50 protein-coding genes are annotated in these 46,569 nt (G+C 62.0%); 22 read left to right on the forward strand and 28 right to left on the reverse strand.

The features are described from left to right. From VF436_RS17555 to VF436_RS17565, 3 genes are all read left to right on the forward strand, one after another. A partial coding sequence (locus VF436_RS17555; RefSeq protein ID WP_330905334.1) for an aldehyde dehydrogenase family protein occupies positions 1-431 on the forward strand: 431 nt, incomplete at its 5' end. Between the two features lie 11 nt (positions 432-442). Next, positions 443-1,111: a carbonate dehydratase gene (gene can / locus VF436_RS17560; protein ID WP_330905335.1), complete on the forward strand. Its 669-nt coding sequence runs from the start codon at positions 443-445 to the stop codon at positions 1,109-1,111. After that, on the forward strand, positions 1,108-1,542 hold the full coding sequence (locus tag VF436_RS17565) for a RidA family protein (RefSeq protein WP_330905336.1): 435 nt from the start codon (positions 1,108-1,110) through the stop codon (positions 1,540-1,542). The genes can and VF436_RS17565 overlap by 4 nt, the downstream gene beginning before the upstream one ends. 188 nt (positions 1,543-1,730) lie before the next feature. Here VF436_RS17565 and hutG read toward each other — a convergent pair whose 3' ends face one another. The 3 genes from hutG to VF436_RS17580 all read right to left on the reverse strand — a co-directional run bounded on the left by hutG (position 1,731) and on the right by VF436_RS17580 (position 5,238). After that, positions 1,731-2,543, reverse strand: coding sequence for an N-formylglutamate deformylase (hutG, locus tag VF436_RS17570; protein WP_330905337.1), 813 nt, complete (start codon positions 2,541-2,543; stop codon positions 1,731-1,733). Positions 2,544-2,554: 11 nt separating this feature from the next. Further along, the gene (gene gorA / locus VF436_RS17575) at positions 2,555-3,904 is read right to left on the reverse strand and encodes a glutathione-disulfide reductase (protein ID WP_330905338.1); all 1,350 of its coding nucleotides are present in this window, start codon (positions 3,902-3,904) and stop codon (positions 2,555-2,557) included. A 74-nt stretch (positions 3,905-3,978) separates the two neighbouring features. After that, positions 3,979-5,238, reverse strand: coding sequence for an NAD(P)/FAD-dependent oxidoreductase (locus VF436_RS17580; RefSeq protein WP_330905339.1), 1,260 nt, complete (start codon positions 5,236-5,238; stop codon positions 3,979-3,981). Between the two features lie 423 nt (positions 5,239-5,661). On the opposite strand from VF436_RS17580, the gene VF436_RS17585 reads away from it, so the two are divergent. The 6 genes from VF436_RS17585 (at position 5,662) to VF436_RS17610 (ending at position 10,499) form a co-directional block, all read left to right on the forward strand. Further along, positions 5,662-6,813 carry a hypothetical protein gene (locus VF436_RS17585; protein WP_330905340.1) on the forward strand — a complete coding sequence of 384 codons (1,152 nt, stop codon included), beginning with the start codon at positions 5,662-5,664 and terminating at the stop codon, positions 6,811-6,813. After that, complete coding sequence (locus VF436_RS17590; protein WP_330905341.1) at positions 6,810-7,187, forward strand: BlaI/MecI/CopY family transcriptional regulator; 378 nt, start codon at positions 6,810-6,812, stop codon at positions 7,185-7,187. The genes VF436_RS17585 and VF436_RS17590 overlap by 4 nt, the downstream gene beginning before the upstream one ends. Then, the gene (locus VF436_RS17595; RefSeq protein ID WP_330905342.1) at positions 7,184-8,395 is read left to right on the forward strand and encodes a TonB family protein; all 1,212 of its coding nucleotides are present in this window, start codon (positions 7,184-7,186) and stop codon (positions 8,393-8,395) included. The genes VF436_RS17590 and VF436_RS17595 overlap by 4 nt, the downstream gene beginning before the upstream one ends. A gap of 60 nt (positions 8,396-8,455) precedes the next feature. Next, complete coding sequence (locus VF436_RS17600) at positions 8,456-9,040, forward strand: C40 family peptidase (protein ID WP_414649877.1); 585 nt, start codon at positions 8,456-8,458, stop codon at positions 9,038-9,040. A 167-nt stretch (positions 9,041-9,207) separates the two neighbouring features. Then, positions 9,208-9,987, forward strand: a complete 780-nt coding sequence (locus tag VF436_RS17605) for a hypothetical protein (protein WP_330905344.1) — start codon at positions 9,208-9,210, stop codon at positions 9,985-9,987. Between the two features lie 83 nt (positions 9,988-10,070). Then, on the forward strand, positions 10,071-10,499 hold the full coding sequence (locus VF436_RS17610; protein ID WP_330905345.1) for an organic hydroperoxide resistance protein: 429 nt from the start codon (positions 10,071-10,073) through the stop codon (positions 10,497-10,499). Between the two features lie 40 nt (positions 10,500-10,539). Here the strand turns inward: VF436_RS17610 and VF436_RS17615 are convergent, their stop codons facing one another. The 3 genes from VF436_RS17615 to VF436_RS17625 all read right to left on the reverse strand — a co-directional run bounded on the left by VF436_RS17615 (position 10,540) and on the right by VF436_RS17625 (position 13,839). Further along, positions 10,540-11,871, reverse strand: a complete 1,332-nt coding sequence (locus tag VF436_RS17615; protein WP_330905346.1) for a S8 family serine peptidase — start codon at positions 11,869-11,871, stop codon at positions 10,540-10,542. A gap of 201 nt (positions 11,872-12,072) precedes the next feature. Beyond that, positions 12,073-12,558, reverse strand: a complete 486-nt coding sequence (locus tag VF436_RS17620; protein WP_330905347.1) for a peptidylprolyl isomerase — start codon at positions 12,556-12,558, stop codon at positions 12,073-12,075. A 42-nt stretch (positions 12,559-12,600) separates the two neighbouring features. Beyond that, positions 12,601-13,839 (reverse strand): MFS transporter, encoded by a 1,239-nt coding sequence (locus VF436_RS17625; protein WP_330905348.1) that lies wholly within the window; start codon positions 13,837-13,839, stop codon positions 12,601-12,603. A 126-nt stretch (positions 13,840-13,965) separates the two neighbouring features. Here VF436_RS17625 and VF436_RS17630 point away from each other — a divergent pair, with 126 nt between their 5' ends. Together VF436_RS17630 and VF436_RS17635 are read left to right on the forward strand one after the other, a co-directional pair. After that, positions 13,966-14,619 (forward strand): class I SAM-dependent methyltransferase, encoded by a 654-nt coding sequence (locus VF436_RS17630; RefSeq protein ID WP_330905349.1) that lies wholly within the window; start codon positions 13,966-13,968, stop codon positions 14,617-14,619. A gap of 118 nt (positions 14,620-14,737) precedes the next feature. Then, entirely contained in the window at positions 14,738-16,048 is a 1,311-nt protein-coding gene (locus tag VF436_RS17635; RefSeq protein WP_330905350.1) for a DEAD/DEAH box helicase, read from the forward strand. Positions 16,049-16,228: 180 nt separating this feature from the next. Here VF436_RS17635 and VF436_RS17640 read toward each other — a convergent pair whose 3' ends face one another. Further along, positions 16,229-16,771, reverse strand: a complete 543-nt coding sequence (locus tag VF436_RS17640; protein ID WP_330905351.1) for a GNAT family N-acetyltransferase — start codon at positions 16,769-16,771, stop codon at positions 16,229-16,231. 1 nt (position 16,772) lies between these two features. Then, the gene (gene fghA, locus VF436_RS17645; RefSeq protein WP_330905352.1) at positions 16,773-17,624 is read right to left on the reverse strand and encodes an S-formylglutathione hydrolase; all 852 of its coding nucleotides are present in this window, start codon (positions 17,622-17,624) and stop codon (positions 16,773-16,775) included. A gap of 182 nt (positions 17,625-17,806) precedes the next feature. Here fghA and VF436_RS17650 point away from each other — a divergent pair, with 182 nt between their 5' ends. After that, complete coding sequence (locus VF436_RS17650) at positions 17,807-19,648, forward strand: DEAD/DEAH box helicase (protein WP_330905353.1); 1,842 nt, start codon at positions 17,807-17,809, stop codon at positions 19,646-19,648. Positions 19,649-19,845: 197 nt separating this feature from the next. Then, a complete protein-coding gene (locus VF436_RS17655) occupies positions 19,846-20,640 on the forward strand; it encodes a class III extradiol ring-cleavage dioxygenase (protein WP_330905383.1) in 795 nt (264 codons plus the stop codon). Between the two features lie 21 nt (positions 20,641-20,661). Here the strand turns inward: VF436_RS17655 and VF436_RS17660 are convergent, their stop codons facing one another. Together VF436_RS17660 and ypfJ are read right to left on the reverse strand one after the other, a co-directional pair. After that, a complete protein-coding gene (locus VF436_RS17660; RefSeq protein WP_330905354.1) occupies positions 20,662-21,069 on the reverse strand; it encodes a YkgJ family cysteine cluster protein in 408 nt (135 codons plus the stop codon). Positions 21,070-21,137: 68 nt separating this feature from the next. Further along, on the reverse strand, positions 21,138-22,019 hold the full coding sequence (gene ypfJ, locus VF436_RS17665; protein WP_330905355.1) for a KPN_02809 family neutral zinc metallopeptidase: 882 nt from the start codon (positions 22,017-22,019) through the stop codon (positions 21,138-21,140). 217 nt (positions 22,020-22,236) lie between these two features. Here ypfJ and VF436_RS17670 point away from each other — a divergent pair, with 217 nt between their 5' ends. Continuing rightward, entirely contained in the window at positions 22,237-22,632 is a 396-nt protein-coding gene (locus VF436_RS17670; protein WP_330905356.1) for an MAPEG family protein, read from the forward strand. Positions 22,633-22,650: 18 nt separating this feature from the next. On the opposite strand, the gene VF436_RS17675 is transcribed toward VF436_RS17670, so the two are convergent. Beyond that, positions 22,651-24,213, reverse strand: coding sequence for a TerC family protein (locus VF436_RS17675; RefSeq protein ID WP_330905357.1), 1,563 nt, complete (start codon positions 24,211-24,213; stop codon positions 22,651-22,653). Positions 24,214-24,488: 275 nt separating this feature from the next. Here VF436_RS17675 and VF436_RS17680 point away from each other — a divergent pair, with 275 nt between their 5' ends. Next, positions 24,489-25,328, forward strand: a complete 840-nt coding sequence (locus VF436_RS17680) for a type II CAAX endopeptidase family protein (RefSeq protein ID WP_330905358.1) — start codon at positions 24,489-24,491, stop codon at positions 25,326-25,328. Between the two features lie 97 nt (positions 25,329-25,425). Here the strand turns inward: VF436_RS17680 and VF436_RS17685 are convergent, their stop codons facing one another. From VF436_RS17685 to VF436_RS17715, 7 genes are all read right to left on the reverse strand, one after another. Next, positions 25,426-26,010: a nucleoside triphosphate pyrophosphatase gene (locus VF436_RS17685; protein WP_330905359.1), complete on the reverse strand. Its 585-nt coding sequence runs from the start codon at positions 26,008-26,010 to the stop codon at positions 25,426-25,428. 20 nt (positions 26,011-26,030) lie between these two features. Further along, positions 26,031-26,480, reverse strand: a complete 450-nt coding sequence (locus tag VF436_RS17690; RefSeq protein WP_330905360.1) for a GNAT family N-acetyltransferase — start codon at positions 26,478-26,480, stop codon at positions 26,031-26,033. Between the two features lie 70 nt (positions 26,481-26,550). Further along, entirely contained in the window at positions 26,551-27,021 is a 471-nt protein-coding gene (gene rlmH / locus VF436_RS17695; RefSeq protein ID WP_330905361.1) for a 23S rRNA (pseudouridine(1915)-N(3))-methyltransferase RlmH, read from the reverse strand. A gap of 71 nt (positions 27,022-27,092) precedes the next feature. Then, a complete protein-coding gene (gene rsfS, locus VF436_RS17700) occupies positions 27,093-27,482 on the reverse strand; it encodes a ribosome silencing factor (RefSeq protein WP_330905362.1) in 390 nt (129 codons plus the stop codon). A 296-nt stretch (positions 27,483-27,778) separates the two neighbouring features. Continuing rightward, a complete protein-coding gene (locus VF436_RS17705) occupies positions 27,779-28,006 on the reverse strand; it encodes a hypothetical protein (RefSeq protein ID WP_330905363.1) in 228 nt (75 codons plus the stop codon). A 306-nt stretch (positions 28,007-28,312) separates the two neighbouring features. Further along, on the reverse strand, positions 28,313-28,963 hold the full coding sequence (locus tag VF436_RS17710) for an NrsF family protein (protein WP_330905364.1): 651 nt from the start codon (positions 28,961-28,963) through the stop codon (positions 28,313-28,315). A gap of 5 nt (positions 28,964-28,968) precedes the next feature. Then, complete coding sequence (locus VF436_RS17715; RefSeq protein WP_330905365.1) at positions 28,969-29,625, reverse strand: RNA polymerase sigma factor; 657 nt, start codon at positions 29,623-29,625, stop codon at positions 28,969-28,971. A 158-nt stretch (positions 29,626-29,783) separates the two neighbouring features. Here VF436_RS17715 and VF436_RS17720 point away from each other — a divergent pair, with 158 nt between their 5' ends. Together VF436_RS17720 and msrB are read left to right on the forward strand one after the other, a co-directional pair. Further along, a complete protein-coding gene (locus tag VF436_RS17720) occupies positions 29,784-31,499 on the forward strand; it encodes a cytochrome c biogenesis protein DipZ (RefSeq protein ID WP_330905366.1) in 1,716 nt (571 codons plus the stop codon). A 63-nt stretch (positions 31,500-31,562) separates the two neighbouring features. Then, entirely contained in the window at positions 31,563-32,183 is a 621-nt protein-coding gene (gene msrB, locus VF436_RS17725; protein ID WP_330905367.1) for a peptide-methionine (R)-S-oxide reductase MsrB, read from the forward strand. A 148-nt stretch (positions 32,184-32,331) separates the two neighbouring features. On the opposite strand, the gene nadD is transcribed toward msrB, so the two are convergent. The 8 genes from nadD to VF436_RS17765 form a co-directional block, all read right to left on the reverse strand. Next, positions 32,332-32,964: a nicotinate-nucleotide adenylyltransferase gene (gene nadD, locus VF436_RS17730; protein WP_330905368.1), complete on the reverse strand. Its 633-nt coding sequence runs from the start codon at positions 32,962-32,964 to the stop codon at positions 32,332-32,334. Between the two features lie 5 nt (positions 32,965-32,969). After that, complete coding sequence (gene holA / locus VF436_RS17735) at positions 32,970-33,983, reverse strand: DNA polymerase III subunit delta (RefSeq protein WP_330905369.1); 1,014 nt, start codon at positions 33,981-33,983, stop codon at positions 32,970-32,972. A gap of 5 nt (positions 33,984-33,988) precedes the next feature. Further along, a complete protein-coding gene (gene lptE, locus VF436_RS17740; protein ID WP_330905370.1) occupies positions 33,989-34,534 on the reverse strand; it encodes an LPS assembly lipoprotein LptE in 546 nt (181 codons plus the stop codon). 5 nt (positions 34,535-34,539) lie between these two features. Further along, positions 34,540-37,173, reverse strand: coding sequence for a leucine--tRNA ligase (gene leuS, locus VF436_RS17745; RefSeq protein WP_330905371.1), 2,634 nt, complete (start codon positions 37,171-37,173; stop codon positions 34,540-34,542). 162 nt (positions 37,174-37,335) lie between these two features. Then, entirely contained in the window at positions 37,336-37,962 is a 627-nt protein-coding gene (locus VF436_RS17750; RefSeq protein WP_330905372.1) for a PqiC family protein, read from the reverse strand. Beyond that, on the reverse strand, positions 37,959-39,656 hold the full coding sequence (locus VF436_RS17755; protein WP_330905373.1) for an intermembrane transport protein PqiB: 1,698 nt from the start codon (positions 39,654-39,656) through the stop codon (positions 37,959-37,961). Before VF436_RS17755 ends, VF436_RS17750 begins: the two co-directional genes overlap by 4 nt. After that, positions 39,649-40,275 carry a paraquat-inducible protein A gene (locus VF436_RS17760; RefSeq protein WP_330905374.1) on the reverse strand — a complete coding sequence of 209 codons (627 nt, stop codon included), beginning with the start codon at positions 40,273-40,275 and terminating at the stop codon, positions 39,649-39,651. Before VF436_RS17760 ends, VF436_RS17755 begins: the two co-directional genes overlap by 8 nt. Further along, on the reverse strand, positions 40,272-40,910 hold the full coding sequence (locus VF436_RS17765) for a paraquat-inducible protein A (protein WP_330905375.1): 639 nt from the start codon (positions 40,908-40,910) through the stop codon (positions 40,272-40,274). The genes VF436_RS17760 and VF436_RS17765 overlap by 4 nt, the downstream gene beginning before the upstream one ends. 120 nt (positions 40,911-41,030) lie before the next feature. Here VF436_RS17765 and trxA point away from each other — a divergent pair, with 120 nt between their 5' ends. Both trxA and VF436_RS17775 read left to right on the forward strand, forming a co-directional pair. Then, a complete protein-coding gene (gene trxA, locus VF436_RS17770; RefSeq protein ID WP_330905376.1) occupies positions 41,031-41,900 on the forward strand; it encodes a thioredoxin in 870 nt (289 codons plus the stop codon). Between the two features lie 236 nt (positions 41,901-42,136). Next, the gene (locus VF436_RS17775) at positions 42,137-42,589 is read left to right on the forward strand and encodes a DUF4442 domain-containing protein (protein ID WP_330905377.1); all 453 of its coding nucleotides are present in this window, start codon (positions 42,137-42,139) and stop codon (positions 42,587-42,589) included. A gap of 3 nt (positions 42,590-42,592) precedes the next feature. On the opposite strand, the gene VF436_RS17780 is transcribed toward VF436_RS17775, so the two are convergent. Together VF436_RS17780 and VF436_RS17785 are read right to left on the reverse strand one after the other, a co-directional pair. After that, positions 42,593-43,255 carry a hypothetical protein gene (locus tag VF436_RS17780; RefSeq protein WP_330905378.1) on the reverse strand — a complete coding sequence of 221 codons (663 nt, stop codon included), beginning with the start codon at positions 43,253-43,255 and terminating at the stop codon, positions 42,593-42,595. Position 43,256: 1 nt separating this feature from the next. Next, on the reverse strand, positions 43,257-43,772 hold the full coding sequence (locus tag VF436_RS17785; RefSeq protein ID WP_330905379.1) for a sigma-70 family RNA polymerase sigma factor: 516 nt from the start codon (positions 43,770-43,772) through the stop codon (positions 43,257-43,259). A gap of 140 nt (positions 43,773-43,912) precedes the next feature. Here VF436_RS17785 and VF436_RS17790 point away from each other — a divergent pair, with 140 nt between their 5' ends. The 3 genes from VF436_RS17790 to VF436_RS17800 all read left to right on the forward strand — a co-directional run. Beyond that, entirely contained in the window at positions 43,913-44,578 is a 666-nt protein-coding gene (locus tag VF436_RS17790; RefSeq protein WP_330905380.1) for a DUF502 domain-containing protein, read from the forward strand. Then, positions 44,575-46,368, forward strand: coding sequence for a M14 family metallopeptidase (locus VF436_RS17795; protein ID WP_330905381.1), 1,794 nt, complete (start codon positions 44,575-44,577; stop codon positions 46,366-46,368). Before VF436_RS17790 ends, VF436_RS17795 begins: the two co-directional genes overlap by 4 nt. Positions 46,369-46,382: 14 nt before the next feature. Next, on the forward strand, positions 46,383-46,569 hold a 187-nt coding region (locus tag VF436_RS17800; protein ID WP_330905382.1), incomplete at its 3' end, for a histidine phosphatase family protein.

Below are 46,569 nucleotides of genomic sequence, written 5' to 3' on the forward strand. Positions count from 1 at the left end.
CACAAGCCCGTGCCGAGGGCGGCCACATCCTTTGCGGCGGGGACGCCGTAACCGTGAGCGGGCGCTGCCAGGACGGCTGGTTCGTTGCGCCGACAGTGATCGAGGGCCTGCCGTCGGAAGCGATCACCAATCAACAGGAAATCTTTGGGCCGGTGGTCAGCCTCATTCCGTTCGATGATGAGGCCGACGCCCTGGCCATCGCCAATGGCACCGGCTATGGCCTGGCCGCATCGCTGTGGACTGGCGACCTGTCCCGTGCACACCGCCTGGGCGCTGCACTGGATTTCGGCATCGTCTGGATCAACTGCTGGATGTTGCGCGACCTGCGCACGCCCTTTGGCGGGACGAAACAATCCGGACTGGGTCGCGAAGGAGGTGAGGAGGCTCTGCGCTTCTTCACCGAACCCAGGAATATCTGCATCCGTTATTGAAGAAGGTTATCGTGGCCAGCCCCCTGCAAAGCCTGCTCGACAGCAACCGTGCATGGTCCAATACCATGCGCAACCAAGACCCGGATTTCTTTGAGCGCCTTGCCCAGCAGCAAGCGCCCAAATACCTATGGATAGGCTGCTCCGATTCGCGCGTGCCTGCCACGCAGATCGTCGACTTGCCTCCTGGTGAGATATTCGTTCAACGCAACGTGGCTAATGTCGTGTCGCACTCGGACCTCAATTGCCTGAGTGCGATCCAGTTCGCCGTAGACGTACTGAAAGTCGAGCACATCCTCGTCGTCGGCCACTATGGCTGCGGCGGCGTGCAGGCCGTGCTCGACGATCGTCGCCTCGGCCTGGTCGACAACTGGCTACGCCATGTCAGTGACGTGGCAATCAAGCATGCCGGCATGTTGGGTGCGATCGACTTGATGACCCTACGCAACACGCGCTTGTGCGAACTGAACGTCATCGAGCAGGTGGTCAATGTCTGCCAGACCACCACGCTCATGGACGCCTGGGAGCGCGGCCAGCAGGTATCGGTGCATGCCTGGTGCTATAGCCTTGCCGATGGCCACATCAACGATCTGGACATGCATGTAACCTCACGTGAGGGTACGCGAACTGCCTATGAAAGCGCGATCGAACGCATGTTCATCGTGCAAGGGACAATGCGATGAGCCAGGTCATCCATAGCCAAAGCGCACCACGCCCTGTGGGGGCATATCCGCATGCGCGCCGCGTGGGCAACCTGCTCTTCTTATCCGGCGTAGGCCCGCGTTCACCGCTGGACAACAGCATCCCCGGCAATGTGCACGACGCCGATGGCAAACTGGTAGCCTATGACATCGAGGCGCAATGCCGGCAGGTGTTTGCCAATGTGAAAGCCGTGCTGGAGTCGGCTGGCGCACAATGGCGTGACTTGGTGGACGTCACCGTTTACCTGACCGACATGACGGCGGATTTTGCCGTGTATAACCGCCTGTATGCAGAATATTTTGCAGGTGTCGATGCCGCACGCACGACGCTGGGCATCACCGCGCTGCCTACCCCGATCGCGATCGAGCTCAAATGCATCGCGGCTGTCGGGACATCAACCGGCACGTTGTAAGAGCGAATTTATTGGTGAAGCAATCTGCGACTCAGTCGCAGATTGAGACTTCAGACCTCTCAGCTACGACCTCGTCGCGACTTGCATCGCGACTGAAGTCACTCCTTCCCATCGCCTGGGGCGTCATCCGTTCCGGCAAGCCGTTTGATCCCAATATCGCTCTTGCTTAGATCGGCGCGAGACGGTATCTACGACGAACCGGGCAGCGCGTCAGTGCCATCCTGCTGGAGGCACGCGCGCAGCAGCTCGAGGATCAATGCCTGGGTGGGAATGGCTTTGGCTTCGTTGTAGGCCAGGCTGTCTTCATCCATGTAGTTGAGCTGCGCCAGTTCCAGTTGCACGGCTTGAATGCCTTCATTCGGACGGCCGAAGTGACGGGTAATGAAACCACCCTTGAACCGCCCATTGATCACGAACCGATAATCGGACTGCCCCTCCAAGATGTCTTGCAAGCATCGCTGCAGAGACGGCGTGCAGCTGGCACCCTCGACGGTGCCCACGTTGAAATCCGGCAGCTGCCCGTCGAAAAGCATCGGCACACGCGAGCGGATGGAATGCCCCTCCCACAAAACGACCCGGCCATGCTCTTCACGCAGGCGCGTGATCTCCTGCGCCAGAGCCTCGTGGTAAGGGTTCCAGAAATCATGGACGCGGCGCTGCACTTCCTTTTCATCGGGTTCGGCGCCCTCCAGGTACAGCGGCTTCCCATCGAACCCGATCGTCGATACCAGCCCGGTTTCCTTGCGGCCGGGATAAAGCGCATGCCCGTCAGCAGGCCGATTCAGGTCAACCACATAGCGCGATGCCAGCGGCCTGATCAAACTCGCTCCCAGGCGAGCGGCCAGCGGCTCGTACAAGCGCCCGACATGCCAGTCCGTATCGATGGAACGACGCGCGTGCGGTGTCATGCGCTCGGCGATATCCGGCGGAATATGACTGCCGTCATGCGGCAGGCTGATCAGTAGCGGCGCGTTGCCGCGATGCAGGATGTGTGTGGTCATCGAGCCAGCCCTCAAGTCATGGTTACCAGTTCTTCGGCTGAGCTGGGATGGATCGCCACGGTGTCATCGAGATCTTTCTTGCGCACACCCAGCTTCATCGCCACCGCAAAGCCCTGCATCATTTCATCGGCACCCAGGCCAAGCACGTGGATGCCGACCACACGTTCGTCAGCACCCACGCAGATGAGCTTCATATGCGTCTTACCGGCGCGCTTGGCGATAGCCCACTGCAATGGCGAGAAGCTGGCGCGATAAACACGCACCTCCGGCCCGTGCATGGCACGTGCCTGTTCCTCGGTCATGCCGACCATGGCCAGGGGCGGTTCGGCAAACACCACACTGGCAATGTCCTTGTGCTCCAGGTGCGCGTCCGGTTGCCCACCAAACAGACGATCGGCGAGACGTCGCCCTGCCGCCACGGCGACCGGCGTGAGCTCCCGGTTCTCACAGACATCGCCCACGGCATAAACACCTTCGACGTTGCTGTTTTGCCGCGCATCGACCAGGATGCGCCCTTGCTTGCCTCGTTTGACGCCGATCTTTTCGAGATCCAACGATTCGGTATTGGGAACACGCCCTATCGCCCAAAGCAACGCATCATAGGGACCGCATGCGCCTGCATGGGCGTCATCGAGCACCAGGCCATTGACCTCCTTGCGCAACGCACGTACCTGCGTGTCGTGATTGAACATCACTCCCCGATCAGTCAAGTGTTGCTGCAAGGCAGCGACCATTTCCGAGTCGAAACCGCCAAGCAGTCGCCCGCGCGCATGCACGGTCACCTCGCTGCCGAGCGACCTGAGCAATCCTGCAAACTCGATGGCAATGTAGCCACCACCAACGATCGCAATACGATCAGGCCTTTGCTTGAGTGCAAACATGTCATCGGACACCATACCAAGGTCGAATCCGGGCACGTCGATTCGACGCGGACGCGCCCCTGTCGCGATGATCACGTGCCTGGCACGCAATGATTGGCCACCGGATGTCAGCACGGTCCGTGCATCGACAAAACGCCCAGCCTCGGGGATCCACTGCACACCCAGATCATCCAGGCGCTGCCGATAGCGGTCCTTGATGCCATGGATGTAATCGGCACGCAACCGGCGAAAATGCTCCCAGTCAAGCTCAGTCTTGCCTGCGAGGCCAAAACCATAATCGATCGCCAACTCCTGCGTTTGCGCAAGTTGGGCAGCAAACCAGAGCGCTTTCTTGGGCACGCAGCCCACATTGACACAAGTACCACCCAGCACGCCAGGATCCAGCATCGCCACGCGGGCGCCGTGGCGCGCCGCGCGCATGGCCGACGCCAGGCCACCCGAACCGGCACCCAGTACCACCAGGTCAAACTGTTCACTCATCGAAGTATCCACCATGCGCGTTGCAAGGTAACCGGGAAGGCTTTAAACGGGCGTCCATGAAGGAGCCTGACGCTTCAGAGATGAAAACGCGCGGGAGCATACGGTGCCGCATCGATTTCGGTAGACCGGCCGAGCAACTGTTGAGCGACGAGCTCCCCGGTCGCAGCGGACATGCTGATGCCAAGCATCCCATGGGCCGTAGCCAGATGCAGGTTCGACCATCGCGTACTGGGGCCGATGATCGGGATTTCATCCATGCTCATGGGTCGCCAGCCCCACCATTCCTCTTGCAGTTCCGGTCCCACCGGCTCGTGCAGGCTCTCCGAAGCGGCCCGGCGCAAGGCGTTGAGGCGCACTTGGTTGAGTCCCTCGTCGTAGCCTGAGAACTCCATCGTGCTGCCCAACCGGAAACCGCTACCCCAGGTCGTGACGCATACCGCTGCCTCGCGCAGCACCAGCGCGTGCCGAGGCACGCGCGCGGGACGGCTGTAAGTCAGCGAATAGCCCTTGCCAGGCTGCATGGGTAGACGCAGCCCCAGGATCTTGCCCATCAAGGGCGACCATGCACCCAGCGCCAGCACGACGCGGTCGGCGTGGAACACGCCTCGAGTAGTGCGCACATGGCTTATGCGCCCATCCTGGGTGCCGAATTGGTCGATGCGCGCCCCGCTTTCGATCACGCCGCCCAATTCACGCACCCGACGCGCCAGTTCAGCCACATAACGATCGGGCCGCAGTTGGGCGTCATCGGGATGATAGAGACCGCCCACCACGCCCGGCTTGAGTGCCGGTTCCATCCCCGCGATCTGGTCGCCGTGCAGGCGACGCACCTCGACGCCGAGCTTTTCCAGCACGGCAACATGATGACGTTCATCGGCGTGCATCAGCCTGGGCGTACGGTAGACATAGAGTTCGCCGCGCTCGACAAACTCGCAATGCAGCCCCTCTTCGGCGATCAGTTGCGCGAGAAGCTTGCGCGAGCGCTGCAGAATGGCCGAACGAGCTGCCGCCGCATGATGGAAGTCGCGCCAATTGCAGCGCTGGGCGAAACCGAGCATCCAGCGCAGACGCTCCAGGTCGGGACGTGGATTGACGTACAGCGGAGCGTCGGAACGGAACATCGAACGCAGCGCCAGACTCACCATGCCCGGCATCGCCAATGGAGCGGCGTGACTGGGGGTAATAGTGCCGCAGTTGCCATGCGAACTACCGCTTCCAGGCGTGCTTTGTTCCAGCAGGCGGACTGACACCCCTGCTTTGAGCAAATACAACGCACTGGCGAGGCCGATCACGCCGCCCCCCAAAACAAGCACATCACTACGCGAAGCATCCATTCGGGCATTGTAGCTGGCATGCCTTCATAAGCTCACCCCAGGCACGTGCGCTTTTGCATCGGCTTGTGGTCCATGGCGCAGCCGACCACGTTGGTGCAGATGCCCAGAGGCTGCAGGTATTTCAACAGCTTGGGCCGGCACTATCCCTACTTGCGCACTTCGGTCCATCGTCTCCGGGGGTGGCGGCATGGCGATCCTCCCGACCCAGTCGGCCGGCCCATGAAACATCTCACCTAAAAATTTGCCCCGGGGGCTTGCAGAATGAGAATTACAGATGTAATTTCATTACAAACTACAAACGTAATCCTAACCGTGATCGCATCCTCCCTCCTGACCAGCACGAACGTCCAGGCCCTTCCAGTCCAAGCCGCCGTGGCTGTGCAGTCATCGTCAGCCCGCAACCTGCTACGCGATTTGGAGCCTATGAAGAACGATCTGGCGCGTTACGAATATCTCTCCGATCAGTTGCAGCGACTATCCAATACGGACTGGATCGTCGGCCAGCAACTGGCCGCGTCGCTGGAGTGCGAACTGGGGTTGTACAACGAAGCCGTGCATGATTTTCCCTTCGACAATCGCGCACGTGTCACTATCGATCCGTCACAACTCCCCACGCCGGGCGGCTGGCATGTCGCCAGCGCAGCCGACACCATCACGACGCTGGCTGCGCAGCGACGGTTGGTGATGGTCAACGAAGTACACCACGATGCCCACACTCGCGAACTGACCTTGCAGTTGCTTCCCCGCCTGCGCAAGCTCGGCTTCAATTATTTCGCAGCCGAAGCACTGGACGACAAGGACAGCCAGTTGATGAGGCGCGGTTATCCCGTGGCAGGGCAAAGCTCCTACCTGCACGAACCGCTATATGGCGAAATCGTGCGCGAAGCGATTCGACTCGGCTACATCATCGTGCCCTACGAATCATCGGCAGCGTCCACCGCCGAGCGCGAGCAAGCGCAGGCCGAAAACCTCTATCGCCGCGTGTTTGCCCACGATCCACATGCAAGGCTGCTCGTGCATGCAGGCTATGCGCATATCGACAAGGCGCCAGGCGCACTCGGCGGCAACATCATGCCCATGGCGATGCATCTTGAACGTTTGAGCGGTATCGAACCACTTACCGTCGACCAGTCGCAGTTACGCGACATCGGTGGCCACGGTCGCAATGAAGCCTATCGGCAGTTGACCACGGCCTTTTCCCTGGATCGCCCCAGCGTGCTGGTGAACAACGACGATGGACGGCCATGGAGCAGCGACGCGCACCGCCATGATGTCAGTGTGCTTCTGCCACCGATCGATCACCGCCGCCGTCCGGCCTGGATATCGCTGGGTGGTGTCAGACAATCGAGACTGGTCAATACCACCATGTGCGATGGCAAGACCCCTTGCCTGGTTGAAGCGCACTACGCCAGCGAGGGCAACGATGCCACGGCTGCCGACCGCATCGCCTTGCTTGTGCCCGACAGCGTCAATTCCCTGTTCCTGTATCCGGGCGACTATCGCGTTACTGCTTCGGATGGCGCAGGCCACACCTTGAGTGAACGCAAGCTACATATCGAGGCGACCACACCATGACACAAATCACCGAAGCCGAGGCACGCGTCATGGACGTGCTATGGCGCAACGCGCCCCGCACGTCTGAAGACATCGTCGAGGCGCTGCGCGAACCGACCGGCTGGCACGAAAAAACCATTCGCACGCTCCTGAATCGATTGCTTGGCAAGGGAGCGGTCAGTGCCGAACGTGACGGGCGGCGCTATTTGTATGCTCCGGTGCTCAGCCGCCAAGCATGGCAACACGAAGAAAGCCGAAGTCTGCTCGATCGCGTGTTCGGTGGCCGCGTCGCCCCTTTGCTGGCGCATTTCACGCAACATGAAAAACTTTCCGCCAAGGACATCGCCGAGCTACGCAAGCTGGTAGAGACCATGGAAAAGGAACGCCAGTCATGAACGACATGTTCTGGCACTTGCTTGCTTACAGCACCGCTGGCCTGGGCTTGACGCTATGCCTGCGCAAGCCTGCGCGCCGACTATTCGGCGCATCGCCTGCATTCACGCTATGGCTGCTACCGCTGATCTTCTGCCTGTTGCCATGTTTGCCGGATGGCACGATGACCATGGTGATCCCACCGCTGCACGCATTGCCGGACAGGCTCTCATCGATAACGACGCAGATGCCGCCTCGCATCGTGGACTTCCGATGGGGCGCGCTGTGGTTGGCCGGTGCGCTGGTAACGCTGATCCGTCTGGCATCGCATTATGTTCGGCTGCGCCGCGAGTGCCGGCCGTGGACGAGCAGCCTGCCAGAATTGGAAGGCTTTGCGATCGAACGGGTGCGTATAAGCCCTCATGGTCCGGCGCTGTTGTGGGCGATGCGCCCCTTGCTTTTGCTACCGGCTGATTTTACGCATCGTTTCGATATCGCCGAGCGTCGCTGCGTGCTGCGCCACGAATTGACGCATCTTCGCCGCGGTGATGCCTGGTGGAACCTGCTCGCCGAATGCCAACTCGCGATGCTCTGGTTTCATCCCCTGGCGTGGCTCGCCTTGCCACGCTTTCGACTCGACCAGGAGCTGGCCTGCGACGAACGCAGCTTGCGCGATGCGCCTGATCAGCGGGCGCAGTATGCCCACACCTTGTTGCACAGCGCCGGCGTGGCTGTCACGCCGGCCATCATCCCCTGGCTCAACCAGCCACAATTGAAGGAGCGTCTCGTCATGATTCAGCAGGTCGCATTGGGTGTTTCGCGTCGCCGCCTCGGTTACTTCGTCCTCGGCTTGCTGATGGCTGCCTGCGCCATGACGGCACAAGCAGCCGGCCAGCACGCCTCATCCCCCGCTGCCGCAGATGTCGAAGCCAACTTGAAGCTCGCCGCGCCCACGTACCCCCAGGAGGCCCTGACGAACAAGGAACAAGGCCTGATCTGGCTCAAGGTGCAGGTTGATCAGACTGGCAAACCCGGCAAGATCGACTTCGACGCCGAGCGCAGCACCACGACATCCACCGCACTGATCCAGGCCGCCAGCGACGCCGCTGCGCACTGGCGCTTCAAGCCAGCCATGCGTGACGGACAGCCAATAGTCAGTTGGGTGCGGATCCCGGTCCAGTTCGATTTGAATCCGAAATCCAACAAGACACCCGTTTCGTCCAATTCCTAAACACTTTTCCATAACCCATTGATTTGATAACCTCGGCATGCCTACTGCCGAGGTTGTCACATGGTTACCCAGGATCTTTCCGACACGCCAGCCCGGAAGCCTGCCTCGCACCCCGCCCTTTTTCGCGGGGGGCTTTGCGTGGTGATCGCGCTCCTGGCCGCCTGCTCTTCTGCACCTGCACCACGCAAGCGCCAGCCACAGCCCACCTTCAAGGAATCGCACACGGCGCTGGCCGACGAGCCGGCCCGTGCGCCTCATGCCGTCGGTACCGCCAACGATGTCTTGTTCCGCGCCATCGCCCTGGTCGGCACGCCTTATCGATGGGGAGGCAATACCCCCGAAGGCGGCTTCGACTGCTCCGGCCTGGTCGACTATATCTACCGCAATGCTGCCGGCCTGATGCTCCCGCGCACTTCGCACGACATGTCCGTGATGACGGGTGTAAAGGTGCGCAGCATGACGGATCTCGCCAGCGGTGACCTGGTGTTCTTCGGCGGTAGCCGCGGCATCAGCCATGTCGGTGTCTATGTCGGCAAGGGGCGTTTTGTTCACGCACCCAATAGCGGCGGCACGGTACGGCTGGACGATATCGACGGGCCTTACTGGCGCGATCATTTTGCCTATGGGAAGCGACTGTTGGACTGAAGACCGGGAACAGGAGAACGAGTTGAGAGTACGCGAGCCCAAGCGCGCGTCATCAGCATGCGAAGCACGTTTCTTGCGGTATGCGCAATCTGCTACTGTTCAGCCTCTTGTCGCAAGGAAGCTCGTCTTTGAGATACACACGCTTGACCGCTCGGCGCGGAAGTCTCTTGTTGTCGTTTTGCCTGGTCGCCTCGACGGTATCAGCCAAGGATGTTCCGTCGCTGTTCGACAAGCCGCTGCGCGAAACCCACCTGCCCTTGCCCAACAATCCGAACAGTCCACAAGCCAAGCCTGAGTTGAGCTGTTGGTATTACCCGCACCTGATGATCAAGCAGGTCGATATCGGCGAGAAGGGTGCCGAACAATTGTCGATGATTCCGGTGGCCCCGGGACAGGCCACGCCTGCATGCAAGCGCACTCATGACAAGGCCGAGCAGGTCATCAGCAACTGGAGCGGTTATTTCTGGGGCGTCAAGGGCGATTACGCCTTTTTTAAGGCTGCCGATGGCTTCAACGGTGGCACCGGATTTGCCATTTTCAACGCCGTCAATGGCGACAGGCTGCAGACGGGCACGATGGCCGACGATCACCTGCTCGCGCTGCAATCGCTCAGGCCAGCAGGGATCGAGCAGCTTGACGAGAGGCGTATTTATCCGTTGTTGGTCCGCTACAAAAGCCTCTACCAGGCGCCCTGTTCATTGCGTTCGGACGAGACCGCCTGCTGGAATGCCATTCGGCAGATCACCGGGCTGGTGCAGGCTGCGCCGCCTGATTGTGGCAGCGCGTACGCTACGCAGGAACAGCAAGCCACCTCGGCCAAGGACAAAGCTCAGATTGCACGTAACCCCACGGTGCTTACCTATGACGTGGAGGCCATCGTCGACGATCAGGGCGTGCTGCGCTTTGCCGCCACATCACCTTCCACCGCCTGTTATCCCGCCGAGTAATCTCGTTTTTGATGGGTGTTATCACACTTTCTTTTCAGCACTGCCGCAACACTACAGGCCTTCCTTATTGCGCAGGGCATGCCATGAGCCTGGAGAAAGTCGCCTATACCGCCACCGCCACGGCCAAGGGCGGCCGGGAAGGCCATATCCATAGCAGTGATGGTGTCTTGGACTTCGATCTGCGCGTGCCGAAAGAAATGGGTGGCCCGGGCGGTGCCGGCAGCAACCCGGAGCAACTGTTTGCGGCAGGCTATGCCGCGTGTTTCGAAGGCGCCGTGCGCTTTGTCGCACGCGAAAAGAAAGTGCCCTTGCAGGACGCCTCGGTCACAGCCCACGTTGGCATCGGCCCCCGCAAGCCCACTGGTTTCGGCATCGCGGTAAAACTCGAAGTGAACCTCCCGGGTATCGATCGCACCGTGGCACAGGAACTGGTCGATATCGCGCACCGCGACATCTGCCCGTACTCGCACGCCACGCGGAATAACGTAGACGTAGATATATCTCTGACGTGAGGGGAGAGGCGGTGATCAATACATCACCGCCTCTCTCTTATTATTGGAAACTCACGCGAAGCAAATCCGGTTGTACGCCAATCGGCTTACCCGGATCGGTCACGGGCGGAGTATTACCGCTCTCCACCAGCCAGCGGCGCAAGGTCTTGGGTGGTATCGCCCCCATGCCGCGGGCAAACGCCATGCTCTGAACAACCGCCGCACTGGCGGCAATGATCGGATTGGCCGAAGACGTGCCATTGAAATGATGCGTGTACAAGTTGGTTGGCGATGCCAATGACCATGACGTCGTAGTCACGTCACCGCCCCAGGCATAGGTATCTACACGACTCCCATACTCGGAAAATCCGGCTCGCATGCCGGTACGAGGATTGATGGCACCTGCATAGATGGCGCCCGAGTCGCGCACGTTGCGCTTGAACGTATCGCCGAAATAGGGGTGGTCCAGGTTGACGTTGCCGTTCGCCGCAGCAATGACAACATGCACGCCCTTTTCTTCGGTCAGATAGCTGATCGCGTCAAACACCGGCCTAAAGTATTCCACGGGCATGTAACAGCCATCCCCACACCCGATGGCATTATCCAAAGGGCTTCCCTTGGCGTACTTGTAATGAACGCCCAACTGAATCACGTCACCAGCCTTCAGGTGCTTGGCAAGATCAACGAGTTGATCACCCGCACCGTATTTGGAATATCCAATGACAGATCCATATGCAATGCCAGTGACGCCAAATCCATTGTGCTTGCCGACCATGCTGCCTACGCTCGCCGTGTCATGCGAATCGGTCGCGTGCGCCTGGACATCCCAATGCTCAAGAAATGGTGCAGGCAAATCCTCGTGATCGTAAGCCCAGCGCCCGATTTCCACCGAAATGATTCTTGCCTTGCTGCCATCACCACCAGGCAATGCCCAGACGGATTGAGCGTTGACGCCACCCACTTTGAAATCTCGGTCAGCGGAAATGGGCGAGCCAAGATAATGCTGGCGCCCGAGATAGTCCGGCGTGTTACTCATCGCTGACTGGAAGTAGGCCGGCTCAGCATGAGGCTCCTCATAGATGGCCTCGACCTGCCCATTGGCACGCAGCCTTTGCAGGGTCAGGTCGACTTCGTGGTCGGTGAGTGACGCGGTCGGTAGCGTGACGTAACGATCAAGCCGGTGACGCGCCATGGCTTGTGCCTCCTCCAGAGACGATGCCTTAGCCATGGGCTGAAATACCTGCGTGGATTCAAGGCCAGCTGTTGCCCGCATCGACGCCATTGAACCACCCGGCTTCAACAATACGGTGATCGAATCAGGATGTTCGGCAAGGACTGGACCAGCGCCGATCGCCAACGCGAGTGCAGCAGCCAGTCGTGCTTGAAGTTTCATGTCATCGCTCCTTGTGCGTGTATTGCGTGCACAAGAAGATGCCCCATCACCTCTGGGCAAAATGCCATCCTCCCTCTTGGTGAGGCCACCGACATTACAGCTCCAAGATGTAGTCCGGAGAAGATGACAGCCTTTTTTCTACACTTTGGCACATAAAAAAATGGCGCCCGCAGGCGCCGTTTTTTATGTGCCAAGCGTCGATCAATGCGCTTCCGCACCGGGGGGATGCGCATGACCATGCTGAATTTCTTCTTCGGTACCATCACGCACTTCATTGATGGTGACGTCGAAGTTCAGCGTCTTGCCGGCCATCGGATGGTTGAGATCCACATCGATCGTGGACATGCCCACCTTGTGGACAGTGACTACACGATGGCCACCCTGCTTGAGCGCCAATACCGTCGTATCGCCAACCTTCAGCTTCGCACCGTTCTGGAAGTACTTCTTTGGCACGCGCTGAATCTGACCGTCCTGGCGCTCACCATAACCTTCGGCCGCCGGCAATTCGACCTGCATCGACTCGCCGGCTTCCTTTTCTTCAAGCGCCTTTTCCAAGCCGGGAATCAGCTGGCCATGGCCGAGCAGAATCCACAGCGGCTCGTTGCGATCGAGCGAGCTTTCTACTTTCTCGCCGTCCACCGTCAGGGTGTAGTGCAGCGAAATGACCTTGTCCTTGCCAGCCTTCATTGCTTGTCTCGTGATGGATCAAGCTGCCGATTCTAGCACTCCTCAGGAGGAACGCCTGCCGGCGCCAAAGCCGACCCCACGCGCCTCCGGCCCAAAGCCCGCCAGCAGAGCCAGGATCACGGCGACCGCGGCAATCCAGATGCCCATGGCAAAGGCCAGGTCATCGCCGTGCCATCGGGAAATAGACAGCTGGGCATTGCCGGTATAGGCGGCCAGAAGGTTGCCGATCTGGTAGGCAAAACCCGGCAAAGTGCCGCGTACTCCCTCCGGTGAGAGCTCATTGAGATGGGTCGGCACCACGCCCCAGGCGCCCTGTACCATCACCTGGATCAGAAACGCGCCTATAGCCAGTAGCAGAAGCGAGCCCCCGTGGACCCATAAGGGGATCACCGGAATGGCCAGCAATGAGGCGATCACCATCGCGCGGCGCCGGCCGATGCGCTCGGAAAGGGCGCCAAAAAACAGTCCGCCGACCATGGCGCCAATATTGAGCATGGCCACCAGCATGAAGGCCGCCCCTGAACCGGTCGCAAGATGCAGGCTCTTTTCCTCGAAGGTGTGATAGAGATCCTGCGAGCCATGGCTGAACATGTTGAACGCTGCCATCAGCAAGGTCATGTAGATGGCCAGCTTCCAGTGACCACGCATGGCCGCGACCAGGGAAACCTTGCCATGGACCTCCTTGCTGGCCTCCCAGACCGGCGACTCGGGCACGGACCGGCGGATGTAGAGCACCAGCAGCGCTGGCACGGCACCGACCACGAATAGCCCACGCCAGCCGATATGGTCGATCAGCAACCAGTTCGCGAGCGCCCCCAGGAAGAATCCGCAGGGATAACCGCCCTGTAGCAACCCCGATACCAAACCGCGGGATTTTGGCGGTATCGATTCCATCGCCAGCGAGGCACCCAGGCCCCATTCGCCACCCATGGCGATACCGAACAAGAATCGCAGCACCAGCAGCACCATCAAGGAGGGTGCGAAGGCAGTAGCCAGCTCAAACGCCGAAAACAGGATCACGTCCAACATCAGCACCGGACGACGCCCAAAGCGATCGGCCAGTCGTCCAAACAGCAATGCTCCGATCGGCCGTGCGGCCAGCGTGAGAAACAGCCCCAAAGTGACCTGGTCGGTCGACACGCGAAATTCGTCGGAAATGCCCACGATGACGAACGTCAGCAAGAAGTAGTCGAAGGCGTCGAGGGTCCAGCCCAGGAAACTTGCCAGAACCGTATGGCGCTGCTCGCGATTGAGCTCGCGCAGGGGAGACAGAAACGACATCAACATCCCTTCTTGCTGATCTGACCGCCGGAGGCTAGCACTTCGGCCGTGAGCGCGACATGCCTTGAGCGGGATATAAAGCAAAAAACGACATCCGTCTTACGTCCGTCACGCGATGCTATGCCGATGCTCGACGTCTCGACGCGGCGCCGTATCGCCAAGCGCTTCTCCACCACCGGTCACCGGATGCATGCGCGCTGGAAACTCGCGTACGACCCGGCCTATGTTGCCGCTCGCGAATTGCTACATGGATCGCAGTTGCCCGTCCTGGATATTGGCTGCGGCCTTGGGTTGCTGGCCCACGTGCTCCAGGCCACGGAGGAACTCACGCGCTATATCGGTGTAGATCATGACGCGCGCAAGATCGATGCGGGCCGTGATGCGTTGGCTCGAGCGGGGCTGCCCCAGGACATCGAACTGCACCATGCCGACGCGGCGAGCCTGCCGCCCCATGACGGGCACGTGGTCTTGCTCGACATCCTGCACTACCTGCCACGGGAACGGCAGCAAGACCTGCTCGATACCGCGCTGATGCACCTGGCCGACGAGGGATTGCTGATCATCCGCAACGTGCTGCGCGAGCCCAATTGGCGTTTTCACGCCACCCGATTGGAGGAGTTCTTCCTCCAACGCTCCGGCTGGATACCCACCGGCGCCCAGCACTACCCTAGTGCCGAGGAAATCCGCCGGCCGCTCGAGCGTCACGGGCTGACCGTCAACATCCGCGCACTCCACGGCCGCACCCCCTATAACAGCTACCTGATCGTGGCCAGGCGCTGATGTGCGCCCGCAACACCAGTCTGCTATACTCGCCCAACGGCTTCCCCAAGCCGCCCTCCCCTTAAGATTTAATGCAACACGGTTCGAAAGACGCTCCGGGTTGCTCTGGAGCTCTCTCATGTCTTTTGAATCGCTGGGCCTTTCGCCCGCGTTGTTGCGTGCGCTTGCCGATCAAGGCTACGCCGACCCCACTCCCATTCAGGCGGCTGCCATCCCGGCAGTGCTCGAGGGAGGCGACCTGCTGGCCGCCGCCCAGACCGGCACAGGCAAGACCGCGGCGTTCTCGCTGCCCCTACTGCAACGCTTGTCGACCACCCCCGCGGCCTCCCGTCGTCCGCGTGCGCTGGTTCTGACCCCGACCCGCGAGCTGGCCGCCCAGGTCAATGACAACCTGCGTGACTACGGCCGCCACGTGCGCGTCAGCAGTGCCACCATTTTCGGCGGCGTAAGCATGGGTCCGCAGATCAACGTGCTGCGTCGCGGCGTGGACGTCGTCATCGCCACCCCCGGCCGCTTGATCGATCACATGCAGCAACGCACGATCGATCTCTCCGGTGTCGAAGTGCTGGTGCTGGACGAGGCTGACCGCATGCTCGACATGGGCTTCCTGCCGGCGCTCAAGCGCATCCTTGGTGCGCTGCCGCGCCAACGCCAGACTCTGCTGTTCTCGGCTACGTTCGCCCCGCCGATCAAGGCGCTCGCCCTGCAATTCATGCACGAGCCGAGCGAAGTGTCGGTAACGCCGCCCAACACCGTCGCCACCACCGTCACCCACCGCGTGCACCCGGTGGACGCCTCTCGCAAGCGCGACCTGCTGCTGCACGTGCTCTCGCAAGACAGCCGTCGGCAGACCCTGGTGTTCAGCCGTACCAAGCACGGCGCGGACAAGCTCGTTCGCTTCCTGGAGGCCTCGGGCATGCGCGCTGCCGCCATTCATGGCAACAAAAGCCAGAACGCACGCACACGCGCCCTCAGCGACTTCAAGAGTGGCCGCATCACGGTGCTGGTCGCCACTGATATCGCGGCACGCGGCATCGATATCGACCAGTTGCCGATCGTGATCAACTTCGATCTGCCTATGGTTGCCGAAGACTACGTCCATCGTATCGGCCGCACCGGCCGCGCCGGTGCCGAAGGCCTGGCCGTATCGCTGGTCGCGCATGAGGAAGCCGGGTTGCTTCGTGACATCCGCAAGCTTCTGAAGTCGGAAATCGAAGTCAGCGACATCGAAGGCTTCGCACCGTCCCAGCCCTTGCGCGTGGATGCTGGAGCGCCTCGTCCCGTGCAGGGCCAGCGCCAGCCACGCCAGAACAAGAGTCCGTCGCATCATCGCAGTCATAGCCACGCACCGGCCAGTGGCGGCGGTGAAGGCCATGCGGCAGGGAATCGCAAGCGCAGGCGGCAGCGGCGACCGGCGGCGAAGGCCTGACAAAAGCGGGGAAAGGCGATGGGTAGCGCAGGCGCATCGATGCTGCCAATCGCATGTGTCTCGTGCACGAGGACAAGGACATCTCGCAAACTGTCACGCGGAGGAAGCCTGACGGCCTTGCGCCCCGCTATCCGTCTCCCGCCTCCAGTTGCCTTCAGAAAAGCGATCGACGCAGGAAGCTCAATCGCGCACCATCGCCGTCAGCACATGATCTTCCCAGCGGCCGGCGATGTTGAGATAGCGCTTGGCGTAGCCTTCGCGCTCGAAGCCCAGACGGGCGAGCAATTGAGCACTGCGTTCGTTGTGCGGCATGTAATTGGCCATGACGCGGTGCAGGCCCAGGTTGCCGAAGGCGAAATCCAGGCCAGTTTGCAATACCTCCAACATCAGGCCTTGCCCTTGTCGTGATGCGGCGATGCCGTAGCCGAGATGACAGGCCTGGAAAACACCGCGCACGATGTTGGCGAAGTTGAACGTGGCGATCAGTTCCTGACTTTGTCGATCAAAGACCGCAAACGGAAATCCGCGCTCCTGTCTCGCGGTTTTGCGCGCATCGGCAATGGCCTGCATGCAATGGTCGATGGTGTAGTAGAAACCATCGCGCAAGGGCTCCCAGGGCGACAGGTGCGCGCGATTTTCCACGCGATAAAGCAACAACGCAGGCGCATCCGATTCGACCGGGATGCGCATCGAGGTACGCGCGCTGGTGAGAACAGGCAGCATGCTACCGATCCGCCAGGGCACGGGCATGGTGCTGCAAATGGTCGTCCATGAACGTACTGATGAAGTAATAACTATGGTCGTAGCCGGCATGGCGACGCAAGACGAGCTCCTGTCCGGCAGCGGCACAGGCTTGCTCGAACAACTCCGGTCTCAACTGCTCGCCGAGGAATTTGTCCGCCAATCCCTGGTCAACCAGGATCGTGCCCGGAAAAGGCTGATGACGTACCAATTCGCAGGCATCGTGATCACGCCAGCGCGAGGATTCCGGTCCCAGGTAGCGATCGAATGCCTTGCGTCCCCAAGGCACCTGGCTAGGTGCGACGATCGGCGCGAAAGCCGATACCGATCGATAACGCCGCGGGTTTTTCAGCGCGATGGTCAACGCGCCATGACCACCCATCGAGTGACCAAAGATACCGGAACGTGCGGCATCGATCGGAAAATGCGTGCCGATGAGCACAGGCAATTCCTCAGTGACGTAGCTATACATGCGAAATCGCGACGACCATGGCGATTGTGCGGCGTCGAGATAAAAGCCTGCACCTTCACCGAACTCCCAGTCGCCGGTCGCTCCGTCCAGTCCGGTACCGCGCGGACTGGTATCGGGCATCACCAGGACCAGGCCAAACTCCGAAGCCAGACGCTGGGCCCCGGCCTTGATCGTGGCCGTTTCTTCCGTGCAGGTCAGGCCCGCCAGGTAATACAACACGGGGCAAGGACGCGAGGCCGCCTGGGGCGGCTGGTACACCGCAAAGCGCATGGGGCCACCACATGCCTCCGATTCATGGCGGTAGAAGCCCTGGACGCCACCAAAACACCGCTGTTCGGAGATCGTTTCGATGCTGCCGGTCATGTCGTGATTCGCCTCGCTAAGCCCCAAAGAGGCCATGATGATAGCCAAGCCCGCTTCAGGAACATGTCCACAGCTCTCAAAAATGGCCGTTTTGCCGCATCGGACCGTCTCCCGGGCCGCGCTGCTGCTACAATGGCGCTATTCTCTCGCATGCCGTCGCGCGTGCCCTGATCGAGGTTTCCATGTCCTCCCCGTCCTCCGATTCCGCACCGGCAACTGCCGGATTTGCTGCGCTTGGGCTGCATGCCGAGCTTTTGCGCGCCCTGTCCGATGTTGGCTACGAGTCGCCATCGCCCATCCAGGCGGCCACCATTCCGCCGTTACTGGAAGGCCGTGACGTCCTGGGCCAGGCCCAGACCGGCACCGGCAAGACAGCAGCATTCGCTCTGCCGATCCTCTCGCGCATCAACATGAAGCCCGGCAAGCCGCAGGCGCTGGTGTTGGCGCCGACACGTGAATTGGCCATCCAGGTGGCTGAAGCATTCCAGCGTTACGCGGCTCACTTCCCCGGCTTTCAGGTGCTGCCGATCTACGGCGGCCAGAGCTATGGTCCGCAGTTGCACGCACTCAAGCGCGGGGTGAATATTGTCGTCGGTACGCCGGGCCGCGTAATCGATCATCTCGAGCGTGGCACGCTCGACTTGTCCGAACTGCGCTTCCTTGTGCTGGACGAAGCCGACGAAATGCTGCGCATGGGCTTCATCGACGACGTCGAGAAAGTCCTCGATGCCACACCCGATGACTGCCAGATGGCGCTGTTCTCGGCAACCATGCCCGCACCGATCCGCAAGATCGCCCAGCAGCACCTGAGCGATCCGGTCGAAGTCACCATCAAAGCGGCCACCACCACCAATACCAATATTCGCCAGCGCTACTGGTTCGTCAGTGGCTTGCACAAGCTCGATGCAATGACGCGCATCCTCGAAGCCGAGCCGTTCGACGCGATGATCATCTTCGCGCGCACCAAGCAGGCCACGGAGGAACTGGCCGAGAAGTTGCAGGCACGCGGGCTGGCTGCCGCGGCTATCAACGGCGACATCGCCCAGCCGCAGCGCGAGCGCGTGATCCAGCAATTGAAGGACGGCAAGCTGGATATTCTCGTAGCGACCGACGTAGCCGCTCGCGGCCTGGACGTGGAACGCATCAGCCACGTGATGAACTACGACATTCCGTACGACACGGAAAGCTACGTGCACCGTATCGGCCGTACCGGCCGCGCCGGTCGCAGCGGCGAAGCGATCCTGTTCGTCACGCCTCGTGAAAAAGGCATGCTGCGTGCCATCGAGCGCGCCACACGCCAGCCGATCGAAGAGATGAAGCTGCCCACCGTCGAGGCCGTCAACGATCAGCGCATCGCCAAATTCAAGCAGCGCATTACCGACACGTTGGCCATGGGCGAGTTGAGCCTGTTTCAGCAGTTGATCGAGCAATACGAGGCCGAGCACAACGTGCCGGCCATGGAGATCGCTGCAGCCTTGGCACGCATCGCCCAGGGCGACCAGCCGTTGCTGCTGACGCCGCCACCGCGTCGCGAACGCGACCCTGCGTTCGAGCGCCCCGAGCGTGGTGAACGTGCCGAGCGCCGTCCACGCGAAGGCGATGACCGTCCGCGTCGCGATCGCGATGCGCCACGCGAATTCGGCACTCGCCCCCTGCGTCCGCACGTCACCGAACAAGGCATGAAGACCTACCGCGTCGAAGTGGGCCACGACCACGGCGTCAAGCCCGGCAATATCATTGGCGCTATCGCCAACGAAGCCGGCCTGGAAAGCCAGTTCATCGGTCGCCTGAGTATCCGTGGCGACTACAGCCTGCTCGATCTCCCCGATGGCATGCCGGCGGAAATCTTCCAGCATCTGCAGAAGGTGTGGGTCAGCCAGCAGCAGTTGCGCATCCGCGAATGGGATGGCCAGGAAACCACCAGCAGCGATTCGGCGCCCCCGCGCAAGGGCAGTTTTCGCCCTGGCGGGTTCAAGGGCAAGCCCCGCCCTCATGGCGGCAACAAGCCCCCGCGACGCAAGTAATTTGCAGGAGCCGCGAAGAGTGGCGAGGCGCATGGATGCCAGCCCTCTCGCTCGATTCGCGGTCTCCCTCCATGACGGCAAGCGGACATGCTGGCACCTTGGCCAGGCGTCCTCGGCGGTCATCGTTCCAACCACGCAACGATCCGTTTCCCCGCCCCATGGCTGAAAACCTGGTCGCCCTGCCCTATCTTGCGGGTATGACCACGCTACCCAGCCTCTATATCTCCCACGGCTCGCCCATGACAGCGCTGCATCCCGGACGCAGCGGCCAGGCATTGGCTGAACTGGCAAGCGAACTACCGCGTCCCAAGGCCATCGTTATCGCCAGCGCGCATTTCCTGGCGCGTAAGCCGGTGGTAGGGGGAGCCGATCGTCCGGAAACCGTGCACGATTTCGGTGGCTTTCCACGCGAGCTCTACGACATGCGTTATCCCGCCCCCGGCCAGCCCAAGTTGGCCGAACGGGTGCGCGACTTACTCGACGACGCGGGCCTGGACCCCGTAATCGATCCACAACATGGCCTCGACCATGGCGTATGGACGCCATTGCACTTGCTGTACCCGCGAGCCGATATCCCGGTGGTACCGCTATCGATCCAGCCCATGCTGGGCCCGGCTCACCAGTTGGCCGTGGGCCGTGCCCTGGCTCCGTTACGGGAGGAGGGCGTTCTGATCATCGGCTCGGGCAGCATCACGCACAACCTGCACGATTTTCGCGGCGGCTATAACCAAGCCCGGCAGGCACCGTACGTACAACCATTCATTGGCTGGTTCGAGCAGAAGCTGGCCGCCAACGACGATGATGCCTTGCTGGATTATCGGCGCCAAGCCCCGTTCGCGGCCCAGGCTCACCCGACGGATGAACACTTGCTACCGATCTACCTGGCCTACGGCGCTGGCGGTACGCAACCAATGGCGCGACGAATCGATGCTGGCGTAGATATGGGATTCCTGGCCATGGACATCTATCGCTTCGATACACGCGCCGCCTGACCGCCGTCCAGCGGGCTCGATTCAACCGACGGGCGCCGAATCTGACAACGTCCAGTCAGCCGGCTGCAACGGTGCCAGCCCGTGGCCGATGCGTGCCCGCTCGCATTGGGCATGCGCAACCCCGTTCTCCCAGGATGGCTGGACTTCACGGCATACAGATGGGCGTCGTTCGTAGATGCCGCAAGACGTGGTTGACCCCACCTCACCGTGCAAGGCGACGCAATGCGGTCTCCGGGCCTGGGTGCCACGCATGACCAGTCGATGCGGATCAAGTGGCTCGGTCAGTTCAACCGGCACCACGCCTCCCATGAAGGCTTCGGCCTCCGACCAGTGAAAAGCGACTCGAAAAAAAGCGCAGCAAGCGCCGCACCGCAAACACGGATGGTCCATGGGATCAGGAAAACGCGCACCCCCTGGCGCGCAGCCCATACATTCTAGAGCCAGTCGTGGGCCCAGGGAGCCGCCCGGAAGTTGTAGTCCTAGCCTGCCACGCTCGTTTACACAGGCCCGTTGAAGGTATCGCAGGCGCTCACGTCGCCACCCTTGAAGCCGGCGGTAAACCACTTCACGCGCTGCTGGGACGTACCATGGGTGAATGAATCGGGCACCACCCTGCCCTGCGCCTGGCGTTGCAGCGCATCGTCACCGATCTGGCTGGCCGCATTGAGCGCGCTTTCCACATCGCCAGGTTGCAGCCAATGCAGCCGGTCCTGCGTCCGGTTGGCCCAGACTCCCGCAAAACAATCAGCCTGCAATTCCTGCCGCACGGACAGGCCGCCGGCCCCTTCCATGCGCACGCCACGGCGGCGCGCCTGTTCGCTGCGGGCAAACACACCCATCAGGTTCTGTACGTGATGCCCCACTTCATGGGCGATCACATAGGCCCGCGCGAAATCGCCGACCGTGTGGAAGCGTGTTTCCAGCTCCCTGAAGAAGGCCAGATCCAGGTAGACGCGCTGGTCGCCCGGGCAGTAGAACGGCCCTACCGCACTGGATGCCGATCCGCATGCGGTGTTGACCGCGCCACTGAACAGCACGAGCTTGGGGTCGGTGTAGGTCTGGCCATGGGCAGCGAAGATGTCGCTCCAGGTCTTTTCGCTGGACCCGAGTACCGCGCGTACGAAATCCTCCTCGCGCGGGTCGACCTGGGCCGCGCGCCCCCGCGGAGGGGCGGCGGCCGAGGGCGTGCCCCCGCTCCCGGCCTGGCCTAGCAACGCGGTCGGGTCCTTGAAGAACACCATGCCAAGGATGGCCAGGATAATGATGCCGCCCAATCCGAGGCCACGCCCACCGCCAAAGCGGAAGCCACCACCGCCGCCACCGCCACTGCCGTCATCGACTTCGACGTTCTGGCTGCGCTCGCCTTTTTGCCAGTCCATAGGATCCTCGTATGGGCGCCCTTGGCGCCCGTAAAGCCGGCCAAGATGTGGCCTGTGAACAGGAAGAGCCATGAAACCAAGGGCACGACCTGCAACCATTTACAGCGAGCGTAAGCGAGTGGCTTTATTATTTACAGGCCGCATATGGCCGACTTTACCCTTTACGCGCTGTGCCAGCAGCCAGCCCTCACGCCCTCTACTTCAAGAGCTACCACCCATGCTGCAAAACCTGCCCGCCCTGGTCACCCTGCTGAATGTGCTATTGCAGTTCTTCACGTTGTATCTGGTGGGCAATGCGCGCAAGCGCTATGACGTGAAGGCTCCAGCCATCAGTGGGCATGAGGGCTTCGAGCGGGCCTGGCGGGTACAGATGAATACTCTTGAGGGCACGGTGATGTTCCTGCCCGTGCTGTGGCTGGCCACGATGTATGGTTTTCCAGGACTGGCCGGCATCGCCGGCCTGGTCTGGCTGGCCGGCCGCCTGTGGTACATCACCACTTACTTGAAAGACCCAGCTTCGCGTGGCCCGGCTTTCATGATCTCGCTCGCCGCCTGGGCGGCCCTGGTCGTGCTCGCCGGCTTTGGCATCGTCAGGGCCATGTTCCTGATCTGACGCAAAGGCCCTGAAGGATCAGCTCGCCGATCCTTCGGGGGCGCGCACGCGCAGGCGCTCGATGCGCGCGCCGTCCATTGCTACGACTTCGAAGGCGAGGCCTTCGCTCTCGAAGCTGTCGCCGGCGTTCGGAAGGCGACCCAGGCGTTGCAGCACGTAGCCGGCGAGGGTGGAAAAGCTGTCGTCATGACTCAAGCGCACGCTCAACAGGTGCTCGACCCTGCGCAGGTCGAGGCTGGCATCGATCTGCCAGGCGCCATCGGTTTCCTGCCAGGCGGATGGGTCCGTGCTCTCATCGTCAGGGAACTCCCCGGCAATCACCTCCAGCACATCGGTAGGCGTTACCAGTCCAAGGACACTGCCGTATTCATCGACCACCAGCGCCACCTGCAAAGGCGAATGACGGAATGCCTCGATCAGGCGCAGTACGCTGAGCGATTCGAGCACCGTCATCGGCTTGCGCACGACGCTATCGACATCGATACGACCATGATCGAGCAGGCTGGCCAGCAAGTCGCGCGCGGAAGCCACGCCGATCAACTGGTCCAGATCGTCCTCGGCCACGGGCAACCAATGATGGCTGGTGTCCGCCACCTCGGCCCGCAATGCATCCGCGCTTTCGCGTGGATCAATCCAGGCGATTTCCGGGCGGGGCGTCATGATCGACCGCACGGGACGATGCGCCAGATCCAGCACGCCCTGCACCATGGCCAGCTCGTCCTTGCCGAAGACGGCCACCTGCGGTTCGCTGGCCGAGGCTTGCGGCACGGTATCGCCTTCGTCCTCGCCGCCGGCACCGAGCAAGCGCAGCACCGCCTGGGCGGTACGATCGCGCAGGTTGCGGGCACTGCTGAACAGGCTGCGCCGGCGATTGCGGCGCATGGTCTGGTTGAAGACCTCGATCATGATCGAGAAACCGATCGCCGCGTAAAGGTAGCCCTTCGGAATATGGAATCCCAGGCCTTCGGCGACGAGGCTGAAGCCGATCATCAGCAAGAACGACAAGCACAGGATCACTACCGTCGGCCGTGCATTGACGAACGCGGTCAGCGGCTTGCTGGCACTGATCATCAGCACCATCGCCACCACCACCGCGATCATCATGACCGACAGGAACTCGACCATGCCCACGGCGGTGATCACCGAGTCGAGCGAGAACACCGCATCGAGCACGACGATCTGCGTGACCACCAGCCAGAAGCGCGCCTGCACCTTGCCGGATGAGCCGTGCTCTTCGCCGGCCTCCAGGCGTTCATGCAATTCCAGGGTGGCCTTGAACAGCAGGAATATGCCACCGAGCAGCAGAATGACGTCACGCCAGGAGAGCGTGAAACTGTTCCAGGTAAGGATCGGAGATGTCAGCTTCACCAGCCAGGACATGGCGCCCAGCAGCGCCAGGCGCATCACCAGCGCCAGCGACAAGCCGAGCAAGCGCGCCCGATCGCGCTGCGACACATGCAGCTTGTCAGCCAGGATCGCGATGAAGACGAGATTGTCGATACCGAGCACGATCTCCAGCACCACCAGGGTGAGGAGTCCGGCCCAGGCCGTCGGGTCGGCAAGCCATTCGAAAGCAAACATGGGTCGGCGCCAGGCGCCAGGGTTCTCCTGAGGATGATCGTAAGGGTTGGTGGACACTATACCGGCAACAGTCGCTATCCGGCGGCCGGGCATGGGTCGTGCCCACCCAAGTCGGTTTCCATCGCAGGCCGGTTCCGGGCGCGATCAAGTACCTCAGCCGGCCGCATTCGTCGCTGTGGCCAGGTGACCATGACTACTTGGAGTTGCCCGTGGCATTCCCAGCAGGCAGCATGACCGGGCAAACTCGCCTGTCGCGATCATCGCCCGGTTATTGAATGGATACGGACATCGCCTTGCCATCCCCACCCTACGCCGCACCTCCACCGCTACCCCGCGCCGGTTCTGAACTGGAGGCGCCGCGTGGCTGGGCTGCCCTGGCCATGCTTGTCGGCTATTTTGGGCTACAGATACTGGTGGCGGCGATCATCGCCCTGGTCGTAGGCATGGTCTTTGCGATCGGCCATCACGGCCTCTCGGCCGCCGAGAGCAGCGCGCAGGTCAAAGCATTACTTAAGCAGACCGACATCCGGGTGCTGCTGATCGGCGGCTCCCTGCTGGGTGCCTCCGCGCTGATTGTGCTGCTGGTGCGGAGGCAATGGCCGCAATTATGGCGTGTTGCCACTCCGCCCGGCCTCGGCATGACCATGCCGGCTCAAACCAGTTATCTGGCCACGGCCCTGCTGGTTGGACTCATCCTGCCCTTCGTTGGTGGCATGATCACCAAACTATTGTCCCAGGGCCACGATGTGCCGCAGGACATCAAGCAGCTCGGCGCCCTGGCCTCGCCATGGTCCAAATGCATTCTGGCCGGTGTGGCGGTGCTGATCGCACCTGTCGTCGAGGAAATACTGTTCAGAGGTGTATTGCTCTCCGCATGGCTCAAGCGCCTTCCCACCGGATGGGCCGTGGCAGCGACCTCCACTGTCTTCGCCCTGATCCATCTGCCCGATTTGAGCTTCCTCTGGTATGGCCTGCCCAACCTCGCCCTGCTGGGCGTGGCGTTTGCGTGGCTGCGCCTGAAGTCTGGTTCGCTCTACCCCGCCATGCTGGCGCACGCAATGAACAATCTGGTAACGATCGGTGTGTGGTTTGCGATCGCCAGCCAACAGACCTGATCTTGCGTAGCGAAAATCTCAAAGATGAAAGGCGCGCGAATGAATAGCCAGGCGCAAGCCCGTATGCGTGGTTTCAAGTCTTGTGGTGTGGGCCAACTTATCGGGTAACCTGCGCGGAAGGCAGCAATCCCAGCGCTCGCAACAGCCGCGCCGTCTCGAACACCGGCAACCCCATGACGCCGGAATAGCTACCTTCCAGATGTTCGATCATGGCGGCGCCGCGCCCCTGGATGGCATAGGCGCCGGCCTTGCCGAACGGTTCGCCGGTGGCCACATAGCCGTCGATCCAGGCATCGGACAATGCGGCAAAACGCACCTGCGACTGGCAGGCTTCACCGCGAACCGTCTTGGCCCCCACTGCCCAGAGCACCGAAATCACCGTATGCGTACGGCCTGACAGTCGACGCAGCATCGCCTTGGCATCTTCGGCATCGACCGGCTTGCCGAAGACTTCGTCATCGAGCACCACTTCGGTATCGGCTCCCAGGACGATGGCATCGTCCAGCGCAAGCGACGCAAAGCCCGCTCGCGCCTTGTCGTGCGCCACGCGGCTGACATAGTCGAGCGGAGACTCACCCTGTGCGCGCTGCTCGGGTACATGGACATCCACCACCATGAAAGGGACATCCAGTTGTTCGAGCAACTGCCGGCGACGCGGCGACTGCGAGGCGAGAAACAACATGCGTGCGGGTCCTTGGGCGTTCAGGCGATCGCGAAGGTGTATTCGCGAAAATGCATATCTCGCTGCCAGCCGAGCGATTCGTACAGGCGCTGCGCAGCCAGGTTGTCATGGGCGGTGGAAAGCGAAAGCCCAGCTGCGCCGAGGGTATGCGCGTGCGCCACGGCGGCCTGGATCAATGCAGCGGCAATGCCTTGCCGTCGTGCCGATGCCGCCACGAACAGATCGTTGAGCACGAAGGTCCTTGCCGTTCGTACAGAGGAAAACATCGGATAGAGCTGGGTGAATCCGATATAGCTATCGCCGTCGAGCGCCACCAGCAGCACCGACTCGCTTCGCACCAGGCGTTCGGCCAGAAAGGCGCGCGCGCGATCATGATCTTCGGCTTGGCCATAGAACTGCCGATAGGCATCGAATAGAGGCACGACGCCCGCAAGATCGACGGACGTCGCTGGACGGATGAGCAGTGGCATGGGCGCGCCCGCGCGACGAAAGGACGCGCGCATATGAGCACATCCACAGGCCGGCAGTCACCACCGGCGATCAGGCGCGATGATAAGGATGCCCGGCCAGCAAGGTCGTGGCCCGGTAAAGCTGCTCGGCCAGCACCAGTCGCACCAGCATATGCGGCAAGGTCAACGGCCCCAGCGACCAGCTTTGGTCGGCACGGGCGATGACTTCGGGCGCGTGCCCATCGGGGCCGCCGATCAGGAACGCCAGATCGCGCCCGGACATGCGCCACCGGGCCAACTGCTGGGCCAGGTCCTCGCTCGACCACGTCTTGCCCCGTCCGTCGAGCGCGATGGCATGGATATCGCGCGGCAAAGCCGCAAGTATCGCCGTGCCTTCGTCCTGGATCGCACGCGCGTCATCGCGACCCTTGCCACGGGTGCCGGGTTTGAGCTCGATCAGTTCCAGCGGCAATTCATGCGACAGCCGCTTGCGGTATTGGGCGAAACCCTCGGCCACCCAGGCGGGCATACGTTCGCCGACGGCAATGAGGCGTGCGCGCATCAGTTCATTTCAGGAAAAAACAAAGCTCCGCACCACCAAAGGCAGTGCAAGGAACCGACAACCGCCACGGATCAACCCGCGTTGACGGCTTCGGCGTCGGTGTCGCGATCACCGACCGTCCACAGCCGCTCCAGGCCGTAGAACTCGCGGATACGCGGCAGCATGACGTGCACGATGACATCGCCCAGGTCCACCAGGACCCATTCGGCTTCCCGCTCGCCTTCCACGCCCAACGGCATCACGCCCGCCTTCTTGGCGAACTTGACGACTTCATCGGCAATGGATTTCACATGGCGGCCGGATGTGCCGGAGGCAATCACGAGCAGGTCGGCGATGGAGGTTTTGCCGCGGACGTCGATTTCGCGAATGTCCTTGGCCTTCAGTTCTTCCAGCGCATCGATCACGTGCTGGCGGAGGGTTTTGGCGTTAGCCGGCTTCGTACGTTGTGCGGTAGGACTCAAGAGTGCTGGCCTCGGTGCGTATCCAGGAGCGCCCAGGTGGCGCGGGCGCAGTATAGCGCCCTGGCGTCAAGCTTTTGGGTGAGGCCGCCTGTGAAGGGGTGAGGCCGCCCGCTACGCGGGCTGTGAGGCCGGCGGCTCGAGCCGCCTGTGAAGTCGCGCCTGCGGCGCTGTAAAGGGGAAAAGCGTGAAGCCGAGTCTGCTATTTCTCTTTAATTCTGCGCAGCGGGCGACCTCAGCCCAAAAAAAGCCCCCTCCCTTCGCAGGGAGAGGGCTTTTGCTTACAGACGAGACCTGGATCAGCCGCCAGAGGACGACGAAGAGGCTGCCGAGGACGAGGAGGAAGCGGCCTTCTTGTGATGCTTGGCTTTCTTGTGCTTGGTGGCCTTGGTGCCCGAATCACTGGTCGAGCTGCTCTGCGGCGTCGCGCTCGAGCTGGAGGTGCTCTGGGCCATCACGGGCGACACGGCCACGCCAAACAGCAGAGCGGTCGAAGCGGCAAGTACGGCGTAGCGAGAAACTTTCATGGGTACTTTCTCCTGGGACGGTGAGTAGTGCGTGCGGTCAGGTCCGCACTTCCATGGCATGCGCTGCGACAGCTCTTCCCGGGCCGTCCCAACGCGACGAACGAAGCTGGTTGATTCACCCTTGACCCCGCTCTTGCAAAACGCAGTCCGTCCATGGTCCACAAAGCTGCGATATCAGATCGAGAACCGTAAAGTCACGACCTGCTCAATGTGCGCACAGGGTATACCCGCCGCAGGAGTTGGCAACGGCCTGACGAGCAAGCCGTTCAGCATCGGGACGACCGTAAAATCATGCTTTACAAAGGATTAACGAGGCCGTAGCAGGCGACCACTCATCGCGGTATTGACGGCGATCACAACCAGAACCGCCAGGGCATGCATGATCAAATCGCTGGCAGCGGCCACATAGGGGTGGAATATCCCCAGCAAGGCAGCCGAGGCCGAGGCACTGGCCAGGCCCACCATGACGGCTGATAGCACCGGATACACTGAATAGGCCTTTCGCAGCAGCCATATCAACAGCGCCGATAGCGGCAGGGACAGCGCCACGATGAATACCAGGCAGTCGGCCGAATCGGGCATCAGCGACTGGTGAACACCCGGTTGGATCCAATAACGCAGGCAGCCCCATCCACTGGATGCCATCCATACCAAAGCACTGGGCAACGGTAGCCACGCCCACGCCTTGCTGCGTCCCGGAACCGCCAGCGCAAATGCGGCAAAACCGGCTGTGATCGCCGTGATGTACGAACAGATGCCCGAACATGCCGCATCGGGAATTTCCCAGCGCAGCAACATGCCGTGCATGCCAAAATGCCAAAAAAACATTGCCGCCGCGACTACCACGACCAGAGCCCAGCCCAGGGTGCGCCGTCCAGGAGACAGCAGCCGCCGCACCGGCGCGGCTTGCGCGCTCAGCGACTTGATCAGGCTGTCGATGGGAAGCGGTTCGGCCATGAGCTCTACGAATCTCCGTGCAAGCGTTGACGCAACGATTTGAGTGCGCGATGCAGATTCACCTTGAGTGCGCCGGTATTGCGCCCGGTGTCCTGGGCGGCCTCGGCCAGCGTCTGTTCCTTGAGGCCAAGCTGCTCAACCGCTTCGCGTTGCCCGGCGGGCAATTGGGCAATCGCTTCACGCAAGCGCGCAGCCTCCTGCGCCCGCTCCGTGGGCGCGGCGGCGTCATCGGTATCCGGATGCGCATCCAGGGCCAGCGGATCGTGCACTTCGCGCGCACCATGGCGTCCATGGCTGCGCAGATGATCGATGGCGCGCCTTGCCGCGATGGCCGCCAGCCATGCGTCATAAGATCGCGCCGGATCGTAGGTGTGGCGCACGCGATGCACGGTTAGCAGGGTTTCCTGCACGACGTCGTCGAGCCCATCCACCGGCACCCCTTGTCGGCGGGCCACCATGCGTATCAGGGCGACCGAATCGGCCAGCACCTTTTCATAGGCAAGGCGATCGCCTTCCTGCGCAGCCGCCATCCAGGCGGAGCGTCGCCGCGCGGCGTCCTCCTGGGAGGTGTGGATGTCGGCAGGCACGTTCAGGCCAAGACTCGCCCGTTGGGGAAAGTCGATATATAGGCCCAACGCGCCCATCGCCGTCAAGCGAGGCATTGGCAGTTCCCTGTCCTTGTGAAGATTCTCCATGCCATTCGTGCCAAGTCCCGCGACGGTTACACAGCGCCCGGAGCAGAAGCGCGCCTTCATGGCGTAACCCGGCATAACGTACCGCCGAATACCCTTTCGAATCCCTCAGCGAGGATCGTTGCTCCATGCTTGTCCTGTTCCTGGCCTATCTCGGCGGCGTCCTGACCATTCTCAGTCCCTGCATCCTGCCGGTACTGCCCTTCGTATTCGCACGCGCCGATCGACCCTTCGCCCGCAACGGCTTGCCGATGTTGATCGGTATGACGGTCACATTCGCACTCGTGGCTACGCTGGCTGCCGTCGGCGGTGGCTGGGCCATCCGTGCCAATCAGTATGGCCGCGTCGTCGCCATGGTCGTGTTGGCGTTGCTCGGCCTGACCTTGCTGTCCTCGCATCTGGCCGAATGGCTGGCCCGTCCCTTCGTCGCCCTGGGCAATCGTCTTTCCCGGCATTCGGAGGAAAGGGATTCCCCCCTTTCAGCCGTCGGCCTTGGTGTGGCCACGGGCTTGCTGTGGGCGCCCTGTGCAGGCCCAATCCTGGGCTTGTTGCTCACCGGCGCGGCGCTCAATGGCGCCAGCGTTCAGACGACGCTGCTGTTGCTTACCTACGCCGCTGGCGCGGCCACGTCGCTGGCCCTGGCCTTGATCATCGGCGGCAAGGTGTTTTCGGTGATGAAGCGCTCGCTGGGTGCTGGCGAGTGGGTTCGTCGCGTACTCGGCGTGCTGGTGCTGGCTGGCGTGGCGGCCATCGCCATGGGATTGGATACGGGCTTGCTTACCCGCGTATCACTGGCCAGCACTGGGGGCATCGAGCAGCGACTGGTCAATGCCGTGCGGCCGCCACCGGCGCCACAGCCCGCGCCCAAGGCTGGCGAGCCGTTGCCAGTGGAAGGCCCCATGCCTTCGCTCGATGGCGCCACACAGTGGCTCAACAGCGCACCGCTTACGGCCCAATCGCTGCGCGGCAAGGTCGTGCTCGTCGATTTCTGGACGTATTCCTGCATCAACTGCATCCGCGCGCTGCCCTATGTGCGCGGATGGGCCGAGAAGTACAAGGATCACGGCTTGGTAGTCATTGGCGTGCATTCGCCGGAGTTCGCCTTCGAGAAAGATCCCGGCAACGTTCGCGCGGCCGTGGCCCAATTCCAGTTGGGCTATCCGGTGGCGCTGGACAACGATTACGCGATCTGGAAAGCCTTCAGCAATGAATACTGGCCAGCGCATTACTTCATCGATGCCAAGGGACAGATCCGCCATCATCATTTCGGCGAAGGCGACTATGCACAAAGCGAAGACGTCATTCGCCAGTTGCTGACCGAAGCTGGCTATAAGGACCTGCCTGGTGGTCACGTCACACCCCATGCCACCGGTGCCGAAGCGGCAGGTTCGGGCGACTATAGCCGCTCGTCGGAAACCTATGTCGGCTATGCGCGGACAGCGGGCTTTGTCGGGAAGATCGCCCACGGTGAAAGTTGGGACTACAAGGCTCCCGCCACCTTGCAAAGTGAAACATGGGCACTGGACGGACGCTGGACGGTCAACGAGGAGCAGGCGCAACTGGACCAGGCGGGCGGACGCATTCTTTACCGCTTCCGCGGCCGTGATTTGCACCTGGTACTCGGTCCTGGTGACGACGGCAAGCCGGTGCGCTTCCGTGTTCGCATCGACGGCAAAGCGCCGGGCGAAGACCACGGTTCGGATATCGATGCCCAGGGTCAGGGCACCGTGACGAAACAACAGCTTTATCAACTGATTCGCCAGGCTCATGGCAGCGGTGAGCGTCTGTTCGAAATCCAGTTCCTCGACCCAGGCGTGAAGGCTTACGCATTCACATTCGGCTGATCGACGACCGCGAACCGGTTCGTGCATGACAGGTTCGCAGCGACTGCTATGCAGAGGTACCTCATGACTGACAAAACAGTTCAATTCGGACGCCGCCGTTTCCTGCTTGGCGCCATCGTCGGCGGCGGCGCCATTACGCTGGGCGGCATAGGTTCACTTCGCCTGTTTGCTGCCGATAGCGGCCCGTCATCGCCCGTCGCCACCAAGGCGCCTCCCACACCCCGAGACGTGTTGCTGCAATGCTTTGCCGATGATGACGGCAGACATCTTGGGGCCTGCCATGTGCGCAAGCTTGTGCTCACCGATGCGCAATGGCATGAACGGCTTTCCGATAACGCGTACTACGTGATGCGTCGCGACGGCACCGAGCGCGCCTTCAGCGGACCGCACGAAAAGCCCGCCGTACCGGGCATCTACCGTTGCCCCGGCTGCGACACCGCGCTCTACGACGCAGCGACGCAATTCGATTCGGGCACCGGCTGGCCAAGTTTCTGGGCGCCGATCGCCAAGGAGAATGTCATTGAAAAGCGCGATACCAGCTTCGGCTGGGAGCGCACCGCCATCAGCTGCGCCGGTTGCGATAGCCACCTGGGTCACGTGTTCGATGATGGCCCCCGGCCCACCGGATTACGCTACTGCATGAACGCAGTCGCGCTGCGTTTCGTCGCACGCAAGGTCGGTTGAGCGTCAGTGTCCATGGATGAGCGGCGAGTCGCGGGTGTGTCACACCGCAGGTCACTGGACAGGCCAGCCAGTGGCCAGGACATCGCTTAAAACGGAGCTCCGCGATGGGTGTAAGGACTCGCGCCTTCTCGACTGGCCTGACACCGGCTCAATGCCGATAAGGGGCCAGCAACGCGGGATCATCAAACAAGCCGGCCGGCAACAGGTAACGCGGATCGCGTCCCTCGGCCAACAACTCGCGAATACGTGTGGCGGAGATTTCCAGCGGTGTGACTGCCAGCTCGATCACCTTACCGGCCGCCAGTTCGTGCAGCACTCGCGGGTCGGCCACCCTGCGCGGCCCGATTTCCAGCGCCAGTTCCACCGACCAGGCGGCATCAATACCGGGCCGGTTGAGCACGCCGATATGCGCGTGGTCGAACAACTCGCGCCAACCGTGCCAGCTCGGCAGGCCCGCGAATGCATCGGCCCCGAGCAGCAGCACCAGTGGGCGTTCGCCGAGTTCGGCGCGCAGCTCGCGCAAGGTATCGATCGTGTAGGACGGCCCGTCGCGCCGTAGTTCACGCGTATCGAGTGTCAGCCGATCCTGCCCTTGCAACGCAGCCTGCAACATGGCCACCCGCTGGGCGGGAGACGCCGTGGGCGCATGGCGATGCGGCGGCACGTGCGCCGGCATAAGGCGTACCTCGGCATCGAGCAGCTCTGCGGCTTCCCACGACACGCTCAGGTGTCCCAGATGCACCGGATCGAACGTCCCGCCGAACAAGGCCAGTGGCTTCACGTCGTCTACCCCATGGCTTGCGCGGCACGCGGCTCGGCAATGGCTGCCACGAGGCGCTCGGCCTCCAGCCACGGATCGCCCGCTTCTCGCCCTTTGGCCATGCGATCGATGCGTGCCGCGCGTGCCAGGCATTGCAGCCAGTGCTCACGCGGCGCGCGGCGCAGTGCCTTGCGAAATAATTGCTCACGCGCCGGCCAGAGGCGCTCGGCGCGCGCCTGCGCGGCGAAGTCGCGCGCATTGGCCAGGCGCAACGCCAGTTGCAACTGGTTGACCATCCAGCCCATCAGCGCGATCAGTTCATCGCCCTCTGCACGCAGGCCTGCCAGGATGCGCAATGCGCGACTGCCCTCGCCGGCAAACGCGGCGTCGGTCAGCTTGAAGGCGTCATAGCGCGCGCTATCGGCGACAAGGTTTTCCATCTCGTCCGCGCCGATGCGCCCCCCTTGTGTATGCAGCACCACCAGCTTATCGATCTCTTGCGCGGCGGCCAACAGATTGCCCTCTACACGCTCGGCCAGCAGCGCTACCGCGTCGGGCGTGGCCGTCAAGCCGCGCGAGGTCAGGCGCGCTCCGATCCAGCCAGCCCATTCATTGGGCCGAGGCGCATTGAAGACCACCAGGGCACCGGCCGCATCGACGTTTCGAGTCCAGGCACCCTCATGCTTGTTACTCCACTCCACCGCACTGATCAGCAGCGTGACATCCGGTGGTGGGTTGGCGCAGAACTCGCCGATCGCCTTGGCCCCTTCGGTACCGGGGCGGCCGGTTGGCAAGCGCAGGTCCAGCAGACGACGGGTGGCGAACAGCGACATGCCGGCCGCCGAACGGGCCAAGTCATCCCAGTCGAAATGGTTGCCGACTTCCAGGACTTCGCGCTCGGCATAGCCGAGCTTGCGCGCCTGCGCGCGCAAAGCATCAGCAGCCTCCAGCACCAGCAGTTCCTCGCCCGCGAGCAGGTAGACCGGTCGCAGGCTATCGGCGGCCAGCGCCTTCTGCCATTGGGCGGGATTGAGCGGCATGGCCTTTAGTGCGTGCTACTGGCCGGCGCGGGTGCATTGTTGCTCGATGCCGGCGCCTGCTGCATGTGCTTGGTCGCAGCTTGCAGGCGGAAAAGGATGGCCTGCACCATGTCGTCGACCAGGCTACGCTCGATTTCATCGATCTGCGACTGGTTGCCGATGGTGTTGAATGCGTCGTAGCTGAATTCACGCGACATATTGATCGTCTGCGGCGGCAGGATCGGCAAGGCGTTCATGTCATTCACGCTGAACTGCACGTTGTAGTGCACCGCAAACTCGGTTACGCGTGCGTCGCCACCGACCGTGAGCGTATCCACGCTGAAAGCGGCCACCGGAATATTCAGTTCGGCGATGCCGGCGCCAGCGTGGTCCTCCACCGTGATACCGGAACTGGCCAGCGTACGGCTGAGGGAACGCTGCAGATCACCCGTACCGGTCACATGGACCCGCTGCATCGACGGTGGCAGCGACGCGTTGCGACGCAGGTGGAAGCCGCATGCCGTCAGGGCAAGAAGCGACAGCAACAACAAGGCTTTGGACATGCGGCTCATGGAGTTCATCCTGCGACGATATTGACGATCTTGCCCGGAACCACGATCACCTTGCGCACGGCCTGGCCTTCGAGGAAGGCGGCGACCTGCGGATGCGCGCGAGCCAATGCCTCGGCCTCTTCCTTGGAGGCCTGGGCGGCCACCTCGATGGTACCGCGCAATTTGCCATTGACCTGAACCGCAAGGGTAAGCGAGTCGCGCACCAGGGCTGCCTCATCGACCAGGGGCCATGCCTGATCTTCCAGCACGCTGGCCGGGTGGCCCAGTACCTGCCATAGCGCATGGCTGACGTGCGGCACCACGGGGTTGAGCAACAGCACCATCGTTTCCAGCGCCTCGTGGCGCACCGCACGTCCCTGCTCGCTGTCATCGCTGAACTTGTTCAGCGCATTGAGCAGTTCCATTTGCGCAGCGATGGCGGTATTGAAGGCATGGCGGCGACCGAAGTCGTCGCTGACCTTCTGGATCGTCTCGTGCACCTGGCGGCGCAAGGCCTTCTGGCCAGCATTCAAGGCAGACGGATCGACATCCACGTGATCGGGGCCGGCAGCGTGCGTAGTGACCTCGCGCCAGAAACGACGCAGGAAGCGCGCCATGCCTTCGACACCGGCTTCGTTCCACTCCAGGGACTGCTCGGGTGGCGCGGCAAACATGGAGAACAGGCGTACCGTATCGGCGCCGAACTTCTGCACCATCGACTGCGGATCGACACCGTTGTTCTTGGACTTGGACATCTTCTCGATGCCACCGATCAGCACCGGCTCGCCATCGGCACGCAACACCGCACCGGTGACGCGAGCTCGCTCGTCGCGCTGCACGTCCACGTCGGCCGGGTTGTACCAGTGCTTGGCGCCATTGGCCTCCTCGCGATAGAAAGTCTCGGCGATCACCATGCCCTGCGTGAGCAGGTTCTTCACCGGCTCGTCGCTATTGACCATGCCTTCGTCGCGCATCAGCTTGTGATAGAAGCGGAAGTACAACAGATGCAGAATGGCATGCTCGATACCCCCGATATATTGGTCGGCAGGCATCCAATAGTTGGCGCGGTCATCGACCATCGCCTGTGCACCCGGACTGGTATAGCGCGCTACGTACCAGCTCGATTCCATGAAGGTATCGAAGGTATCGGTTTCGCGCTCGGCGGCACCACCGCAGTTCGGGCAGGTGGTCTGGCGCCAGGCCGGATCGGCCTTGATCGGCGATACCACGCCAGAGAACGCGACGTCCTCAGGCAACACGACCGGCAGCTGATCTTCCGGCACAGGCAATGCGCCGCAGCCGGGGCAGTAGATCACCGGAATCGGGCAACCCCAATAACGCTGGCGACTGACACCCCAGTCACGCAGGCGCCAGTTCACGCGGCGCTGCCCCTTGTGCTCGGCCTCCAACTTTGCGGCCAGGAACTCGAAGGCATCATGGTAATTGCGACCGTCCAGCTCGCCGGAGTTGATCGTGCGCATGTCCGCGCGCGTCTTGTCCGTGTACCAATCCTGCCAGGTGGTCACGTCGAAGGTTTCACCTTCGCAGGCGATGACCTGCTTGATCGGCAACCCATACTTGGTGGCGAATTCGAAGTCACGCTGGTCATGGCCTGGCACCGCCATGACGGCACCCGTGCCGTAGCCCATCAGCACGAAATTGGCGACCCAGATCGGTACCTGCTCGCCACTGAGGGGATGAATGGCGAACAGGCCAGTGGCCATGCCGCGCTTTTCCTGGGTTTCCAGCTCAGCTTCGGAGACGCCGCCCTGCTTGAGCTCGGCCAGGAACGCCGCCAGAGCCGGGTTGTCCTGGGCAGCCTTCAGGGCCAGCGGGTGCTCGCCGGCGATGGACACGAAGGTCACGCCCATGAGGGTATCCGGCCGCGTGGTGAACACGGTGAGCGGCTCGGCCTCCGCTGGCACGCTGAACTGGATTTCCAAACCCTCGGAACGACCGATCCAGTTGCGTTGCATGGTCTTGACCGCGTCGGGCCAGCCATCGAGCGTGTCCAGGCCATCGAGCAGTTCCTGCGCGTAGGCGGTGATCTGCAAGAACCATTGCGGGATCTCGCGCTTTTCCACCAGCGCTCCCGAACGCCAGCCACGGCCGTCGATGACCTGTTCATTGGCTAGCACGGTCTGGTCGATCGGGTCCCAGTTCACTACCGCGTTCTTGCGATAAGCAATGCCCTTCTTCATCAACCGAGTGAACATCAACTGTTCCCAGCGGTAGTAATCGGGGCTGCACGTGGCGAATTCACGCGTCCAGTCGTAGGCGAAGCCCAGGCGCTTGAGCTGCGTGCGCATGTGCTCGATGTTCTGGTACGTCCACTTGGCCGGAGCGGTCTTGTTCTTGATCGCCGCATTCTCGGCCGGCAGACCGAAAGCGTCCCAGCCCATCGGTTGCAGGACATTCTTGCCGTTCATGCGCTGGTAGCGGCTGATCACGTCACCGATGGTGTAATTGCGCACGTGCCCCATGTGCAGCGCGCCCGAAGGGTACGGCAGCATGGAAAGGCAGAAGTACTTCGGCTTGTCCGATGTCTCGCTCACCTCGAAGGCGCGCGTGTCTGCCCAGAATTGCTGGGCGGCGGTCTCCACGGCTTGCGGATCGTAGCCGCCCGCGTTGTCCTGGGTCTGTTCTTGGATGTCCTGCATATCTTCGGGCGCCGAATGTGCTTGCGCGGCCTTGCGACAGGCGTTTGCCAGCGCGCCGCGGGGAACGTAGCAGACTAGCCGAGCGGCCGCCCGCAGCCAAGTCTGGCGCGGGGACGGCCGGTATGGTTACGGCACGATCGCCATCCCCGGAGCGGGCCTGGGTCAGCTGCCCGGGCAGCCAACCGGCTGGCCAGCAGCAAACGGACCGGCGACGCCGGCAATCCGGTCCGCCAGTTGGGCCAGCAGTTGCTGGTGCCCCTGGACCAGCGCCTCGTAGCCGGCACCCACCTGGGTCGTGACCTGGGTCGTGCAGGCCAACGTCTTGTTGCCCTTGAGCGCATGCAGGCTCCAGGCTGCATCGACCAGCGCATAACTGCCCGGCGCGGAATCAAAGCGGCGCAGATCTACCTTGATACGCAACACCGGCTGGTCGCCCACCGGCAAGCCGGTCACGTCCTGGGTATGCAGTGTGCGCGAGAGGTCCGACGACAGTGCCCCGCGTACTTCATCAGCCAACGGCGCGATCCAGCGCTCGCCATCGAGCATCTGCATACCCTGGTCGCCACTGCGCACCACCAGTTGTGGCTGATCGACCTGGGCCGGGATACCCACCGGCAACAGTTCGAACTTGAAGTTGGCCGGCTGCGCCGGCACGGCCGCCTGGGTGGCTGTGGGAACATAACCACCGGCCGGAGGAACCAGGGTGTAGTAGTGCAGCGGCGCCGAGGCGCAAGCGCCTAGCGCCAGCGACATCCCGAGTACGAGGGCACGGTATCCGGGGCGGCTCATGGCTGGTTTCCTTTGGACTGCGAGGTGGGGGACGGCGCAGGTGTCGCCGGGGGCACGGGCCGGGATGGCGCAGGATCGGCCTTGCGTCCGCGAATCAGCGCCTCGGGATGACCGCCCAGATAATCGGTCAGCACACGCAGCGAACGTGCGGCTCGTTGCAGTTCCTCCAGGGTGTTGCCCAGGTTCTGTTGCAACGGCGAGTCCGAGGACAACGCATTGTTGGCCGTGCCAAGCGTCTGCCTGGCTCCCTTGAGCGTATCGTTGAAGGCAGGCAGCGTCTTGCCATTGACCTGCTTGAGCGTGCCATCGAGATCAGCCAGGGTCTGGTCCAGGTGCTTGCCAATGCTGTCGAACGGGATCTTCTGGATCTTGTCCACGATCACGCCTATCTGTTCTTGCAACTTGTCGAAGCTGCCAGGCGCCGTGGGAATCTGCAGCGGCTTGCTATCGGGATTGAATTCGGCCTTGGGCGCATTCGGGATGAAATCGAGCGCAATGTAGAGCTGGCCGGTCAGCAGATTGCCCGAACGGGCCTGCGCGCGCAGGCCATGATCGACCAGACGGCCCATCATCTGCGCCATCGTGGCATCTTCGCCGTGCGACTGCGCCAGCGCCACCAGCTTGTCGTGCACGCGGCCAAGGCGCTGCGGGTAGACCACCGCGCCAACGATCAGCGGGAAGCGCTGTGCCTTCTCGTCGTAATCGAGGTTGATGGAGACCACGCGGCCGATGTTGATGCCCTGGAATTCCACGGGCGCATCGATCGCCAACCCGCGCAGCGAGTGATCGAAGCGCATGCGGATGTAACTGGGCTCGCCATCAGGCGGCGCCATCGCGGTGGCCTGGTCGTTGAACAGTTGGAACTGCGCGTCTTCGGCTGCCGCCGTGGCGTCATGCGGACCGGCCGGGTCCTGGAATGCGACGCCACCGGCCAGCACCGTGGCGAGCGACTGTGTGTTGAGCTTCAGCCCATTGGCACCCAGTTGCACGTCCACGCCGCTAGCATTCCAGAACCGGCTGGACTTGGTCACGAAGTTGTCGTTCGGGCTGTCAACGAAGATTTGCAACGACACACCCTTGCCATCGCGATCGAGCTGATAGGACGCCACGCGGCCCACCTGGATGCGACGAAAATAGACCGGCGAGCCGATATCCAGCGACCCAAGATCGTCCGAGTGCAGGGTGAAACTCTTACCCGGGGCACCATGCGTGATCGCCGGCGGATTCTCCAGGCCAGTGAATTCGTCCTGCTTTTCCTTCGTCTCGCCGACATCCGCCCCGATGAATGCGCCAGACAGCAAGGTGTCGATACCCGATACGCCGCCCAGGCCGATGCGTGGACGCACGACCCAGAAGCGGGTGTCCTTCGTGGCAAAGCTCTCGGCGTTCTTTTCCAGGTCGATCTTGGCAATCACATGGCTGCGATCCTTGCTAAGCCGGATCGCGGTCACCTTGCCGATCACCACGTTCTTGTACTTGACCGGCGTCTTGCCGGCCTCCAGGCCGGACGCCGTCTGGAAACTCACCGAAATGGTGGGACCGGCCTTCAGTATCGCGTTGATAACCAGGGACAGCCCGACAAGCGCAGCCAGTACCGGCACCAGCCAGATGGCCGAGGCGCTCCAGCGTCGTCGTTTGCGAACAACGGGTTCCGGCAGGTCGCCCTCGCCGTGCGACTTCGTGTGGTCAGTCATCTGTTTCCCTACTATCCCAAATAAAACGAGGGTCGAAACTCATCGAGGCAAGCATCGTAAGCACCACGGTGAGACCGAAGAACACCACGCCGGGCAACGGCGCGACCAGGCTGAATACACCGAACTGGACGAGCGCGGTCAGCAACGCCACCACGAACACATCCAGCATCGACCAATAGCCGATGAATTCCACCAATCGGTACAGCTTGGCGCGCTGGCGCTGGCCCCAACCGGTACGGCGATGCGAAGTGACCAGCAATAGGCCCATCGCCAGGAATTTGAGCATCGGCACCACGATAGAAGCCGTGAAGACGATAATGGCCAAGTCCGGCGATCCCTTGACCCAAAGCTCGATGATGCCGCTCAAGATGGTGTTGTCATCCACGTCGCCCAGGCTGACCGTCCTCATGATCGGCAGGAAGTTGGCTGGGATATAGAAGATGAAGGCAGCGATCAGCAGAGCCCAGGTACGCATGTAGCTGCCGTGCTTGCGCCTGTGCAGGGGCGCTCCACAACGGGGGCAGGCCGCGTCGTGCAGATCCCCAGACTCGCGACAGACCAGGCCACAGACATGGCAGCCGATCAGGCCCAACTCGTGCGCGCGCGGCAAAGCACTCATGCAGGCGGCGCCTCGGCCAGGCTCCAGAAACGACGCATGTCCACCCCGGAGAACACCGTGATCAGCAGCATCAGGCCGCCGTAGGCAAAAATACCCGGATCCGGCGTGACATCGAAGTAGGCATGCGCCTTGACGATGGCGACCATCGCACCAAGTACGAACACCTCGTTCATTGTCCAGGGGCCAACATAGTGAAGCGCGGTCATGACGCCGACGAACCCAGGCGCGCGCTCGCCGCGCCGCGCGAAAAACAATATCCATCCGAGCGTGAGCATTTTTACCAGCGGAAAGAAGAACAAGGTGCCTGCCGCCAGCAAGGCGACCACCTGGGAATGTTCGTTCCACATCATGAGGATCATCCCCCACAACGTCGTACTGACGTGCTGGCCGTTGAGCCCGAGCGTGACAATCGGCCACATGTTGGCCTGAACGAACACCACCATGGCCGTGAGTACCAGCGCCAGGAGACCGTTGACGCCCAGGCGCTGGTGGCGCTCCAGTACGGCATCGCAACGCACGCACCTGGCCGTTTCGCCAGGCGCGAGCATACGCCTGCGGTACACCGTATCGCAGTGCTCGCAGATCAACAGATTGTGTGCTTCCTTGGCGTCAAGGGCGTGCTCGGGCGCATTCATGGCGCGAATTCTCGCAAATCTTGCTGACCGGCGGGCAAACAATCGTGCGGTTGCCGTATCCGGTCTTGATATGCTGCCGGCTGCCCTGATTTTGTTGCGCACCTTAAAGGAGTCCTCGCAGTGACCAGCGCCATCGCCCCCAGCCACGTCTTCGAGATCACCCAGGACAACTTTGAAGCCGATGTCCTGCAAGCCTCGCTGGACACGCCCATCCTGGTCGACTTCTGGGCGGAATGGTGTGGCCCGTGCAAGAACCTGGGCCCCATGCTGGAAAAGCTGACCGCCGAGTACAACGGCGCCTTCCGCCTGGGCAAGGTGGACGTGGACAAGCACCAGCAGTTGGCGGCGATGTTCGGCATTCGCTCCATTCCTACGGTGATGCTTGTGAAGGATGGGCAAATCGCCGATGGCTTTGCCGGCGCCCTGCCGGAGGGCCAGTTGCGTGAATTCCTGTCGCGCCATGTGCAGCCGCGCGAAGGTGGCCTTGTGGACGAGCCCTCCGCCGAGGTTGTCGAGGAATCGCCAGCCGAGGTGGTAAGCCGTTTGCGCGAGGAAATCGCCGCCCAGCCCGATCGCCCCGAACTGAAGCTGGATCTGGCACTCAGCCTGATGCGCGCCGGCCAAGCCGACGCCGCTGAAGCCGAACTCACTGCCCTTCCAGCCAACTTGGCTACTGACGCACGCGCCATACGCCTGCGCAGCCAGTTGGACCTGGCCCGCTCGCTCGAAGGCGCCCCGGACCTGAGCGCGCTCCGGCAGCGCGTGGACAACGACGAAAGCGATTGGGAGGCGCGCGACCTGCTCGGTGTGCGCTTGCTGTTGGAAGATGACGCAGCGGCCGGCCTCGACCAGTTTCTGACGATCCTGGCCAAGGCTCGCGACTGGCAGGATGGCCAGGCCAAGAAGCGCCTGCTCGCCGCTTTCAGCACCCTGGACGACGCGGAACTGGTAGGCCGCTATCGCCGCCGGATGGCCTCGCTGCTGTTCTAGCCTGTCGTGACCGGGGCGCAGATCTCGGAACCTGCAACCCGAGGCTTGGCTCAGCCTCAGGTGACGAGAGGCGAGACCAAAAAGGGGAGAGAGGCTCGATCTCCCCCGATATCGTTCTTGCGTCACAGCGCCAGCGCCACGGCCAATGCGGCGGTTCGGGGGACATGCCCGTCTTCCAGATGAAACATACTTGAGCGTATGGTAGCCTCCGGGCCTCTCCCGCCAACGCTCCGGACATGCGCGCCTCCACCCTCCGCCGCCTCATGAATCTATGGCCGCCCTACCTCTTCAACAGCATTCGCGTGCTCAGGCTCAGCGACGACTGGCGCGAGGCACGGGTGGTGCTGAAGCTTCGCCCGTGGAACCGCAACTATGTGCGCTCGCAGTTCGGTGGCAACCTGTTTGCCATGGCCGACCCGATGTACATGCTACTGGCCATGCATCGACTCGGTCCCGATTACTACGTTTGGGACAAGGCTGGCGAAATCGACTTCATCGCCCCGGGCCGCAGCCACGTCTATGCCGATTTCGTCATGGACGATGCCGCCATCGAACGCCTGCGGGCGGCGGCGGCCCAGGGTGACAAGGTGCTCGAATGGTTCGAGACCGAGATCCGCACCGCTGCCGGCGAACTGGTTGCCAAGGTGCGCAAGCAGATCTATGTCCGGCTCAAGCCCAGGGCACGCTGATCGTCATTCTTGCTCGAACGCGTCGATTTCGCGCAGGATCGCCTCGGCACGCTGCACACTCGGGCCGGCGAAATGATTTTCCAGCCAGGGCAGCTTGCCCCAGGCACGCAAGGCCACATAGGTCACCAGCACCAGCAGCAGCGATACCACGCCTGACAACACCAGGTGATGCCATAGACCCGGGAAACGATCCCCCAGGTCCACATTCGCCGTATCCAGGCTGCCCTGGAACAACATCATCAGCAATGGCACCCAGATAAAACTGCCGACGATCGAAAACACCGGCGCTTCCACGCGCACGCGCCAGCGCCTCAGACTCGCCAGCCGTCGCTGGATGTCCAGCACGGGTGAGGCATAGTCGATCCGCCGGACCAGCGACAACACACGCCCCCCGAAGGCCATGAGCGCCACTCCGAAGGCCTGCACCAGGACACCGCAGGTGACGGCATCCACCATGCCCCGGTGGGTGCCCCAGAACCATGCCCCCAGCAGCGCAAAGCCGATACCGAAGGCAATCTGCACGGACTGCCCCCAGACCAGCGGCCGCAAACCACGCTGCACATGATCCAGCCGCCGCTCCACCAGCAACTGCCGATGCACAGCATGCTGGCGATCCAGCTTGCGATCCAGCGCCTGCCAGGCTTGCTTCATATCGTCCAGGTCCATGTCATGCCTCCAAGTTCTGGGTAGCCACTCGATCACGCAGTTTCTGCTTGATGCGATTGATCTTGGTGGCCACGTTGGTTTCGCTGATGCCGAGGATGTCGGCAATGTCTGGATAGCTGCGGTCTTCCAGATACAGCAACATCAATGCGCGTTGGAGCGCATCGAGCTCGCCGATGAAGCGGTAAAGCGCCACCAGCCGCTCATCCGGCTCTTCGGGCACTTCACTGGCCAAACCCGCCAGGTGATGCGCCTCCAGAGGTTCGACGCGTCCGTCATCACGACGACGACGCACCTGCGAGATCGCCACATTCAAGGCGATCCTGTAAAGCCAGGTGGAGAACTTCGCCTTGCGCTCGTCATAGCTGGCGAAAGCGCGCCACAACTGCACACTGATTTCCTGTTCCAGGTCGAGGCGATCCTCGCGGGAGCCGGCATAGATGCCTGCCACCTTTACGATCAGTCCTCGATGCTCGCGCAACCGGGCCTCAAAACCTTGCGGGTCGATTCGTGATGCCATCCCCTTCCTTCGCCTGTATTCCCGTTCAAGGCATGATTCGCCGGCATGCCGTAAAAAATCACAGCACCTGATCCGGGCCGGACCTGGCATGCCCAGTCACCTACAATAGTGACCTCCCCGGACTTCACTCAGCTCTTCCCATGGCGCATCTACGCGTAAAACGCTATCTCATCACCGGCCTGCTGACCTTCATCCCACTGTGGGTCACCTGGGCCGTGTTCAAATTCGTCTTTGGCCTGCTCGCGGGCATTGGTACCCCACTGGTGTCGGCCCTGCTTGGCGCGGCCTCATCGCATGCTCCCGATGCCGCCGCGGCGTTGCATAACAGTTGGGCGGTTTCAGTCCTCGCCCTGCTGATCACGGTGCTGGCGATGTACATCCTCGGCTGGCTGGCTACCCGGGTGGTCGGCCAGCGCCTGTTGCAGGCTTTTGACGGCCTGCTCGCGCGCATTCCGCTGGTGCAGACCATCTATGGCGGCACCAAGAAACTAATGGCGGTATTGCAGCAGAAGCCCAGCGGACTGCAACGCGTGGTGCTGATCGACTTTCCACGCAGTGGCATGAAGGTCGTCGGCTTCGTCACGCGCGTCATGACCGAGCAAGGCACCGGGCGCGAAATCGCCGCAGTCTATATTCCGACCACGCCCAACCCTACGGGCGGCTACCTGGAGCTGGTCCCGGTGGACGAACTCACGCCTACCGACTGGACGATGGACCAAGCCATGGCCTTCATCATCTCCGGTGGCGCCGTGGCGCCGGATACCTTACCCGCAACACCCACCCTGCCAACGGAGCCGCGCCCGTGAAGCTTTGCCAGCTTGCCCTGCTCGCCTCGTTGGGTCTTGGCGTGACGGCACACGCCAACGACTGGACCACACCGGCCGAAGCGACGCACTTTCGCACCACGCCCGATTACGCCGGCACGCTGGCCTATCTGGATCGACTGGTTGCCGCCGCGCCCGGAAAACTCAAGCGTGTGCAGTTTGGCACCTCACCACAAGGGCGGCCATTGATAGCCATCGTCGCCAGCGGCAATGGCAGCTTTACGCCCGAAGAGGCACGCAAGGCTGGCAAGCCTGTGGTGCTTGTGCAGGCCGGCATCCATCCCGGTGAGATCGAGGGCAAGGACGCCGGCTTGATGCTGCTGCGCGATTTCGCCGTCACCGGCAAACTGCCACACCTGCTCGACCATGTCGTGCTGATCTACATTCCGGTATTCAGCGTCGACGGGCATGAACAATCGAGCCCGTACAATCGTATCAACCAGAATGGCCCGGATAGCATGGGTTTTCGTGGTCAGGCGCAATACCTGAACCTCAATCGCGACTACATCAAGGCCGATGCGCCGGAAATGCAGGCGTGGCTCGCGCTATGGAACCGATGGTTGCCTGATTTCTTTGTCGACGTGCATACGACCGATGGCGCTGACTACCAGTACGATCTGACCTGGTACACCGAGGACCCGCACAAACTCGACCCCGGCGTCGCCGCATGGCAACAACACCTGATGATCGATCAGGCACTGCCCGCTTATGAGAAACGTGGACATCTGGCATCGATCTACCTGGAGTTCACCGATGGACGCGATCCGCGCAAGGGTATTGAAAATTTCGGCTCCGGGCCTCGTTTTTCCACGGGCTACGTCGCACTGCAGAATCGCCCTGCGCTGCTGATCGAAACGCACATGCTCAAGTCCTACCAGGTACGTGTGCGCGCCACGTACGACCTGGTGGAACTGTTGCTGCAAGACATCGGACGCGATCCGGCCAGCCTGCTGGCCGTCAATCGGCATGCGGACGACGCCGTCATCGCACGTGCCGGACAAGCTCAGGCCAGCGTACCGATCACCTTCAAGCCAGACCCGCAAGCCACGCCGTTCCAGCTCAAGGGCTACGCGTTCTCGCTATCGCACAGCGATATTTCCGATAGCACCTGGATCCAGTACGACCCGCGCAAGCCACAAACCTATACGATCGACAACCGTAACGGACTGCTACCGGATATCACCATCACGCCGCCAGCCGCTTATGCCGTACCAGCTCAATGGACAGACATCATTGCAAGGCTCGATGCACACGGCATCGTTTATCGCCGCATGGATCACGCCATGACGCTGCATGCATCGGGTTATCAACTGGACCATCCGCACTGGGCCGCCAAGCCTTTCGAAGGCCATTTGATGCTCACCGGATTCGACTTGGCAAGCAGCTCTCGCGACATAGCGCTTCCGGCCGGATCGGTAATCGTGCCCATGGACCAGCGTGCCGCCAACGTCGCCATCAACTTGCTCGAACCCCAGGCACCGGATTCGCTTTTGCGTTGGGGTTACCTCAACGCCATTTTCGAGCCCAAAGAATATGGCGAGCCACGCGTACTGGAAAAGCTTGCGCGCGACATGATGGACAAAGACCCTGCACTCAAGAACGAATTCGAACGCAAACTCAAGGATGATCCTGCATTTGCCAAGGACAGTAACGCGCGCCTGAGTTTCTTCTTCCAACGCTCTCCCTGGTACAGCGTGCAAGGGGTTGGCGCCTATCCGGTATTGCGCCTGGATGCCGCCCAGGCCAGGCAAGCGCTGAATACTTCGCATTGATTACTTGGAAACCCATGAGTCAGCAAAACTCCCTGGAAATCTGGTTGATCCGCCACGGCGAAACCGCATGGAGCCTCTCGGGCCAGCATACCGGCGTGACCGATATCCCATTGACGGAACACGGCGTCGAACAAGCGCGTTCACTGGCGCCACTGCTCGCCCGCCAGCCATTCGATACGGTGTGGACCAGTCCACGCGCCC

It is taken from the genome of Dyella sp., from assembly GCF_036384435.1.
Taxonomy (GTDB): Bacteria; Pseudomonadota; Gammaproteobacteria; order Xanthomonadales; family Rhodanobacteraceae; genus GSA-30.

Excerpts from the sequence above, each read along its gene's own strand:
- VF436_RS17675 (WP_330905357.1), bottom strand. The coding sequence starts at position 24,213 with ATGTTTGCTTTCGAATGGCTTGCCGACCCGACGGCCTGGGCCGGACTC.
- VF436_RS17705 (WP_330905363.1), bottom strand. The coding sequence starts at position 28,006 with ATGAAAGTTTCTCGCTACGCCGTACTTGCCGCTTCGACCGCTCTGCTG.
- VF436_RS17785 (WP_330905379.1), bottom strand. The coding sequence starts at position 43,772 with ATGGCATCACGAATCGACCCGCAAGGTTTTGAGGCCCGGTTGCGCGAG.
- fghA (WP_330905352.1), bottom strand. The coding sequence starts at position 17,624 with ATGACCGGCAGCATCGAAACGATCTCCGAACAGCGGTGTTTTGGTGGC.
- VF436_RS17580 (WP_330905339.1), bottom strand. The coding sequence starts at position 5,238 with ATGGATGCTTCGCGTAGTGATGTGCTTGTTTTGGGGGGCGGCGTGATC.
- msrB (WP_330905367.1), top strand. The coding sequence starts at position 31,563 with ATGACTGACAAAACAGTTCAATTCGGACGCCGCCGTTTCCTGCTTGGC.
- VF436_RS17585 (WP_330905340.1), top strand. The coding sequence starts at position 5,662 with ATGAAGAACGATCTGGCGCGTTACGAATATCTCTCCGATCAGTTGCAG.
- VF436_RS17590 (WP_330905341.1), top strand. The coding sequence starts at position 6,810 with ATGACACAAATCACCGAAGCCGAGGCACGCGTCATGGACGTGCTATGG.
- VF436_RS17595 (WP_330905342.1), top strand. The coding sequence starts at position 7,184 with ATGAACGACATGTTCTGGCACTTGCTTGCTTACAGCACCGCTGGCCTG.
- VF436_RS17755 (WP_330905373.1), bottom strand. The coding sequence starts at position 39,656 with ATGACTGACCACACGAAGTCGCACGGCGAGGGCGACCTGCCGGAACCC.
- VF436_RS17765 (WP_330905375.1), bottom strand. The coding sequence starts at position 40,910 with ATGAATGCGCCCGAGCACGCCCTTGACGCCAAGGAAGCACACAATCTG.
- VF436_RS17780 (WP_330905378.1), bottom strand. The coding sequence starts at position 43,255 with ATGGACCTGGACGATATGAAGCAAGCCTGGCAGGCGCTGGATCGCAAG.
- VF436_RS17775 (WP_330905377.1), top strand. The coding sequence starts at position 42,137 with ATGCGCGCCTCCACCCTCCGCCGCCTCATGAATCTATGGCCGCCCTAC.
- VF436_RS17690 (WP_330905360.1), bottom strand. The coding sequence starts at position 26,480 with ATGCCACTGCTCATCCGTCCAGCGACGTCCGTCGATCTTGCGGGCGTC.
- VF436_RS17750 (WP_330905372.1), bottom strand. The coding sequence starts at position 37,962 with ATGAGCCGCCCCGGATACCGTGCCCTCGTACTCGGGATGTCGCTGGCG.
- VF436_RS17710 (WP_330905364.1), bottom strand. The coding sequence starts at position 28,963 with ATGGCCGAACCGCTTCCCATCGACAGCCTGATCAAGTCGCTGAGCGCG.
- VF436_RS17635 (WP_330905350.1), top strand. The coding sequence starts at position 14,738 with ATGTCTTTTGAATCGCTGGGCCTTTCGCCCGCGTTGTTGCGTGCGCTT.
- VF436_RS17680 (WP_330905358.1), top strand. The coding sequence starts at position 24,489 with ATGGATACGGACATCGCCTTGCCATCCCCACCCTACGCCGCACCTCCA.
- VF436_RS17640 (WP_330905351.1), bottom strand. The coding sequence starts at position 16,771 with ATGCTGCCTGTTCTCACCAGCGCGCGTACCTCGATGCGCATCCCGGTC.
- leuS (WP_330905371.1), bottom strand. The coding sequence starts at position 37,173 with ATGCAGGACATCCAAGAACAGACCCAGGACAACGCGGGCGGCTACGAT.
- VF436_RS17565 (WP_330905336.1), top strand. The coding sequence starts at position 1,108 with ATGAGCCAGGTCATCCATAGCCAAAGCGCACCACGCCCTGTGGGGGCA.
- gorA (WP_330905338.1), bottom strand. The coding sequence starts at position 3,904 with ATGAGTGAACAGTTTGACCTGGTGGTACTGGGTGCCGGTTCGGGTGGC.
- VF436_RS17625 (WP_330905348.1), bottom strand. The coding sequence starts at position 13,839 with ATGTCGTTTCTGTCTCCCCTGCGCGAGCTCAATCGCGAGCAGCGCCAT.
- holA (WP_330905369.1), bottom strand. The coding sequence starts at position 33,983 with ATGCCGCTCAATCCCGCCCAATGGCAGAAGGCGCTGGCCGCCGATAGC.
- VF436_RS17760 (WP_330905374.1), bottom strand. The coding sequence starts at position 40,275 with ATGAGTGCTTTGCCGCGCGCGCACGAGTTGGGCCTGATCGGCTGCCAT.
- VF436_RS17615 (WP_330905346.1), bottom strand. The coding sequence starts at position 11,871 with ATGAAACTTCAAGCACGACTGGCTGCTGCACTCGCGTTGGCGATCGGC.
- VF436_RS17685 (WP_330905359.1), bottom strand. The coding sequence starts at position 26,010 with ATGTTGTTTCTCGCCTCGCAGTCGCCGCGTCGCCGGCAGTTGCTCGAA.
- VF436_RS17620 (WP_330905347.1), bottom strand. The coding sequence starts at position 12,558 with ATGAAGGCTGGCAAGGACAAGGTCATTTCGCTGCACTACACCCTGACG.
- VF436_RS17600 (WP_414649877.1), top strand. The coding sequence starts at position 8,456 with ATGGTTACCCAGGATCTTTCCGACACGCCAGCCCGGAAGCCTGCCTCG.
- VF436_RS17655 (WP_330905383.1), top strand. The coding sequence starts at position 19,846 with ATGACCACGCTACCCAGCCTCTATATCTCCCACGGCTCGCCCATGACA.
- lptE (WP_330905370.1), bottom strand. The coding sequence starts at position 34,534 with ATGAGCCGCATGTCCAAAGCCTTGTTGTTGCTGTCGCTTCTTGCCCTG.
- VF436_RS17790 (WP_330905380.1), top strand. The coding sequence starts at position 43,913 with ATGGCGCATCTACGCGTAAAACGCTATCTCATCACCGGCCTGCTGACC.
- hutG (WP_330905337.1), bottom strand. The coding sequence starts at position 2,543 with ATGACCACACACATCCTGCATCGCGGCAACGCGCCGCTACTGATCAGC.
- VF436_RS17720 (WP_330905366.1), top strand. The coding sequence starts at position 29,784 with ATGCTTGTCCTGTTCCTGGCCTATCTCGGCGGCGTCCTGACCATTCTC.
- VF436_RS17650 (WP_330905353.1), top strand. The coding sequence starts at position 17,807 with ATGTCCTCCCCGTCCTCCGATTCCGCACCGGCAACTGCCGGATTTGCT.
- ypfJ (WP_330905355.1), bottom strand. The coding sequence starts at position 22,019 with ATGGACTGGCAAAAAGGCGAGCGCAGCCAGAACGTCGAAGTCGATGAC.
- rlmH (WP_330905361.1), bottom strand. The coding sequence starts at position 27,021 with ATGCGCGCACGCCTCATTGCCGTCGGCGAACGTATGCCCGCCTGGGTG.
- VF436_RS17610 (WP_330905345.1), top strand. The coding sequence starts at position 10,071 with ATGAGCCTGGAGAAAGTCGCCTATACCGCCACCGCCACGGCCAAGGGC.
- VF436_RS17660 (WP_330905354.1), bottom strand. The coding sequence starts at position 21,069 with ATGGGCTGCGCGCCAGGGGGTGCGCGTTTTCCTGATCCCATGGACCAT.
- VF436_RS17715 (WP_330905365.1), bottom strand. The coding sequence starts at position 29,625 with ATGCCTCGCTTGACGGCGATGGGCGCGTTGGGCCTATATATCGACTTT.
- VF436_RS17670 (WP_330905356.1), top strand. The coding sequence starts at position 22,237 with ATGCTGCAAAACCTGCCCGCCCTGGTCACCCTGCTGAATGTGCTATTG.
- VF436_RS17630 (WP_330905349.1), top strand. The coding sequence starts at position 13,966 with ATGCTCGACGTCTCGACGCGGCGCCGTATCGCCAAGCGCTTCTCCACC.